Source organism: Halioxenophilus aromaticivorans (assembly GCF_042850945.1).
Lineage (GTDB): Bacteria > Pseudomonadota > Gammaproteobacteria > Pseudomonadales > Cellvibrionaceae > Halioxenophilus > Halioxenophilus aromaticivorans.
On sequence record NZ_AP031496.1, the window covers coordinates 5,529,924 to 5,587,594 of the forward strand.

52 protein-coding genes (2 of these 52 cut by a window edge) are annotated in these 57,671 nt (G+C 53.1%); 21 read left to right on the plus strand and 31 right to left on the minus strand.

The annotated features are described in order from the left end of the window. The 4 genes from ACGHM3_RS23510 to ACGHM3_RS23525 form a co-directional block, all read right to left on the minus strand. Nucleotides 1–680, minus strand: partial view of an FAD-binding domain-containing protein gene (locus ACGHM3_RS23510; protein WP_345424630.1) — the start only. 721 nt of this gene lie to the left of the window's left edge; 680 of the gene's 1,401 nt are visible here — the first part of the coding sequence; its start codon is at nt 678–680; its stop codon lies off the left edge, out of view. Beyond that, the gene (locus ACGHM3_RS23515; RefSeq protein ID WP_345424632.1) at nt 680–1,663 is read right to left on the minus strand and encodes a DUF523 and DUF1722 domain-containing protein; all 984 of its coding nucleotides are present in this window, start codon (nt 1,661–1,663) and stop codon (nt 680–682) included. The genes ACGHM3_RS23510 and ACGHM3_RS23515 overlap by 1 nt, the downstream gene beginning before the upstream one ends. Nucleotides 1,664–1,912: 249 nt before the next feature. Beyond that, nucleotides 1,913–2,296 carry a DUF4156 domain-containing protein gene (locus ACGHM3_RS23520; RefSeq protein ID WP_345424635.1) on the minus strand — a complete coding sequence of 128 codons (384 nt, stop codon included), beginning with the start codon at nt 2,294–2,296 and terminating at the stop codon, nt 1,913–1,915. A gap of 81 nt (nt 2,297–2,377) precedes the next feature. After that, nucleotides 2,378–3,295 carry an alpha/beta hydrolase gene (locus ACGHM3_RS23525; protein WP_345424638.1) on the minus strand — a complete coding sequence of 306 codons (918 nt, stop codon included), beginning with the start codon at nt 3,293–3,295 and terminating at the stop codon, nt 2,378–2,380. A gap of 421 nt (nt 3,296–3,716) precedes the next feature. Between ACGHM3_RS23525 and serA the strand changes: the two genes are divergently transcribed. After that, on the plus strand, nt 3,717–4,946 hold the full coding sequence (gene serA / locus ACGHM3_RS23530; RefSeq protein ID WP_345424640.1) for a phosphoglycerate dehydrogenase: 1,230 nt from the start codon (nt 3,717–3,719) through the stop codon (nt 4,944–4,946). 35 nt (nt 4,947–4,981) lie between these two features. Here the strand turns inward: serA and ACGHM3_RS23535 are convergent, their stop codons facing one another. The 4 genes from ACGHM3_RS23535 to ACGHM3_RS23550 all read right to left on the minus strand — a co-directional run bounded on the left by ACGHM3_RS23535 (nt 4,982) and on the right by ACGHM3_RS23550 (nt 9,941). Next, nucleotides 4,982–6,178, minus strand: coding sequence for a DUF3108 domain-containing protein (locus tag ACGHM3_RS23535; protein ID WP_345424643.1), 1,197 nt, complete (start codon nt 6,176–6,178; stop codon nt 4,982–4,984). 19 nt (nt 6,179–6,197) lie between these two features. Continuing rightward, a complete protein-coding gene (locus tag ACGHM3_RS23540; protein ID WP_345424646.1) occupies nt 6,198–7,145 on the minus strand; it encodes an alpha/beta hydrolase in 948 nt (315 codons plus the stop codon). 267 nt (nt 7,146–7,412) lie between these two features. After that, on the minus strand, nt 7,413–8,759 hold the full coding sequence (locus ACGHM3_RS23545; RefSeq protein ID WP_345424649.1) for a TonB family protein: 1,347 nt from the start codon (nt 8,757–8,759) through the stop codon (nt 7,413–7,415). 222 nt (nt 8,760–8,981) lie between these two features. Then, complete coding sequence (locus ACGHM3_RS23550) at nt 8,982–9,941, minus strand: D-hexose-6-phosphate mutarotase (protein WP_345424652.1); 960 nt, start codon at nt 9,939–9,941, stop codon at nt 8,982–8,984. 230 nt (nt 9,942–10,171) lie between these two features. Here ACGHM3_RS23550 and ACGHM3_RS23555 point away from each other — a divergent pair, with 230 nt between their 5' ends. From ACGHM3_RS23555 to ACGHM3_RS23580, 6 genes are all read left to right on the plus strand, one after another. Next, nucleotides 10,172–11,065: a fructose bisphosphate aldolase gene (locus tag ACGHM3_RS23555; RefSeq protein WP_345424655.1), complete on the plus strand. Its 894-nt coding sequence runs from the start codon at nt 10,172–10,174 to the stop codon at nt 11,063–11,065. Between the two features lie 55 nt (nt 11,066–11,120). After that, a complete protein-coding gene (locus tag ACGHM3_RS23560) occupies nt 11,121–12,239 on the plus strand; it encodes an aspartyl protease family protein (RefSeq protein WP_345424658.1) in 1,119 nt (372 codons plus the stop codon). Nucleotides 12,240–12,671: 432 nt separating this feature from the next. After that, a complete protein-coding gene (locus ACGHM3_RS23565; protein ID WP_345424661.1) occupies nt 12,672–13,748 on the plus strand; it encodes a WYL domain-containing protein in 1,077 nt (358 codons plus the stop codon). Nucleotides 13,749–14,071: 323 nt separating this feature from the next. Next, complete coding sequence (pip, locus tag ACGHM3_RS23570) at nt 14,072–15,043, plus strand: prolyl aminopeptidase (RefSeq protein ID WP_345424664.1); 972 nt, start codon at nt 14,072–14,074, stop codon at nt 15,041–15,043. 168 nt (nt 15,044–15,211) lie between these two features. Then, nucleotides 15,212–15,649: a D-aminoacyl-tRNA deacylase gene (gene dtd / locus ACGHM3_RS23575; protein WP_345424666.1), complete on the plus strand. Its 438-nt coding sequence runs from the start codon at nt 15,212–15,214 to the stop codon at nt 15,647–15,649. 191 nt (nt 15,650–15,840) lie between these two features. Next, a complete protein-coding gene (locus ACGHM3_RS23580; protein WP_345424669.1) occupies nt 15,841–16,962 on the plus strand; it encodes an HD domain-containing phosphohydrolase in 1,122 nt (373 codons plus the stop codon). A gap of 24 nt (nt 16,963–16,986) precedes the next feature. Here the strand turns inward: ACGHM3_RS23580 and tatC are convergent, their stop codons facing one another. The 8 genes from tatC to ubiE form a co-directional block, all read right to left on the minus strand. Then, on the minus strand, nt 16,987–17,766 hold the full coding sequence (gene tatC / locus ACGHM3_RS23585; RefSeq protein ID WP_345424672.1) for a twin-arginine translocase subunit TatC: 780 nt from the start codon (nt 17,764–17,766) through the stop codon (nt 16,987–16,989). Continuing rightward, nucleotides 17,763–18,200: a Sec-independent protein translocase protein TatB gene (gene tatB, locus ACGHM3_RS23590; RefSeq protein ID WP_345424675.1), complete on the minus strand. Its 438-nt coding sequence runs from the start codon at nt 18,198–18,200 to the stop codon at nt 17,763–17,765. Before tatB ends, tatC begins: the two co-directional genes overlap by 4 nt. 17 nt (nt 18,201–18,217) lie before the next feature. Beyond that, nucleotides 18,218–18,463 carry a Sec-independent protein translocase subunit TatA gene (gene tatA / locus ACGHM3_RS23595; RefSeq protein WP_345424678.1) on the minus strand — a complete coding sequence of 82 codons (246 nt, stop codon included), beginning with the start codon at nt 18,461–18,463 and terminating at the stop codon, nt 18,218–18,220. A 46-nt stretch (nt 18,464–18,509) separates the two neighbouring features. Next, the gene (locus ACGHM3_RS23600) at nt 18,510–18,842 is read right to left on the minus strand and encodes a phosphoribosyl-ATP diphosphatase (protein ID WP_345424681.1); all 333 of its coding nucleotides are present in this window, start codon (nt 18,840–18,842) and stop codon (nt 18,510–18,512) included. Nucleotides 18,843–18,845: 3 nt separating this feature from the next. Continuing rightward, nucleotides 18,846–19,235 carry a phosphoribosyl-AMP cyclohydrolase gene (gene hisI / locus ACGHM3_RS23605; protein WP_345424684.1) on the minus strand — a complete coding sequence of 130 codons (390 nt, stop codon included), beginning with the start codon at nt 19,233–19,235 and terminating at the stop codon, nt 18,846–18,848. A gap of 123 nt (nt 19,236–19,358) precedes the next feature. Next, nucleotides 19,359–20,987, minus strand: coding sequence for a ubiquinone biosynthesis regulatory protein kinase UbiB (ubiB, locus tag ACGHM3_RS23610; RefSeq protein WP_345424687.1), 1,629 nt, complete (start codon nt 20,985–20,987; stop codon nt 19,359–19,361). A 9-nt stretch (nt 20,988–20,996) separates the two neighbouring features. Next, nucleotides 20,997–21,617, minus strand: coding sequence for an SCP2 sterol-binding domain-containing protein (locus ACGHM3_RS23615; RefSeq protein ID WP_345424690.1), 621 nt, complete (start codon nt 21,615–21,617; stop codon nt 20,997–20,999). Further along, nucleotides 21,617–22,366, minus strand: coding sequence for a bifunctional demethylmenaquinone methyltransferase/2-methoxy-6-polyprenyl-1,4-benzoquinol methylase UbiE (ubiE, locus tag ACGHM3_RS23620; protein ID WP_345424693.1), 750 nt, complete (start codon nt 22,364–22,366; stop codon nt 21,617–21,619). Before ubiE ends, ACGHM3_RS23615 begins: the two co-directional genes overlap by 1 nt. A gap of 192 nt (nt 22,367–22,558) precedes the next feature. Between ubiE and ACGHM3_RS23625 the strand changes: the two genes are divergently transcribed. Continuing rightward, on the plus strand, nt 22,559–22,906 hold the full coding sequence (locus tag ACGHM3_RS23625) for a rhodanese-like domain-containing protein (RefSeq protein ID WP_345424696.1): 348 nt from the start codon (nt 22,559–22,561) through the stop codon (nt 22,904–22,906). Nucleotides 22,907–22,919: 13 nt separating this feature from the next. Then, a complete protein-coding gene (locus ACGHM3_RS23630; protein WP_345425020.1) occupies nt 22,920–23,384 on the plus strand; it encodes an isoprenylcysteine carboxylmethyltransferase family protein in 465 nt (154 codons plus the stop codon). Between the two features lie 29 nt (nt 23,385–23,413). Here the strand turns inward: ACGHM3_RS23630 and ACGHM3_RS23635 are convergent, their stop codons facing one another. Both ACGHM3_RS23635 and ACGHM3_RS23640 read right to left on the minus strand, forming a co-directional pair. Beyond that, the gene (locus ACGHM3_RS23635) at nt 23,414–24,019 is read right to left on the minus strand and encodes a DUF3365 domain-containing protein (protein WP_345424699.1); all 606 of its coding nucleotides are present in this window, start codon (nt 24,017–24,019) and stop codon (nt 23,414–23,416) included. Nucleotides 24,020–24,063: 44 nt separating this feature from the next. Continuing rightward, complete coding sequence (locus ACGHM3_RS23640; protein WP_345424703.1) at nt 24,064–24,672, minus strand: hypothetical protein; 609 nt, start codon at nt 24,670–24,672, stop codon at nt 24,064–24,066. 446 nt (nt 24,673–25,118) lie between these two features. Between ACGHM3_RS23640 and ACGHM3_RS23645 the strand changes: the two genes are divergently transcribed. Genes ACGHM3_RS23645 through ACGHM3_RS23655 form a run of 3 tightly spaced genes read left to right on the plus strand, consistent with a single transcriptional unit; the run spans nt 25,119 to nt 27,615 of the window. Next, nucleotides 25,119–25,586 (plus strand): hypothetical protein, encoded by a 468-nt coding sequence (locus tag ACGHM3_RS23645; protein WP_345424705.1) that lies wholly within the window; start codon nt 25,119–25,121, stop codon nt 25,584–25,586. Nucleotides 25,587–25,588: 2 nt separating this feature from the next. After that, nucleotides 25,589–26,488 carry a response regulator gene (locus ACGHM3_RS23650; protein WP_345424708.1) on the plus strand — a complete coding sequence of 300 codons (900 nt, stop codon included), beginning with the start codon at nt 25,589–25,591 and terminating at the stop codon, nt 26,486–26,488. Nucleotides 26,489–26,496: 8 nt separating this feature from the next. Further along, entirely contained in the window at nt 26,497–27,615 is a 1,119-nt protein-coding gene (locus tag ACGHM3_RS23655) for a hypothetical protein (RefSeq protein ID WP_345424713.1), read from the plus strand. Here the strand turns inward: ACGHM3_RS23655 and ACGHM3_RS23660 are convergent, their stop codons facing one another. Beyond that, on the minus strand, nt 27,616–28,533 hold the full coding sequence (locus ACGHM3_RS23660) for an AraC family transcriptional regulator (RefSeq protein ID WP_345424717.1): 918 nt from the start codon (nt 28,531–28,533) through the stop codon (nt 27,616–27,618). A gap of 275 nt (nt 28,534–28,808) precedes the next feature. Here ACGHM3_RS23660 and ACGHM3_RS23665 point away from each other — a divergent pair, with 275 nt between their 5' ends. From ACGHM3_RS23665 to ACGHM3_RS23675, 3 genes are read left to right on the plus strand one after another with little or no spacing between them, the layout of a single operon-like run. Continuing rightward, entirely contained in the window at nt 28,809–29,963 is a 1,155-nt protein-coding gene (locus ACGHM3_RS23665; protein ID WP_345424720.1) for a carboxymuconolactone decarboxylase family protein, read from the plus strand. 16 nt (nt 29,964–29,979) lie between these two features. Next, nucleotides 29,980–30,447, plus strand: a complete 468-nt coding sequence (locus tag ACGHM3_RS23670) for a nuclear transport factor 2 family protein (RefSeq protein WP_345424723.1) — start codon at nt 29,980–29,982, stop codon at nt 30,445–30,447. 19 nt (nt 30,448–30,466) lie between these two features. After that, nucleotides 30,467–31,315 (plus strand): aldo/keto reductase, encoded by an 849-nt coding sequence (locus ACGHM3_RS23675; protein WP_345424726.1) that lies wholly within the window; start codon nt 30,467–30,469, stop codon nt 31,313–31,315. A gap of 173 nt (nt 31,316–31,488) precedes the next feature. On the opposite strand, the gene ACGHM3_RS23680 is transcribed toward ACGHM3_RS23675, so the two are convergent. Next, a complete protein-coding gene (locus ACGHM3_RS23680) occupies nt 31,489–32,202 on the minus strand; it encodes a TerC family protein (protein ID WP_345424729.1) in 714 nt (237 codons plus the stop codon). 217 nt (nt 32,203–32,419) lie between these two features. On the opposite strand from ACGHM3_RS23680, the gene ACGHM3_RS23685 reads away from it, so the two are divergent. Then, nucleotides 32,420–34,213: a CSLREA domain-containing protein gene (locus ACGHM3_RS23685; RefSeq protein ID WP_345424732.1), complete on the plus strand. Its 1,794-nt coding sequence runs from the start codon at nt 32,420–32,422 to the stop codon at nt 34,211–34,213. A gap of 327 nt (nt 34,214–34,540) precedes the next feature. Here ACGHM3_RS23685 and ACGHM3_RS23690 read toward each other — a convergent pair whose 3' ends face one another. The 5 genes from ACGHM3_RS23690 to ACGHM3_RS23710 all read right to left on the minus strand — a co-directional run bounded on the left by ACGHM3_RS23690 (nt 34,541) and on the right by ACGHM3_RS23710 (nt 40,448). Next, a complete protein-coding gene (locus ACGHM3_RS23690) occupies nt 34,541–35,035 on the minus strand; it encodes a hypothetical protein (RefSeq protein WP_345424735.1) in 495 nt (164 codons plus the stop codon). 674 nt (nt 35,036–35,709) lie between these two features. Continuing rightward, entirely contained in the window at nt 35,710–35,937 is a 228-nt protein-coding gene (locus ACGHM3_RS23695) for a hypothetical protein (RefSeq protein ID WP_345424740.1), read from the minus strand. Nucleotides 35,938–36,122: 185 nt separating this feature from the next. Then, a complete protein-coding gene (gene typA / locus ACGHM3_RS23700) occupies nt 36,123–37,931 on the minus strand; it encodes a translational GTPase TypA (protein ID WP_345424743.1) in 1,809 nt (602 codons plus the stop codon). Between the two features lie 477 nt (nt 37,932–38,408). Beyond that, on the minus strand, nt 38,409–38,642 hold the full coding sequence (locus tag ACGHM3_RS23705) for a type II toxin-antitoxin system ParD family antitoxin (RefSeq protein ID WP_345424746.1): 234 nt from the start codon (nt 38,640–38,642) through the stop codon (nt 38,409–38,411). A gap of 78 nt (nt 38,643–38,720) precedes the next feature. Next, on the minus strand, nt 38,721–40,448 hold the full coding sequence (locus ACGHM3_RS23710; protein ID WP_345424749.1) for an EAL domain-containing protein: 1,728 nt from the start codon (nt 40,446–40,448) through the stop codon (nt 38,721–38,723). A gap of 338 nt (nt 40,449–40,786) precedes the next feature. Here ACGHM3_RS23710 and rep point away from each other — a divergent pair, with 338 nt between their 5' ends. The 3 genes from rep (at nt 40,787) to ACGHM3_RS23725 (ending at nt 43,898) form a co-directional block, all read left to right on the plus strand. Next, a complete protein-coding gene (rep, locus tag ACGHM3_RS23715; protein WP_345424752.1) occupies nt 40,787–42,805 on the plus strand; it encodes a DNA helicase Rep in 2,019 nt (672 codons plus the stop codon). A gap of 223 nt (nt 42,806–43,028) precedes the next feature. Next, entirely contained in the window at nt 43,029–43,454 is a 426-nt protein-coding gene (locus tag ACGHM3_RS23720; protein WP_345424755.1) for a hypothetical protein, read from the plus strand. A gap of 3 nt (nt 43,455–43,457) precedes the next feature. Then, a complete protein-coding gene (locus ACGHM3_RS23725; RefSeq protein WP_345424758.1) occupies nt 43,458–43,898 on the plus strand; it encodes a hypothetical protein in 441 nt (146 codons plus the stop codon). Between the two features lie 265 nt (nt 43,899–44,163). On the opposite strand, the gene ACGHM3_RS23730 is transcribed toward ACGHM3_RS23725, so the two are convergent. After that, nucleotides 44,164–44,952 carry an FKBP-type peptidyl-prolyl cis-trans isomerase gene (locus ACGHM3_RS23730; protein WP_345424761.1) on the minus strand — a complete coding sequence of 263 codons (789 nt, stop codon included), beginning with the start codon at nt 44,950–44,952 and terminating at the stop codon, nt 44,164–44,166. A 749-nt stretch (nt 44,953–45,701) separates the two neighbouring features. Between ACGHM3_RS23730 and ACGHM3_RS23735 the strand changes: the two genes are divergently transcribed. After that, complete coding sequence (locus tag ACGHM3_RS23735) at nt 45,702–46,979, plus strand: hypothetical protein (RefSeq protein WP_345424764.1); 1,278 nt, start codon at nt 45,702–45,704, stop codon at nt 46,977–46,979. 145 nt (nt 46,980–47,124) lie between these two features. Here ACGHM3_RS23735 and ACGHM3_RS23740 read toward each other — a convergent pair whose 3' ends face one another. After that, entirely contained in the window at nt 47,125–47,649 is a 525-nt protein-coding gene (locus ACGHM3_RS23740) for a TIGR02444 family protein (protein ID WP_345424767.1), read from the minus strand. Between the two features lie 60 nt (nt 47,650–47,709). On the opposite strand from ACGHM3_RS23740, the gene ACGHM3_RS23745 reads away from it, so the two are divergent. Continuing rightward, nucleotides 47,710–49,623, plus strand: a complete 1,914-nt coding sequence (locus ACGHM3_RS23745) for an ATP-binding cassette domain-containing protein (protein ID WP_345424770.1) — start codon at nt 47,710–47,712, stop codon at nt 49,621–49,623. Nucleotides 49,624–49,633: 10 nt separating this feature from the next. Here ACGHM3_RS23745 and ACGHM3_RS23750 read toward each other — a convergent pair whose 3' ends face one another. From ACGHM3_RS23750 to ACGHM3_RS23765, 4 genes are all read right to left on the minus strand, one after another. Then, entirely contained in the window at nt 49,634–50,074 is a 441-nt protein-coding gene (locus ACGHM3_RS23750; protein ID WP_345424773.1) for a cytochrome c5 family protein, read from the minus strand. Nucleotides 50,075–50,352: 278 nt separating this feature from the next. Then, on the minus strand, nt 50,353–52,134 hold the full coding sequence (locus ACGHM3_RS23755) for an EAL domain-containing protein (protein WP_345424776.1): 1,782 nt from the start codon (nt 52,132–52,134) through the stop codon (nt 50,353–50,355). A gap of 30 nt (nt 52,135–52,164) precedes the next feature. Continuing rightward, the gene (locus tag ACGHM3_RS23760; RefSeq protein ID WP_345424779.1) at nt 52,165–54,708 is read right to left on the minus strand and encodes an ATP-binding protein; all 2,544 of its coding nucleotides are present in this window, start codon (nt 54,706–54,708) and stop codon (nt 52,165–52,167) included. Then, nucleotides 54,708–57,671: the 3' portion of an LEPR-XLL domain-containing protein gene (locus ACGHM3_RS23765; RefSeq protein WP_345424782.1), read on the minus strand. Its footprint extends 1,494 nt past the window's final position; only the last 2,964 of its 4,458 coding nucleotides appear in the window; the start codon falls outside the window, past its right edge — the gene reads right to left on this strand; it ends in the stop codon at nt 54,708–54,710. The genes ACGHM3_RS23760 and ACGHM3_RS23765 overlap by 1 nt, the downstream gene beginning before the upstream one ends.

The following is a 57,671-nucleotide window of genomic DNA, read 5'->3' on the forward strand; positions in this document are numbered from 1 at the left end:
TCGGAGTACTCTGCCAATTTTTCGCTGCAAAAGTTGTGGAGATTGCGCTGAATTTTATCGCGCTGGGCGGGCCACAGGTCGGCACGATATTCACCGCCAAAACCGGGAATAGAATCGCCTTTGACCTTCAACGGTGTTTGCTTGCCTGGGCGCGGGCAGGATGATAATTCCGCCTCGGTAACCACCTGGCGCCAGCGTTTGGAAAACGGCGTAAACACTTGATACATATCACCGCTGCCGTTGGTCACAGTCCCCGGCGCCAATACCACATCGCCGTCGTATTCATGCACCGCCAAATCCGCTTGTTCACAGGCCTGGCGCACGGCTTTATCCCGGCGCATTTCATTCAGTGGGTACTCTTTGTTCCACCACACACCTTGCGCACCGATCTCCTGTGCCAAGGCGGTGATGGCTTTAGGTGCGTCACTGAACATTGGCGCGTGCACAATTTTCAGCACAATGCCGAGCTTTTCGGCATCCTCTGCCCAGGCCGTTAATAGCGCCTGGGCAAGGCCGAGCTTGGCCGGGGCATCGCGGTGTTCTTGCCATTGTTTTTCACACACCGCAAAGCACGCCACCACCGGGCCGGCTGTACTGGCGTGGTACAGAGCGGGATTGTCATTTAAGCGCAGGTCGTTGCGCAGCCAAACCAGCTGCGCATTGGAAGGAAGCTTTGCCATTAGATTTGGTTACGCAGGCCTAATTCGAGCGGGTAGGGATCGAGATAAATTTGTGAACGGATATAGTCGTTTCCGTAACGATCGACGTAGTGTTTAATTAGCGTAACCGGCACCGACAAGTGCACCACGCCTTTGCGATATTGATCCACCACATCAATCAGGTCGCGCCGTACTTCGCCTTCCACTGTGCGTTTTAAATAACCAATGATGTGATGCAAGGTATTGCAATGATTTTTACGGGTGGCCGGTTTAGACAGCGTGGCCATAAACAGAGCGATGTAGTCTTCGGCTACATCCGCTATGGCGCGCTTGTCGTGGTTGGCGACAATTTGACCAAGGGCTTTATAGCCTTTTTGCGAATGCGCCATCAGCGTGTATTTGTATCGGCTGTGAAAATCCACCAAAGCACCGGCCGTTAACTGGCTAGCTACGGTGTGTCGCCAGTAATACAAGGCAAACACCCGCAAAATAAAATTCTCCCGCAGCGGAGGATCGTTCAACCGCCCCTCTTCCTCCACCGGCAGTAATGGATTGTGATCCATCACCGCCGCGGCAAACACACCACGGCCCGGTTCCTCCCGGGGATAGCCGTAGCTTTTACTCTCTGGGTCGTCATTGTAAACCTTCATTTTAAATGCGCCACAACTGGGCGAATTTTTAATGAAAATGTAGCCGCAAAGGTCGCCCAGGGTTTGCGCGGTTTTTTCGCTGTAGGCCACCATTTTATCGGTAACATCCAGGCTGGGATCATCGCTGCCCACCACCCGCGGATTTTTAGGGTCACCCACCAAGCGAATGGTTGGCCGTGGCACTCCTAGGCCTATGGCCACTTCTGGGCAGTAGGGCTTAAAGGCAAAAATATCGCTGAGCACATCGGTGCAAAACCGAGAGCGCTTATGGCCGCCGTTGTAGCGCACGGACTCGCCCAGCACGCAGGCGCTGATGCCGACGGGGATACTGTTGGGATGGTTGGTGTAAGGCATAATCGAGTTGGTTTTTTGTCGCTTATAGTTGCGTAACGGATCGGTTACGGATTTATTATTAGTTTAGATTGGTATTTGGGTGGATGGTTAAGATTTTATTACTGCCAGTGCGATTTTGGCGGGGGTAATAGCACAGCAGGTGCGAGCATCCGAAGTCCCAGCGCTTCGCCGGCGCTAACCCAGTAGGACATTGCTAATTGTGCGGCAGGCAACCTGCCGCACAAGCCCAAACCAATCACTAGGCGAAACCTAGGGGCAATCATAGGCCTCAAATTTTTGTTTGCCTTCAATGGGCATACCCAATGGCACCAAAACATTGGCCCCCATCCCGGCAGCATCATTGCGTGCTTGGTTAAGCAGCTCGCTGCCGACTTTTGTATCTTTACGATTGATAAAGCCAACTTTATCGACTCCGGATACCGTAATCACACCGATGCGTTTGCAATTTTCGGTGCCGGAATTTTCTCGTAAGTCGACCTTCTCACCGGCCTCAGTGAGTTTCACAAAGCTGCAGCTGCTGAGCACGGCCACGGCGGTGGTGGCCACAGCGGCAATAATTAGGGCGCGTAGGCCAAGGTTGGCAGCGCTGGCCTTTTTAGGGCCTTTGGGGGTTGGCTGTTGCTGATTTGGCAAAACGGTTCCTCTTTTATCGGACAAATTTTTGAATCAGATTTCGCGCTCTACATATCATTGAGCGAATCGGCTGAGCCCATATCACCCAAACCGAGCAATAAAGGCCTGCACTTCGGCCAGGGCTTGGTTGGCCTCGGGCAGCAGTGGCGCAAAACCCTGAAAAACGTGGGGCATGTCTGGCCATTCGCTGAGCTCCACCGGGCTGCCCTGTTGCTGTGCCGCTTGCACAAAACGCACGCCGTCATCGTAGAGGATTTCGGCATCACCCACTTGCAATAACGTGGGCGGCAAGCCCGATAGATCACCGTGTATGGGAGACACCAATGGGTCTTTGTGGTTCGCCTGCTCTTGCACGTAGTTGGCCACTACGTAGGGCAAAGCAGCGGCAATGAGGATTGGGTCACGCTCGGCGCGCTCGGCCACCACCGACCGCTCGTAATTGAGGTCGGTGGCCGGCGAGAACACCACACAGGCATCAGGCATAACATTGCCTCCCTGTTTTAGTGCCAAGGTTGCTGCCAGTGCCAAGTTGCCGCCGGCGGAGTCGCCTGCGATAAACAACGCATCGGCCTCGCTATCGTCTTCCGGGCCGTGACCTTGGAGCCATTGAAACGCGTGGATGGCGTCTTCCAGTCCGGCTGGGAATGGAAATTCCGGGGCCAAGCGGTAATTAATGGCCAACACGGCGCAGCCGGTGAGCTTGGCGATGCGCGCAACCAGCGGCCGATGGCTAGAGCTGGAGCCCGCCATCCACGAGCCACCATGCAAATACAGCAACCGCCGCTTGGAATTACATTGCTGCGGTATTAGCCATTCCGCCGTCAATTCACCCACCAGCGTGGGCAGAATTTGCGCCTCTATGGTGAGGATCTCCGGCGCCGCTGCAAAATACATATCCAACAGGGCCCGCTTGTGCAGTGCGTGGGCACCACTGGTTGCAGACATAAGGGCGATTCGGCGCATATGAGCGACCACGGTGTTGAGTTGTTCACTGGCCATGAAAAGTCCCTGTGGCTGTTTATGGGTTGCGAATGGGTGGCGAACGACCGCCGCTAATGGTTCACTGACTGATGCTGGGCACATTCGTTCGCCAAGGCCTGCGCCTTAGGCACTGATCAACGCCAGCATCAGCGATTGCTAAGGAAGCTCTTCTTTAGTTAGTAGCCCTTCGATCTAAGGTACCCAAGGCCCAGAACAATCGCAATCTGCAGCCAGGTTTAGCACAAGAAATGTGCTTTTTCCTTGGCCCAACGGCGCTGTGTGCTATGATAGCGCCCCTTTTTTCGGCGGCCCTTGGATTTACCGATCACTGTGTGTTTAACGCCCTGGCAGGCTTTCCGCGTTTAACTCAGCGGCGAGGCCGACATGGGCTGTGGGCCAACCTTTCCATTTTTAGTAGTTACCGAGGTAGTGTGTCAACATGGCTAATACGTCTCTCGACAAAGACAAAATCAAAATTGTACTGCTCGAAGGTGTGCACCAATCTGCGCTCGATACCCTGCAAGCCGCCGGCTATAGCAACATTGAGTACTTAAAAACCTCCCTGCCACAGGATCAGCTAATAGAGACCATCAAGGATGCTCACTTTGTTGGTATTCGCTCACGCACCCAGCTCACCCGCGAGGTATTTGAGGCGGCGGAGAAACTGGTCTCAGTGGGTTGCTTCTGTATCGGCACCAATCAAGTGGACCTGGATGCCGCCCGTGAGCACGGTGTGGCGGTGTTCAACGCGCCCTACTCCAACACCCGTTCGGTGGCCGAGCTGGTAATCGCCGAAGCGATTTTGTTGTTGCGCCGAATCCCCGAGAAAAACGCCTCTTGCCACCGTGGTGGCTGGCTGAAAACCGCTGCGGGCGCCTATGAAGTACGCGGTAAAACCCTGGGCATTATTGGCTACGGCGCCATTGGCACCCAGGTGAGCGTACTGGCCGAAGGCCTGGGCATGAAAGTTCGCTTCTTCGATGTGGTAACCAAATTGCCATTGGGTAATGCGGAGCAAGTGCGCGATTTGAATGATTTGCTGGCACAGTCGGATATCGTCAGTTTGCACGTACCGGAGCTGCCCTCCACCAAAAACATGTTTGGTGAAGCACAAATCGCCACCATGAAGCCCGGCGCCGTTTTGCTCAACGCCTCCCGCGGTAGCGTGGTGGACATAGACGCCCTGGCAGCCGCATTGGAGAGCGGCCACGTGGGCGGCACCGCCATCGATGTCTTCCCGGTGGAGCCACGCTCCAACGACGATGAGTTTGTCACTCCCCTGCGCCAATTCGATAACGCCCTGCTAACGCCGCACATTGGTGGCTCTACCCAGGAAGCCCAGGCCAACATCGGCACTGAAGTGGCAGAAAAACTGGTGAAATACTCCGACAACGGCACCACCATCAGCTCGGTGAATTTCCCCGAGGTGGCCTTGCCATCACACTCCGGCACCCACCGCTTGTTGCACGTGCATCAGAATATCCCAGGGATTTTGTCGGCTATCAACCGCGTGTTCTCGGACAACAACATCAACATCTGCAGCCAGTACTTGCAGACTAACGAGCGCATTGGCTATGTGGTTGTGGATATCAATGCAGAATACAGCGAGATCGCTCTGGACGAGCTGCGCAAAATTGAAGGTACTATCCGCGCCCGCGTGCTGTTTTAAGCACCGAGCGTCCGCCACCGGCGTTGCCGGTGGATCTATTGCTTTAAGATCACCGGCAGCTGAGGTTTAGATTTAATGCTAAGGCTGCTGGCTTCCCCATCATCGTTGTAAACCAACTTAACCACCACGTAGGCCAGCTCTGGCGCCAACCATACCGAGGTGATGCGATCATCGCTCATGCGCTCCAGGCGAATGGCTTCAAATTGGCCGGCATCGGTGTCTACCATTTCTAATCCTTTTTTATGGTAGATGTAATGTTTAGGGCCTTTGCGTTTGGCCACCAGGTAATCAAATCGCTGCTGCTGCGGCTTACAGGCGACATCCATCTGCAACTTAAGTTGATGGTTTAAATCGTCGTAGATCTTACCTTCATAGGGGTAGACCTGGGTTTCACCGCGAGCCAGGGCGCTAAATTCACCACGGCCCGGGGCCACAGTTACGGTTAGGTTGTGGCGGTCTGTCATGCCCTTGCGATGGTGATCGAAACGCTGCAGCTGCCAATCCGGCAAAAGAAACTCACTGGTTTCATCGATGCTCATAAACAGCCATTCGGCGTGGGAGGACAGCTGCCAGTGGTTGTCTGGTTGGCGCTTAAGCGCGCGGGTGGAATCGACGCCGATAGACTTGTAGGTGGCTTGGTAACGCAATTGCACACCATCGAGGGCGGACACATACTGTTGCACACAGGCCTGGTAGGCCGCTTGGCCTGCGCCTTGCTCACTGTCGTTTTGCGCGCCGCTGGCTGGCTGGCTGGCCTCGTCATCGCTACCTGCCGGCTCTCCGGCAGCCTCGTTAGGCACTTGCTGCTGGGTAATGGGGGCTGCGGCCAATGCCGAAACCCCAGGCGCGGCCAAGCTTGTGTCGGACAACGACTCGGGCAGCGGCGTTTGCGCCGCTTGCTGGCTTGCAGCCAGCGACGACCGGGGCGCCATCTCGTCACTGTATAGCGGATCCACAGGCGGATCGGCGTTAACCGTTTTAACGCTACACGCCACAGTCACCAAGCCCAATGCCGCCATCAGGGCACTGGCTACTCGGTGGCCTCTGTGTTGAGCATGGCCTAAGTTAACGCGGCTACCGGAGCTCTTTACGCCCGGTAACCCACCTGACAACTGGTCCTGCCTCACGCTGTATTTCTGACCTCTAACATTTTTATTACCGATTGCCCCAAGGGCGATATCACTGGCTTGGAAAGCGATACTGTAAAAAAGTTGTCCCAGTTTATAAACCATTGCAATGTAATATTCCTCATTACATCGCGTTCAAACGCTGCCGAAGCGCCGTTAGCGCCTGCTGCCGAAAGGACTCAGCTTCGTTGACGAGGTTGTGATAAGCCCCTTCTAGCAGGCTTATCGTAAGCTCTGGCACACGGGCTTGCACCGCAGCCAAGTTAAAACGCCAATCTACCGTACCGTCTTGATCGCCTTGGATATAGAGCATTTTTCCCTTCTTGGGCGAGAAGGCCATAAATTCTCGCACCCACTGACGCATAGCTCCCACCCACAGACTGCTGGCATAGCCATACTGCAGGGAATCTTGCCGCAGAAATTCAGCGTAGGCCGGATCGTGACTGCCGCACACTTTCATGTCTCTGGGAAATTTTTTCAACACCGGAGACAGCACCGTGTGGCCTGCCACCAACCAATACCAGCGACTGGCCCGCACCAGCGGCGCCAACAAAATGGTATCAGCCAAGGGCGGTTCACCGCTGAAAAAATGCCGTAACAACACCGCGCCGCCGGTACTTTGACCGATTCCCACCCAGGGTTGGGGAGCCTCGTTGGCCACTGCCATCACCGCCGTTAGGGCATCGGTATACTGTTCGAAGGAGGCAATTGCTGCCCGTTCGCCGGTACTTAATCCGTGGCCGGGTTCATCGAAGGCCACCACAGTAAAACCGGCGGCCAAGCACTCGGCAATGAGATGATGGTATAAGCCAACATGATCCCAGTAGCCATGCACAATAAACACCGAGCCCTTTACCTTGGCCACGGGCTGCCAGACCTGCACGGCGATATCAAAGCTGCCCGCCTGGGCCTGGCCAAAATGGTAGCTGCGAGCCAGGCTTTGCTGGTCAAACGTTAGCTGGTAGTACTCTAAATACTGCTGATGCAGGGCGGCCAGGACTTGGGGGTGCGAAGCAAAACTGAAGGCAGGCCATGAGTTGGCGAGGCTGGCGAACGACGGCGAAGGAGTCATCTTAGGCTAGAGTTTTAAGCTCGTTGCGGGTGGGCTTGGGCCGGTGAAGGTTTAGTGGCAATACTCCTCATGGAGCATGGCTGTTGTTCAGTCTAACACTGCCAACCTATGAAAAGTAGTTGAGGTTTATTTTCGCCGGCTATCTTTACAGGGCTATGGCATATTTTTTTTGCGGGCTATGGCATCCCTGCCATTTTTGTTTTTAGTGGATTCAATCCGTTGGGCAAACTCAGTGACGTAAATTTAGAGGTGCACCCGACGAACCGTTTAGCTGGCCGGCGTGAGCCGGAAATTAACCTGCATTTTAAACTGGTACAGGCCGTTATCGGTGAGCAGCTCCGGCGGCGGACCAAACGGGCTGGCCGTCTCCACCGCGCGCACAGCGGCCTTGTTAAAGTATTTGTAGCGCGATTTATCACTGACCTCTACGTCCACCAACTCACCGGCTTGATCAATGAGCACATTGAGGGCTACCTGGCTTTCTCGGCCATTGCGCAGGCCGATCTCGGGGTAGCTCACCTGCTGATAGATTTTACGCTTAATGTCATCGTAATAGGTCTTGTTGACCAGCACAGCATCCACGCTAATGGCCTCAGGCTCTTGGCTTGCCGCCGGTAAGCTAGCCAAACGTGCTTCTTCGATAACCTGGGCTTCGCTGGTACCGGATGCCATGGCCAGTTGTGGCAACGGTGTCGTAGCTGCCTCAACTATGGCTTCACTGACCACCTCCGTAGCCTCTTGAACAGCGGGCGTGTCTTGCACCTGAACGGCCGCCACTGCAGGACTGTAGCTGGCGTTATTGTTAGCCGGCTGGGAGGCTGTAGGGTTTACTGAAGAATTTGCTGCGCTGACCGGAGCGGCTGCGGCCGCAAGCGGCACTTCACTCTGCACTCCAGTCACAGCCCCGTTCGTAGTGACTGGATCGGCTTGTGCTGCCAGCGCTAGCCCAGCATCACTGCCGCCTTCTTCACCGGGTGCGGCAAACCACTCTTGCTCAATTTGTTGCCCACGACCCTCTACCGGCGTGGCGCTTCGGTAACGCCCCAACAAGCCAACGAAAATATCACCACCAGACAAAATACCGCTGCGGAAGGTTGAGGAAGGCGGAACACTGCCCACCCAGGTCTGCAGCAAAAGCGATAACAGGTCACTACTGACGATGTTGCCGAGGGCGATATCGTTGAGCGTCACCTCCACCCCATCGCCGACACTGGTTAAACGCAGAGTATCACCCTCCAGTAGAGGGCCCCGGATCAATTCAGTGAGCGCGGCCAGGGCCTCGGAATTGGCCTCAACTTGCTGGCGATCGGCGTTAATGACCACGGATTCAAGCCAGTGACGGGCCAACCTTCGGCTGGAGACATCCTGGGCCACCACAACGTACTCCATGGTGGCCTGGCGGCTTTGCTGCAGCACTTGGTTGGCGTCGGTGGTGAGTACTGGCAGGTGCAATACCGCCAGGAATTGTTCTTTACCGTAATGTTCGTAGATGGCAGCACCGTTGATGTCGGCCTTGCATACGCCAGTCAACACCAGCAGCAGGCCCATAAGCCAACCACCAAGGTGCTTGGGTTGAGTGTGTGGCAGGTTTTGTCTCATTCGATCACTTTTCATTTTACATCGCCCAGAGGTGTATTCATCGATACCAGACGTATCTTATGGGTCATGAAGCTGATCATTAACTGCGCTGCGGGCCTAGTTTGGCAGCTGCACTGCCAATGGTTTGGCCGGTAAAGCTTATTTTTGTGGGAAGTCGACTAGGACGATAGTCGACGGCTGTCTGGACCTCCAATCTTGGCCGGAATGTAAAATAATTTTTGTCGATCCTGTCTCAAATTAATGGATTAGCTGGCGAGAGGATTCGATTTTGAGAGTGTGTACCTGCTTTTCTTTAGGTGCCACGGTGACGGCGTCATCCAACAGGGCGGCGTTTTCCAAACAGAGCATGTTGTTGTGGTCTTCGGTGCCAAACTGACTCAGCCTGCTGCCTTTTTCCTGCCATGGATTCCAAGCCACCAAACTGGGCAGATTTTGACTGGTGAGCACAATACTACGGCCGGCGACAGCATCCTGCAGGGCGATTCGCTTTGGCGCCTGGGTGTAAACGCGGTCGACTTCCTCACCAATCTCGAGCGCATCTTGCTGCTGGCAGGGCTGCCAATCGGTCAAGCAATCCAAATAGGCTTGCCCAGCTAGGCTCGGTACGGTCACCTCACTGATCTGCTCGACCTGAAAATAACTGTGCAAGGCCAGCGCGTAACGCCAGGGCCGATCGCTTAGGTTGGTAACACTCAGCGCCAGGGTCAGTGCCTCGTCCACGCTAACCACCAGCCCCAATCGGCAGGCGTAAGGCCAGTGTTTGGACTGCGGTCGGCAGCTGAGATGCAAGTGGTACACGTCTTTATCGACGACAATATCGTCCAACTGCCAGTCACAATTGCGCACAAATCCATGGGCTGGAGCATCATCGCCGGTAACCTGCTGACGCAGATCGGCAGGGTTGCGGGCGAGATCGGCAAACCATGGCCAGGAAATAGGAATGCCACCGCGCAGGGGTTTGCCCACTTGGTACTGGTTGTGCTCACTCAACCACAGCACCGGCGGCTGCCCCTTAGGCTGAAAGTGGCTTACCTGCGCCCCCTGCAGAAACACACGAGCTTCTGCTTTTGGGGTTTGTACATACACCGCCAGCAGGTTTTGGTGTAGTTCTATGTGCACGCCGGGGAGATTGCCGAAACGCTGGTAAAGTTGTTGCATCTGGGACGCTAAATCGGGTTGCTCGGATTGGTCAGCCATGGCGGGATAAGTCCTTTCTTTCTTGGGTGAGGCGCCGCCGGACTCAGCAACCGACAAAACACGATTAGCAAAGCCCAGCGGCGTACCCCCGCTTGGGGATTTGTGATAGGTTACCGCGCGGGGCTTACACAACAAAAGCTAAAATTTTATAGGCCCGCACTGATACTTTTTTATATTTAACCAACACAGTAGCCGGCCTTGCCGGTATTAGGAATGGGAAGCGTCCAACTATGTCCAGTTTTACTGAACAACTCGCAAAAATTAAGACTGAAAAAGGATTTATAGCCGCGTTAGATCAGAGCGGCGGCAGCACACCAAAGGCCCTGCGCCTGTACGGTGTTAGCGAAGACGCCTACAACGGCGACGAAGAAATGTTCGATATGGTGCACAAAATGCGCACACGCATTGTTACTGCACCAGCGTTTAACGGCCAGCGGGTTTTGGGCGCAATTCTGTTTGAAAACACCCTAGATCGCGACATTCAAGGGGTGCCGTCAGCAACTTACCTGTGGCAAGAACTCAGCGTTGTGCCGTTTTTAAAGGTCGACAAAGGCCTGGCAGCACTTGAGCAAGGCGTGCAACTTATGAAGCCCATTCCGCAACTAGGAGAGCTGCTGGAGAAAGCCAAGCAACAGCCCGTGTTTGGCACCAAGATGCGCTCCTTTATCGCCGAGGCTAACGAGGCTGGCATCGGCGCGGTGGTGGACCAGCAATTTGAAGTGGGCAAGCAAATCATTGCCGCTGGTTTGGTTCCTATCATTGAGCCAGAGGTCGACATCAACAGCCCAACCAAAGCCGAAGCTGAGACCATCCTGAAAGCGAAAATTCTGGAGCACTTGGATCAACTGGGCGACGACGAACTGGTGATGCTGAAGCTGACCCTGCCCGAGGAAGCCTGCTTCTACCAAGATTTAATCAACCATCCCAAAGTGGTTAAAGTGGTGGCGCTGTCCGGTGGCTACTCACGCGACGACGCCAACAGTAAGTGCGCAGCAAACCCAGGCATTATCGCCAGTTTCTCCCGCGCGCTAACCGAAGGTCTATCGGCACAACAAAGCGATGAAGAATTCAACGCAAGCCTGGATACCGCCATCGATTCCATTTACCAAGCCTCGGCAACTTAATAGGCATTAACCCGCCCGGCGGCCAGTGCCGCTGGGCTCCGCTAAGCGTCGAACTATGGCCAATCAGCGCAAGATTACCACCACCCTAGGTGGCTTATTGATACTGTCAGTGATGGGCAATTGCTGGCAGTTTTTCTCCTCTCTTGATAGCCAAGGCAGCACCCTCCCCACCGCCGAGCGCCGAGTCCCCCTGACCACCGAGAGAGCTACCCTGTTACAAAGTGCCATGGTATGGCTGCAGCGCCAGGAATTCACCCGCGCCATTACCGCCATGGAAGACCTGCGCAAAACAGCGCCAGGCCAGGCCGCCGAGTTGCAAATTGCTTGGCTGCAAGAGCTTTACGCCCAGCTCGAGAACGAACAATTCAACTTTGTGCAGTCGGCCCTGGACGCCCTGCTTGGAGCCTACCCCTATAACGAAGATTACCTGCTGCTGCAAGCAGACTTCCTAGAGCGCTCGGACCAAGCCCAATTGGCCAGCAGCGCCTACTACAATCTTGCCGACCAACCCTCGTTAAACGAGGACGCCAACTTAATCGCCAACGCCCGGCACTTAGCCCTGGCTGTGGTGGATGACTACCGCAACAACAGCAATTGGAACGAAGCCCTGGCCTTTTTAGACCAGCTACTGTGGCGCGAACCAGAATACCCCCCCTACGTGCTGGCGTTGATTCAGGTGCATCTCGGCCAAGGCAATTTTGAGCAGGCCCAATTGTACCTAGAACGCATCGCCGATAACGAACAGTACAGCAAGCAGGTTGCGGACCTAAAACAGCAGCTCAAAAACGCCGACCAACCTGCCGCCACCCAGCTCGCGCTGAGCGCCCAGGGTAGCCATTTTCTGGCACCACTGGATGCCCAAAACCAAACTTTGCAATTGATGATCGACACCGGCGCCAGCCTATCGGTGGTGAGCAGCCAACGCCTAGCCAGCCTGAACGAAACCGAGTATCTGCGCAGCGTCAACATGAACACCGCCGGCGGCGCTGTAAACGCCGACGTCTACCGGTTGGCCAGTGTCACCCTCGGCCCCTATGAATTAACCAATGTGGAGTTCGCTGTGTTGCCACTGGACAACCTCAGCGCCGATGGCCTGCTCGGCATGAATATCCTGGAACGGTTCCGCTTTAATATTGATACCGAGGCGAAAACCCTAGGGCTTGAGCTGAAATAGTGCACCTGAAAACTGCCGGCTTAGCGCGGCGCCAAACGGGCCCGAACCCTGTCTGTCAAAGTCCACTTTAAATGGGATTTGCACCAGTCAAAAGCTTGGCGTATGGTGCACCTATGGCGCACAAGTGATCAGAATTTGAGCAAGCATTCGCCACTAGCAACTATAAAATAAAAAAGCGTTGTTAATGCGCAATCGCTCGTCTGTACACATACACCCTTGAATATTGACATCTGCAAATATTAAGACCTTTAAACTACACCCTTAAATAGTCACAACAGTTAAACGTTCACAAGTTTTCGGTGCTGACCAACACGCTCGCTGTTAGGCGTATACCATTGGCCCCTCTGTTTACTTATTGGCACTAGGGTTAATAATTGGCACTAGCTGCGCTATTTCACGGCAACGACGGAACCTCTGGCAAGGAATGACCTAATGAACAAACTACAGCAAATAGAACGCCTGCATCAGTTGTTCACCACCCGCCGACGCCGCTTATCCCTGACAGACCTCGCCACCGATTTGGCCATTGAGCCCGAAGACTGCCAACGGCTGTTGGATCAAATGAAAGAGCAACTGGCCAGCCCCATCGAGTTTTGCAGCGGCAGTCAAACCTATGCCTACCCCGACCAGGCCTGCGGTCGCTATAAATTGCCCAAATGCTGGCTCAACGCCGACGAGTTTTTCCAGGTCATTGCCCTGGGGCAACAGTTGAAGCAGCCGCCGGCCGGCTTATTGCAAGAAGACCTCGCTCCTATGGGAGCCGCGCTGGAAGCCGCACTACGCAAGCGCAAAATAAGCCAGCATCAGTTTAGCCGGCGCATCAAAACCAGTGATTATCAGCCGCAGTATCGTTTTTATGGTGTATTTGGCGATTTGTGCGCCGCCCTACTGGACCGACGCCAACTAACCATTAACTACTGCGATGCAGATCGACAATCCCATACCGACAACATCTGCCCTCAGTTGCTGTTACAACGCAACCACAGCTGGCTACTCACCTACTGGTGCCAACGCGGGCGCCAGCTACGCTGCCTGGATGTAGCACGTCTAGATTCCGTCATTGTGTTGGCCGACCGAGCCCGTGAAATTGCACCCAAAAACGTAGAACACTTCCTAGGCAACCAATTTGGCCACAACCAAAAGCAACCGCTAACCGCACATCTGTGTTTCAGTGACGAAAGTGCCTTCCAAGTGGCCAAGCAAAGTTGGCACCCCGAGCAACAGGGTGAATGGCAGGGCGACCGCTATCACCTGCGCCTGCCCCTCATTGACCAGGACCAGCTGCTGGGCCAGGTGTTGGCTCACCTGCCCAATGTGCAGGTATTACAGCCCGCGCCCTTTGCCCAGCGCGTCACTCATTTACTGCAGCAGGCGCTCAACCTTCACAGCCAGCCCACCGTTACCGATACACCCCGAGCAAACACCCACCACACAGTGCTTGTGGCCAACAAGGCCGATGAGCCGACGCTGCCAGAGCAATCAGAGTTGCCCATGCAAGCGCGCGCCTAACGCCCTTGGGCAAGGGTTATTACGGCAATGGGGTTGCTTTGCATCAATTGTTGCTAATAAAAAAGTCTTATTGCAAAATCCACTGACTATTTCATGGAGGAATGAGACGAAGTCTCCTATAGTCAAATAGATGGCCAATGAAACCAATGAATGGCCAGAGCTTTCGGCTGGGTAGGTCTCCACAAGACTCGCCCCTGGTGTTGCCCTGTTAGCAAGGGGTGAAAAAATACCCTTTTTATTTTGTCCCGGGCACGGCAAGCGTGCCGCTTGGTGACCGAAACAGGCAATACCGCATCATTCCCGCCGCCCCAAAAGGACAATCCATGCTGGTACTCTATCCAGATATTAAACCCTACCGAAGCGACCTTCTGCCGCGCCAAGAACCCCACGAGATATACTTTGAAGAGAGCGGCTCGCCGGACGGCATACCGGTATTGTTTGTGCACGGCGGCCCCGGTGGCGGTTGCTCCACCTCCGATCGCTGCTTCTTTGATCCGGAAAAATACCGCATTATTTTATTCGACCAGCGCGGTACCGGCCGCTCTACTCCCCACGCCGAGTTGATGCACAACAACACCCAGGCACTGATCGAAGACATGGAGGCCCTGCGCGAGCATTTAGGCGTGGAGCAATGGCTTTTGTTTGGCGGCTCTTGGGGTAGCACGCTGAGTTTACTGTACGCCCAAGCCCACCCAGACAAAGTACTGGGGATGATTTTACGCGGCATATTTTTGTGCCGGCAAAAAGATTTGGATTGGCTTTATCAAGGCGGTGCCGCCCATATTTTCCCGGATCACTGGGAAGCGTTTATTAAACCGATTCCGCAGGCCGAACGAGACAATCTGCTCTCCGCCTATTATCAACGCCTAACCAGCGCCAACGAGCTGGCGCAATTGTCCGCCGCCAAAGCCTGGTCACAATGGGAAGCGCAATGCGCCACCCTACGCCCTAATCAAGAGCTGGTGAACAACTTTACCGCGCCCCACCGGGCCATCTCCATGGCTCGTATTGAAACGCATTATTTTATTCACGATGGGTTTATTGACGACAACCAAATCCTCAACAACATGGATAAAATCAGCCATATTCCCAGCATTATCGTACATGGCCGCTACGATATGGTGTGCACCCTGGATAACGCCAAAGCCCTGCACGATGCTTGGCCCGAATCCGAATTAAAAATTATTCGCGACGCCGGCCACTCCAGCCGTGAGCCAGGCACTGTCGATGCTCTGATTCGCGCCACCCAAGAATTTGCCCAACGCATCGAAAAAGATTTTACCGACCCGGCCTAGCAGTGGCCGCTGAGCCGGCAGAGTATCAATCTAGCGGTGGCTTAAATTATATATGCGCCAGGTATTTAGACTTTACCGCCGGTCAATAACGGTACGCTTTTTAGATGCCACTCCATTGGCCTTCCATGAGTAATTCCAAGAGCCTTCCGAGGACAAAAGGAACACAGATTGAAAGCCGTACTACAGCGAGTCAGCCACGCCAGCGTGGTGGTTAAGGGTGATACCATCGGTGCCATCGACCAAGGATTACTGGTCTTTATTGGCGTTGAAGCCGAAGACGATACCCAGGCTGCCGACAAACTCATTAAAAAATTGCTCAATATACGCGTATTCTCAGACGCCGAAGGCAAAATGAATTTAAGCGTCAGCGATATTGCCGGCGGAATATTATTGGTGTCTCAATTTACCCTGGCGGCGGACACACAAAAAGGCAACCGCCCCGGATTTTCGAAGGCCGCCAAACCGGAGCACGCCGAAATGCTCTACGATTACATGGTAGCAAAAACCCGTGAACAGCACGCCCAGGTGGCTACCGGCAGGTTTGCCGCGGATATGAAAATAAGCTTATTAAACGACGGCCCGGTGACGTTTTTACTGAATACCTAACAGTGCTTTCAGTGCGGGCTTGTATTTAGCAATTCGCACCCTTAAATGAGCATCAGCAGGCCCTAGACACTGGCAATAACCGCCCAGCATAGGCTAAGCTTAACTGCATCTATAAAAACAATGAATACGGACTTCTACAAACGGATTTACTGATTTAGCTTTACCGAAAACAAGCGCTACGGATTACAACTATGGAACTCGCAAGTAAAACCACTTTGGCGAGCGACGAGCCGGCTGCTGTAAAGCCTCAAGAGGGTAAAATCCTAATCGTCGACGATAACCCCGTTAACATCGCCATCATCGAAAAAATACTGCGCCAGGGCGGTTATCACAGAATAGATTCAACCATCGACCCAGGCGCAGTACGTGCCCTGTACCGCAATAATCGCTACGATCTTATCGCCTTAGATATCCATATGCCGGTTTGGAATGGCTTTGATGTCATGGAGCAATTGCGGGCGGATAATCCGGAAGATTACATTCCAGTTTTGGTGTTAACCTCAGACAACACCATTGAAACCCACCATCGTTGCTTGGCTTCCGGCGCGAAAGATTTTATTAGCAAACCTTTTAAAAAAGAGGAAGTTTTGCTACGGGTGCGCAACATCCTGGAAGTGCGGTTGCTGCACAATCAATTGCTGCACCAGCGTGATATATTAGAAGAGAAAGTACTGCAACGCACCGAGCAGCTGTACACCACCCAATTAAAACTGATTGATAGCCTGGCAAAAACAGCGGAATATCGAGAGTCGCAAACCGGTTCCCACGTGTCACGCATGAGCCAGTACGTCACCATTGTGGCCCGGGAATTGGGTTTATCGACGGATGAGTGTGAGCTACTGCAACAAGCCAGCCCAATGCACGACCTAGGTAAAATTGCTATTCCGGATACCGTCTTGTTAAAAAACGGCAGTCTGGACGAGCACGAATGGGAAACCATTAAATCCCACGCCGAGGTTGGCGCCCGTATTCTTAGCGGCCACGATTCTAAACTGATGCAGGTTGCTGCCACAATCGCCCGCACCCACCACGAACGCTGGGACGGCGGCGGTTACCCGGCGGGCCTTAAAGGCGAAGAGATTCCACTGTTTAGCCGTATCGTGTCGGTGTGCGATGTTTTCGACGCGCTTACCTCAGAGCGCCCCTATCGCGAGGGCTGGAAAATATCCAAGGCGCTGAATTATTTGCGCGATAATTCCGGCTCACAATTCGACCCGAAAGTCGTTAATGTATTTGAAAAGGTGATCGACCAAATATTGATTTGCCGGCAGGCGGATATCGACAGTGGCGTGCAAAATGCCCTATTGAATTAACCCGCCAAACGGCGGGCGCAGGAATTAGTAACTTGGACTTTCGTGGTCGGCATCGACTTCTGGTTCGGCTGGTTTTTTCACAAACCGGCCAAAGAAAATCCCCACCTCAAATAACACCCACATGGGCAAGGCTAACAGCGACTGGGAAATAATATCCGGCGGCGTTAGCAGCATGCCCAGGATAAAACAACTCACCACAACATAGGGCCGCTTTTTACCGAGCTTGTGCGCATCCGTAGCGCCAGACCAAATCAGCAAGACCGTGGCAATTGGAATTTCAAAGGCGCAACCAAAGGCAAAAAACAGCTTCAGCACAAAATCCAAATAGCTGCCCATATCGGTCATCACCGTGACGCCCTCCGGCGCCACCGACGTAAAAAAGCCAAACACCAGCGGGAACACCACAAAGTAGGCGAACGCCATACCGAAATAAAACAGCAGCACACTGGACACCAATAAAGGCACCAGTAGGCGCTTTTCGTTGCGGTACAACGCCGGTGCCACAAAGCTCCACAACTGATAGAGTAAAAACGGCAGCGCTAACAATACCGAGGTGAACAACGTCATTTTAAACGGCGTTAGGAACGGCGAGGCCACCTGGGTGGCAATCATACTGGTGCCGTCGGGCAGAAATTTTTGCAGCGGTTGCGCAACAAAGGTATAGATATCGTTGGCGAAATAAAACAGGCACAGAAACACCACCAACACGGCCAATATGGCGCGCAGTAAGCGATCTCGTAGTTCAATTAAATGGGCAACCAGCGGCTGCTCAACATCGTCGCTGTGGTTATTGTGTGCGGTCATATTTCGGAATTATCGTCGGCGCTGGTGGCAGCGGCCTGGCTGGCGGGTGCAGCCGGTTGAATGGTTTTTTTATCGTCTTTGCGGGTGTTTTCGCCAGCCTCCGCCACCGGCTCATCGCCAGCGTTTTTGGTGGCACTGCCATCGAAGGAGCTTTTGATGTCGTCGGCGATGGCTTTAGGCGTGTTGAGGGTGTGGTCTATGTCCTGCCGGGTTTGCTCCAGACGGGCCATGATTTCCTCGTTGTGCAATTGGCGCCGAATGTCATCGGCGCCGATCTGCCGTTCCAACTCCTGGCGGGTATTACTCAAGCCACGCTTAACACGGCCAATGGTCAGCAATATGCCTCGGATGGTTTCCGGCAGTCGTTCTGGGCCAATTACCAATAGACCCACCACGGCAATTACCAGCAGTTCAAAAAAACCGATATCGAACACCTACGCGCCCCAACCGATTAAGACTGAGTGGTTTGTTTTTTGTCCGCGCTCGCCGTCTCGGGCTGCTCGGCCTCGGCGTGCTCCACCTTGGCTTGTTCTTGCTTGGCTTTTTCTGGCTCGTCGTCATCCATGGCTTTTTTAAAGCCTTTAATGGCACCGCCAAGGTCACCACCAATGCCTTTTAAGCGCTTGGTTCCGAACAACAACACCACAATGGCCAAAACAATCAACAATTGCCAAATACTAATGCCACCAATACCCATTTTGTTTCTCCTGATCGTGAGCCGCTTATATTAGCGACTGCATTTGCTATTTTTTACGAGAGGCCTTCTCGGCCAAGCCAGACATATCAAAGCGCCTGGCCAATTCGGCCAGCACTTGGTCGGTTTCTACGCCCATATGGGCCAGCATCACTAGGCTGTGAAACCATAGGTCGGCCGTTTCGTAGATTAACTCTTTGTTGTCGCCACTGTGTTCGGCATCCTTGGCCGCCAATAGCGTTTCGGCGCACTCTTCGGACACCTTTTCTAGGATTTTGTTTAACCCTTTGGCGTGCAGGCTGGCGACGTAGGATTCCTCCGCGGCACCGGCTTGCATGCGCGATTGAATAATCTCAGTTAACTGTGCAAGTACGTCGGTCATTACCTATTGCCCATAAATTTGTTTCGGGTCCTTGATGACCGGGTCGGTGGTGACCCACTGATCACCCTCCAAACGCCGATAAAAACAGGATTCTCGGCCAGTGTGGCACGCTATGCCGCCCTTTTGCCGCACACTCAGCACCACCACATCGGCGTCACAATCCAACCGAATGTCTTCCACTAGCTGTTCGTGGCCGGAGCTTTCTCCCTTGTACCACAGCTTTTGCCTGGAGCGCGAGTAGTACACGGCCACCCGTTTTTCAGCGGTCAGGCCCAGGGCCTCTCGGTTCATCCAGGCCATCATTAAAATGCGGCCGCTGTCGGCATCCTGGGCCACGGCGGGCACAAGGCCGTCGCTGGTCCATTTCACTTCATCTAGCCATGCATGGCTCATGGTTGGCGTCTCTTCAACAGGCAAAGGGCGCTAGTGTATGCCAATGGCAGGGCGTTTCAAAGCCGAGCCCTACGGCAAATCAGAAGCGGAAAATCAGCGCCGCTCTAGCGCGGCGTCAAAAATCTAGCCAAACACCAACCAGGCCAGCAACGCGGCCACGCCCAGCACCTGGGTTACCAGGGGCAGCGCCACCAACCAACCAGCCACCCCGGGCAGTGCGGATACCGCCGCGGCCATTGCCAGGGGCAACCAAAGCCTAGGCAATAGTGAACGCTTGCGCGCCTGGCGCGCCTGCACTTCATTGGCGGCGCGCTGCAAACTGGGCGCGGTCTTGGCCAGGGTGATGAGGTTTTCTAGGTTGTTAAACACTAGGTTGGGCACCTCGGGGAATTTTTCCATCCACTCGGGGCCGTAGCGGCGAAATTCTCTGAGCAGCGTTTTGGGGTGGAAGCGGTCACGCAGCCACTTTTCCATATAGGGGTGGGCGGTTTGCCAGAGATCTAAATCTGGATACAACTGCCGGCCCAAACCTTCTATGTTGAGCAGCGTTTTTTGCAACAACACCAACTGCGGTTGCACTTCCATGTTAAACCGACGTGCGGTTTGGAACAGGCTAATCAATACCTGACCAAAGCTTATTTCGGCCAGGGGTTTCTCAAAGATGGGCTCACATACACTGCGTACGGCGGCTTCCAGTTCACCGACTGAGGTATCCGGCGACACCCAGCCACTGAATACGTGCAATTCTGCCACCTGGCGATAATCGCGGCGAAACATTGCCAAAATATTACGCGCCAAATAATACTGATCTTCCCGCGACAATGAACCCACCACGGCCATGTCCACCGCAATGTACTGCGGATTGCGCGGTTGGCTGCGAGAGACAAAAATATTGCCCGGATGCATGTCTGCGTGAAAGAAATTGTGCTCAAAAACCTGAGTAAAGAAGATTTCCACCCCGCGCTCGGCCAGGCGCTTCATATCGGTGTTTTGCGTTTTTAGCTGGCCGATATCGGTGACCGGAATGCCGTAGATACGCTCCATAACGATGACGTTCTTGCGGCAATAGGGCCAGTGGATCTCTGGCACGTAGAGCAGGGACGAGCCATCGAAGTTGCGCCTTAGCTGGCTGGCATTGGCCGCCTCGCGCAGCAAATCCAGCTCGTCCAGCACCGTGGTGCGGTAGTCTTCTACCACCTCGGGCAGGTGCAGACGACGCCCATCTTCGCTCAAGCGCTGCACCACCCCGGCCAAAATACGCAGTAGGGCTATGTCTTTTTCTATAACCGGTGCCAGCCCCGGCCGTACGGCTTTCACCACCACATTTTGGCCGCCGGGTAACACGGCACAATGCACCTGGGCCACCGAGGCCGAAGCCAATGGCTGGCGGTCAAAACTGGCGAATAGATCATCCACCGAGCCGCCCAAGGCGGCTTCGACCTCGGCGACAAAGCGCTCGCTGGGAAAGGGCGCAACGTCGTCCTGCAGTTTATCCAGGTGCCGCACCAAATCTGGCGGTACCAGGTCTGGCCGGGTGGACAGCAACTGGCCAAACTTCACAAACACAGGCCCCATGTGTTCAAAAAATCCACACAAGCGCTCGCCACGGCTGGCTGCGGGGGCCGGCAATAACGCCAACGGCCAAAACAGCCAGCGCACAAACCACGGCAGGCGTTGGGGCCGTATGAACGTGTCCAAACGGAATTTAACGATGGCGAGCAGAATTTGCAGAGAACGAACGAGGGCGAGCACCAGAAATCCTTACTCGGATGTCTCAGAAAGACGGGTTTTTAGACGCTGCACACGGGCCGCTAGGCGATCCGCAGCTAGGCGCAGGGATTGATTACGCTGGCGAAAATCTTCGAACAGGGCGCGATTGGGCAGCAATTGCAGCTCTTCTACACCGAACTCCACTGCCTGCTGAGTAACATTTCGGCCTCTAGCCTGGCCCCAGGCAAACGCCTGCCGAGCGCCGCTGGCAACGCCGTGGCCCACCACATCGCCCAAGTAACGATTGGCCATATCTTCCCAATCGATATCTAATTGGCTGGCCAAGGCCTGCCACTGCTGCAGCAACTGAGTGCTGCCCCGCACCGAAAGATGGTGTTGCGCCAGGCTTTCACCGCTGTTGAGCCAGGCCAGAATATCGGCCAAGCTGCCCGAGACTTCGGCGTCCGCCGCCTCGGCGTGGCCACGCAGTTGCAATTGCCCTTGGGCACAAAACACCGCTACGGTTAGGCTGGGCTGGCTTAGGTGTATGGCCAGGGTTTTACCCTCTAGCTGTTGCAGATGGGCCTGGCTGCCAGGGTCGAACTGCAGCAAGCCATTGGCGGTGCGCTCGGCACTGGCCAACAGTGCGGTGGTGAGGGTTGGGCCCAGCATTAAGGTTTAAGGCCCATGTGCAGCGCCACCACTCCGTTAGTCATATTGTGGTATTGGCAACGCTCAAAGCCTGCGTTTTGCATCATATCTTTGAGGGTTTCTTGATCTGGGTGCATGCGGATACTCTCAGCCAGATACTGGTAGCTTTCGCTGTCGTTGGCGATCACCTTGCCCATTAACGGTAGTACTTTAAAGGAGTAGTGATCGTAGAGTTTTTCCATAATCGGGCTTTTAGGTTTGGAGAATTCCAACACCAGTAGGCGGCCACCGGGTTTAAGCACCCGCTGCATGGAAGCCAGCGCCAGGTCTTTGTCGGTAACATTGCGCAAACCAAAAGCAATAGTGATGCAATCGAAGGTGTTATCCGGGAAGGGCAAATACTGAGCATCGGCTTGGCAGTAGGCAATATTACCGGCCACACCGCGGTCGGTGAGCTTGTCGCGGCCTACTTTGAGCATGGAATCGTTGATGTCAGCCAACACCACGCGGCCTTGGGGGCCAACCAAGCGAGAGAACTGAAAGCTCAAATCACCGGTCCCGCCGGCGATATCCAACACCGCCTGGCCGGTACGCACGGCGGACATTTCAATGGTGTAGCGCTTCCACAATCGGTGCACTCCACCGGACATCAAATCGTTCATGATGTCGTACTTAGCGGCCACGGAGTGGAACACATCCGCCACTCGGCCAGCTTTATCGGCTTTGTTAACCCGCTGGTAGCCAAAATGGGTGGTATTGTCTTCGCTCATGGTTGGTCCTGTTGGTAGGAATTTGAGCCGCTGGCAGGTTAGCAATCACTTGCGCCAGCGTACATTGCCAAGATTGGCCGGCTATTGTACGCCAAGCGCCGCACAGTTTGCAGTGTTGGTGCTTGCGGCCTGCAGATGGGCTTATTTACCATGCCAAGTTGCATCAACGCTCTCACCCACAGGAATAACCGCATGCGAAATTTACACCGAGTTATTGTAGGCCTGTTTTTGTTGCTGGGCTTAACTACCGTTACCGCCGAACCCGAGCCACTGTGGCTGGATGTACGCACGGTCGATGAATACAACGCCGACCACATCGACGGCTCTGTTCTTCTCCCTCACACCAATATCAACCGAGTGAGTGCCATGGCCCTGGGAGAAAAAAACGACCCAATCTATGTGTATTGTCGCTCTGGCCGCCGTTCTGCCATCGCCCTAAAAACCTTAGAGGAACTAGGTTTTACTAACGTCACCGACTTGGGTGCCTACAGCGCGGCGCAACAGCTCTTTTACCAAGAGAACCCGGCGCCTGGGGAATAATTCGTTGCCTAGCGTGCCAACCTTTCTGCAGCACAAAATCCCGCCTCCGGTATTAGGCGTTTTAGTGGCGCTGGGTATGTTGTATTTGGCCAAGGCAGGCGAATCGCTAAATTGGCCCATGGGGGTACGCTGGCTGGGCGCGCTTGGTTTTTTTGTGGTCGGTCTAGCCATTGAGCTAACGGCAATAATCTCTTTTCGAAAAGCCAAAACCACCATCAACCCGCTAACACCCAATGACAGTTCCCAGTTAGTGGCCCACGGCATTTATCGCCTTAGCCGCAATCCCATGTATGTGGGCATGGTTTGCCAGTTGTTGGCAATGAGTTGGTACCTGGCGGCACCGATCACACTTCTGGGTTTACCGGTATTTATCTGGCTGATTAACGAGTGCCAGATCAAACCCGAAGAGGCCGCTCTTAAAGAGCGGTTTGGCGAGCACTTTCACCAGTACCAAGCACGGGTGCGGCGCTGGCTTTAAGGGCCTCACCCGTTGTTGCAGGGGCGAGTCTACTGCAGAGGCGAGTCGGAGGGCAGGCGACGGGGCTTAAACGTTACCCAAAATACTCCTCGGAAATCTCCCGGGGCAAAGCCAAGGGCATTGTCTTCTGGATACAGAGCATCAATTCTTTGGCCTAAGCTTGGGGCAAGGTCACTACCGTGGCAGCTCAAACACATGGGCTGCACGGTGATGGGTTCAACGTAGGCCGCCAGCTCGTAGGGCAGCGACAAGGACACAGGACCCTGGTCGGGGTTAGCCACAAACGACTCCACCACCGGCGCCAACCACGCCGATGGCCTGTTTTGGGGGTTGCGTAGTTTGTGGCTACTGCGGCCAACAGTGACTTCACCGAAGGATAAACCTTTTGCGATGCCAGGTGCCTGCAGCTTGCACACCTGCAAAGCCTGCTCTGGGCCTGCGGCCATGCCGTTTTTTAGCGCGGCTTTTAATTGCTGTTTAAACGGCAGCAGTAAAGCCGCGCCCTGGGTGGCTACCATGGACTTTTGCTCGTCAGTTAGCGTTGTAACGGCTTGCGGCTGCGGAGGTTGCTCTGCACAACCGAGCAAGAGAGGTAACCAGCTCAGTTGCCAATACCTTCGGATAGATAGGGCCATGGGTTCTCCTAAGCCGGCGCGGCATGATGTCTGTAAACGATAAACTAGTGCGATTCTACCGCATCGCCCGGCACGGGCGTCCCAGACCTTGGTTTTAGCAAGCCATAAACATTGACCAAAATCAAAACCAAGCCAATGCACTCTAGCAACCAATTAATTTTGAACCCGTAGCGAAAATGCCACCACATAACATCGGGGGTTTGGAACACAGTAACCCGAATAATGGCGTAACAGGCCAACAGACTGAGGCCAAATATCGCCAGAATGTGCGCGCGCAACACATGCCGATATAAGTATAAAAATGAGCACACCAAAATCACCGATAACACGGCGCTGGATTTAATGAACCCAACTTGGACGATTCGCCTCTGCTCGTACCAGCCCTGGGCATGGGCCAGTGCGCCAGCCTCTTCAATCAGCAACTGGTGCAAATCCAACTGTTTGTTTAGCCCGAGAAATAATAAAGCCAATGCAAACAACAACCATAATATTCGCTGCCGTTTAACCTGGCTGGCAAATAAACCATTGGCACGCCGATTAACGCAATAGGCGCCGTAGGCTGCCACCATATACAAAATAGCTGTAACCCAACCACCTACGGTTGGATCTCCGACTTTAAATGACCAAGCTTCTCGCACGGCGAAAACATGCACGACTGTTACTCCTTTAAACAGTGAGCGCCTACTAACAAATCAACCGGTAACAAACAGCCGACATCGGAACAACCGGGCGGTGCCAATCAAAATGGCACTCTTTAAACCCATTAACATGATCCAAGTCGACCTTAAAAACCCCGTTTAGTTTAGTGTGCATTCACCAACCCAGGCTGAATAGTTCGGCTGACGGAACGCTCCTTCTAACATTCAACAAGCCTTAACCACCGCACATCCGCCAGGTAGCAGGGGCTATTTGCGCGCCGCCTTACTGTGAACTATACATTGGTAATATTCGACACACTGCCACTGTTGTCGGCGCGTGGGAAGTGCTGGTGTGGCGACCGATCGAGTGCCTAAACGCAGCGCGGAATCGAAAGACACTCATAGGTAAGGTATCTATGAGTGAAAACGTTCCTACGATAAAACTATGAGTGAAACCACCATTGAACAAAACATTAACCAGCCAACAGCTCTTTTCCCACGTTCATCGAACCTGGGAATGCTACAGCCAATCGCCCCTTAACCAAGTAGCGGATAACCACTACGAAGCCACCTGGGCGGAAGACTTGGACTGGTTTGCAGCCAAAGCAAAGGCACCGAACGATTGTGCACTGTTGTTTGGCATAGACCCTGTATTGGGCCTTTTGATTAGCGGCGAAATGTTCGACCGGCCAACCACCTTTATAGATCAAGCCGACGTCCACGACGCCCTGGGTGAACTCACCCATATTGTGGCCCGCACCATCACCGCTGACTTGGGCATTAACCACAGCTTGCAAACACCAGTGGCGGTTACCACGCGACAGCGGCAACATTTTTTAAACGCGTTTAACGTTGAATCGGAAATGTTGGCGCAAAGCGATCACCACTACTTTTACTCCGCTCTTGTGAGCAGCAAGGCCGCTAACTGAACATGGAAAAAGCGCGTGTTTTAATCGTCGATGATAGCCGGGCAATCCAGACGATTATTCGTCGTGGTTTGGCCAAGGTCGACAGCGTAGAAATGGAAACCCGCGTCGCCAACGACGGCGTGGAGGCATTTGATATCGCGCGTAGCTGGGCTCCCCAACTCATATTAGCCGACTGGCATATGCCCAATATGAACGGGCTAGAATTACTGCAAGCTATTAACCAAGAGATGCTGGGCATTAAACTGGGCTTTGTTACCAGTGAAACCTGCCAGGCACGCTTGGACGAGGCCCGTGATGCTGGCGCGAAATTTATTGTAAACAAACCGTTTAACATGGAGGAGCTTACCGCTACCTTGTTACCGGTATTGCAACAACAAACAGAAGTGACGGTATACGATGAAGACGGTAACAGCAAGGCTCGCTTAGCTGACATAGAATACCTACAACAAACCGTGGCCAGCAAATGCCCGTTTACCGTGAGCTTGACACAGGCCGAGCCCATATCGGCAGAAAGCATTAAGCCGCCCTTTGCCATGGGCTTTTACCACCAACCGGATCAAAGCAAAATCGCCGCCCTGTGCCTTATGGATATGCAAGCCGCCTGGGTTATCGGTGCTAGCGCTAACAAAACCAGCCCACAAAAGCTGCGTGAACTTTTACAGCACAAAAAACTGCCCACGACCTACATTAATAGTTGTGAGGCAATGGCTAAAACCCTTGGGGCGAGCTTTACCGACTCCGCCAACCACAGCAAACCGTTACAGTTAAACCGGTTTAATTTTATTAACAAGTCCTTTCCAAAATTAAAGTCGCTGCTCAGTACCGCCACATCCGAACGCATGGATGTCAATATTACCGCCCCAGGCTGTGGTAACGGCCGGTTAATTTTAGTGACCTCGTAGGTACGTTTATGTCGCAAGATATCGCCATTGCTATCATTATTAATCTAGGCCTGATACTGATTTTTTCCTGGGCGTTTTTCTGGGTGATGCTGACCATGAAAAACAAGGAAGCTGAAAAAATCAACAAGGCGGTGAAAAAGGCCAGCGACGACGGCGACAAGAAACCCTCAAGCACTGCAAGCAACAAAGAACCGAGCAAAGAGAACAATACTAAATCGCCTCCGGAAGAAGACGAATTTTTGACTAAACTTCGTCAACAAAAGCAGCAGCAATTAAAGCGTGTGAATGACGTCAACTCTCGTCTGCAAAGCCAGAACAGCAGCGATAAAGACATGGTGCAATTGGCGGAGGATATCAGCGAGTTGGAGCTGCAGTTGCACCAAAGCCTGAACGACATCAACCAACAGGCCGCCGAGTTTGGATCCGCCGGTGGCAGCAAAGACCAATTTACGGCAGACGAAGATACCCCAGCCAGCAGGGCTGATTTATTAAAACTGAAGAATAAGCTTAGCAACGCCCGCTCTGAGGCCCACGGTCTAAAAGGCGAGGTAGAGAAACTCAGCAAACAAAATAACCAGCTTCAACGCTACCGCACAGAGCACCAAGAAATGTCCAATAAGGTGGCGGATTACATCGAACAAAACCGTAAAAGCGTTAAAATCATCAGCGCCCTTAAACACAAGCTGGATGCAGCCCAGTTGGCTGCCGATGAGGCACGCGCCGCGTTAGAGGCGGCCAACGGCGATGCCGATGACGATGCCTTGCAGGCGGCCTTACTAAAAGCCGAGCAGGAACGCCAAGCCCTGGAAGATCAATACAACGAGCTTTTAGGTCAACTGGAAGGCGCGGAGAAAATCTCCGAAGAATTGGAGCGCAGCCAAAAAGAATGCGCCCAGTTGGAAGAGGCCTACCTAGCACTGGTGGCCGAGTTAGAACAAGAATCCCAGATAGAGTTTGCCGTAGAGGGCGAAGACGCCGAATTTGGCAACGACGATTTCGGCAAACCCAGCAAAACTAACTCTGCCACCGCCGCCAGCGCGGCAATGAATATCTCCACCGAGGCACTGGATGAAATCGCCGATTACAACGAAAACTGGCTGGCGGATGCGACTAAAAAAGCTGGCTGATCACGCCGAGCGATGCACCAAACTACCTCGAATATTCGAAATATCTTTAGCCGGGGAACAACCGTATAAACGGCTGTACTCACGACTAAACTGAGACGGACTCTCATAGCCAACTTTATAAGAGGCGCTGGCGGCGTCTAAGTCCTCTGATAGCATCAACCTACGAGCCTCTTGCAGACGCAATTGTTTCACATATTGCAATGGGCTCATGGCCGCCATGGTGCGAAAGTGATGGTGATAAGTAGACACACCCATACTGGCGATTTCTGCCAAGTCCTCTACCCGCACCGCTTGGGCAAAATTCATTTTCAACCAGGTTATAGATTTAGCCACCTGGGACGACTGCGTGCCCATGGCCGTAAGTTGACGTAAAAGACTACCCTGCTCCCCCACCAATAATCGATAGAAAATCTCTTTACGGTACAAGGGCGCCAACGCAGGAATGTGTTCTGGCTCATCCAATAAATTCAATAACTTAATAAATGGCTCAATCAACTGGGGCGTAAGCTGCCCGGTGGCCATGCCTCGACCATTACCGTGGCGGCTGGGCGTTGGCAGATGACCGTCGGCGATCAATTGGGTAATTTCTTTTTGATCGAACGTCAGTTTAAGCCCCAAATAGGGTGTGGTTTCACTGACGGCCAAAGCTTGAGCCATTACCGGTAAATGCAGGCCAGAAAAAAGGTAGTTTTCGGTGTCGTAGTAATAGGTTTCTTTACCCAATTGCACCCGCTTAGCGCCCTGGGCGATAAGACACACACTGGGCTCGTAAAACCCTGCCATGGGTGATGACATAGTGCTAATTTTAAATGCGGAAAGCCCCGGAACCTGGGTTTCCACGGCGACCTCTTGGCCCGTCACCGAAGCCACCGAGTTCGCCAAAATGCGCATTAGCTCTGCTTGATCTACCTGCATCATTGGGCTGCCTTAAACGATTATCGTATCAATACTAGTATATCGCCCTCGCTCCCCAGTAAAAATCATCTACGCCGGCATCAAGAGAAATAGGCAATGATACGGCAGAAATTGGCTACTCCTGATTTGCACGCCGCTCGTATGCTTTACACCACTGGAAATTGCTTGGTGAAGCATTGCCATTTTCGTGGCTGGCCGTCCTGGCTAGGAATACAAGCCAGCGGACATATGCCGTAGTATTCACTGAACGCCAATCCAACAACAAACAGGTAAATTTAGTGAGCAGAAATCATAAATCGGCAACACTTAGTGCGATATTGTTATTAATATTATTGCCTGCCTCGCCCTGGCTGCAAGCCAGTTCAGATAAAAACACGCTTAACCCTCGCCAGCAAGCGATTATTCCCATAGCGGCATTTACTGCCACTGGTGATTTGCAACGGTTAGAGCCCGCCTTACACCAAGGCTTGGAGCATGGCTTAACCGTAAATGAGATAAAAGAAATATTTATCCATTCCTACGCCTATGTAGGCTTCCCACGCGCGCTCAACGGCATCAATACTTTTATCAACGTGATGGATGAGCGCCAAAATAATGGATTAAAAGACACCACCGGCAAACAGGCCTCTCCGCTACCCGACAATTACGACGCCATAGAATACGGCCACCAAACTCGGAATGCCTTGGTAGGGCGAGACATTTCCAACCGTACAACCGGCTACGCGCCTTTTGTGCCAACCATTGATAATTTTCTGGTTAGGCATCTGTTCGCCGATATTTTTGTGCGTGATATTTTTAGCCATAAGGATCGTGAGCTGATAACCATTAGCATGCTAGCAGCGATGACCGGCACCGACCCGCAACTGCGCGGCCATTTAGGTATTAGTCTTCGAGTGGGTTTTACAGCCGAGCAACTGGGGGAATTTATCCAAATACTCAACAACCAAGTCAGTTCAGTTAGCGCCCAGCGCGCATTTGCTCTGCTTAAGCAACATAATCCAACGGGCTTAAAGCCCCTTCCCAGTGCGCCATTAACCGTTGCCAAACCGGGGGAAGCGACCATAGCGCCGGCGGATCGTTTCACAGGCACAGCCCGCATCAGCTTCCGATTTTCTTCTCCAGAGGACGGCGACTTCGCCGGCGGCTTGGTGGAGTTTGAAGCGGGCAGCAGAACCGCCTGGCACACCCACCCGAAAGGCCAAACGTTAATTGTTGTTTCTGGTACTGGCTGGGTGCAGTCTGAACATGGCGATATTCAAACCGTCTCCAAGGGCGATGTGGTCACCATTCCCGCCAACACCAAACATTGGCACGGAGCCACGGACAAGACAGCCATGACACACGTTGCAATAGCGACGTCACTGGCGGGGACGCGTGTCACCTGGTTAGAGAAAGTTTCACTTAACCCTACCGATATTAAAAATCCACAATAAAAAATAGGAAAATGTTATGACGTACTCGATCACCCCCAACATTGTATCTGCCACAGTAGCCATGTTGGCCGTGGTATTTTGCACTCAAGTTCTAGCAAGCGAAGAATCGGAGGCTTTAGCAGAATTGTCACAGCAAAAGTGGCAGTGGATGTCGGATAAGAATGTAAAGGAACTGGAGCCGCTTTTTCATAACGACGCTAAATTTGTTCACATGAGTGGCAGTTGGAAAAAACAACGCGAGCTGGACATCATTAAAGAAGGCAGTATCTGGTACAAAAACACCAAAGTGCACGATGTTGATGTAGAACTGATCGGAGACTCCGCGGTGGTATGGAGCAGAATTACCCTAGAAGCCCATGTACGGGGTAACGACGTGTCCAACGAATTCACCACCACAGAAGTTTTCGTCAAAGAAAATGGCCAGTGGCAAATATTGGCCCTCACCTTTAGTAAGGTTCGTGATAGCCACAAGATCGAACATTAAAATCAATTCGAGATCATTAATGAAAACACTGACGTTAAATAACGGCACGTCCATACCAACGCTTGGTTTTGGTGTGTTTCAAATCGACCCTAGCCAATGTGAGAGTGTCGTTATCGACGCCGTGGAAAGCGGTTATCGTCACATTGATACCGCGGCATCCTACGGCAATGAAGCTGCCGTAGGCAATGCCTTGCGCAGTACTGGCATACCGCGTGAAGAAATTTTTTTAACTACCAAACTGTGGTTACAGGGCGCCAGCTACGAAGGTGCCCTTGCCCAATTCCAACGATCGCTCGACCGGCTGCAAACCGATTACGTCGACCTGTATATCATTCATCAGCCCTATGGCGACGTGCACGGTGCATGGCGGGCTATGGAATCCCTACTGAAAGAAGGCAAGGTAAAGGCCATTGGCGTCAGTAACTTTTCTACCGATCGGGTGGCCGATCTTATGGCGTTTAATGAGGTGACTCCTGCGGTTAATCAAATAGAAATCAACCCGTTTAACCAACAATTACAACCCGCACCCTGGTTGCAAGCCAAAGGCATTCAGCCACAAGCCTGGGCACCCTTCGCGGAAGGTAAAAATAATCTCTTCCACCACCCGGCGTTAGCCGCCATCGCCCAAGTACATAGCAAAAGTATTGCTCAAGTAGTACTGCGTTGGCTGGTGCAAAGAGGTGTAGTGGCGCTGGCCAAAACCGTCGACAAACAACGCATGCAAGAGAACCAAAATATTTGGGATTTTGAACTAAGCGCGGCGCAAATGTTAAAAATTACGGCGCTAGACACCGGCACCAGTGCCTTTTTCTCCCACCACGATCCAGCTATGGTGGAATGGCTGTGCAGCTTTGAGCTGGATGTGTAAGTAGGACGTTTTCAAATGAAACGGCAGCTATGCCGTTTCACCACTGAAATAAAAACGTTTGTTTTTATTTTCACCACCTTCCCAATGGCTGATGACATTGAAATTAGTGGCGATTTTATCTGCCACGCCGGCGCCCAACCAAATACGATGTTTTCGGCTGGGCACTGGTTTTTTTAACCCGCAGTACGATTACGTAACCGAATATTAAGCAACTCCACCGCAAACGAAAACGCCATTGCAAAGTAGATATACCCCTTGGGTACGTGCACGTCGCAGCCTTCTGCAATCAGCGTAAAGCCCACCAGGGTTAAAAAAGATAAAGCCAGCATTTTAATGGTGGGGTTATTATCCACAAACTGGCCAATGGACTCGGCGGCAACCAGCATCACCACCACCGAAGCAACGATGGCTATCACCATCACACTTAGGTGATCCACCAAACCCACCGCTGTTATTACCGAATCCAAAGAAAAGACGATGTCCAATACGGCAATTTGCAGCACAACGGCCAGCATGCCCGCCGTCGCTCCAGACGCCGCCCTGTGCTCGGATGGCTCAAAGCTGTTGTGAATTTCATGGACTGATTTGGCCAGCAAAAACAAACCACCACCAATGAGAATGATATCCCGGCCGGAGATCTCTTGGCCGGCGGCACTAAACCACGGCTCAACCAACCCCATCACCCAGGACAAACTGAACAACAATAGCAAACGCGACACCATGGCCAAACCGATACCAATACGCCGGGCTTTGGCTCGGTTTTGTGGCGGTAGGCGGCCCACCAGTATCGAGATAAAGATGATGTTGTCGATGCCTAAGACTATTTCCAACGCCATCAGCGTTGCTAAGGCTACCCAGGCTTCTGGGCTAGTAAACCATTCCAGCATGATCATACCCTTTAGAGAAAGCTGCGGTTGCAGCGCAAGGGATATGGGGATGCTTTGGCCAAAAAACATGGCCAAGCAAAAATTTTAGCCATTGTTGAAAGCTATTCGCTCAGTTGCCCACAGCAGCAAACAGAAACTGAGATAAATGCAGTTATGCATTCACTGAAGAATACAGTGATAAGGAAATATTACACTCTCAGACAGGAAGGTTATTATCATGAATAGATTAGCTGGCCAGTCAATAAGAACGTTGTACATAATGTTAACGACCACGCTACTGTCAGCCTGCACGGTTAACTTAACCGACGAAACCGGCCCCAATTTAGCGGTAAACCCGCCCATCAATTTGCAGACGTTCGAGGCCGACGTTACGCGCAGAGGTGGCGTCACCATCGATGGTGTCACCGTGGCACTGGATGGCGGCGCAACTCAACCACTGACCGGCGTGGCAGTGGACGGCAACGGCGTGGGCACTTGGCGCGCCGATGTGTCTGTGGCCCCCTGCGAAGAGTTGGTGTCCTATCGCTTTAGCGTGGATTACAGTGCGCCTTCAAGTAGAACCAAAGTGTTCCCCGAGGAAGGCTCCTTTGTGCAGCCCATCAGCGGCACTGACCCGCTGTGTGACAATGTTATTTCGGCCTCTAAAACCTTTACCGTGAATAGCTACGAAGACTTACCCGATGGCAACCCAGGTGACGGCTTTTGCAACATAACCAACGCCAGCAACGATGGCACTTGCACCCTGCGGGCGGCGGTAATGGAAGCCAACGCTCGCTCCGGTGTAGACCTAATTAGAGTCCCTACCGGCCGCTATACACTAACGCGAGAGAAAACTGGCTCCGCGGAGGCCGACGATACACCGGAAGACGCCTGGGGAGACCTAGACATCACCGATTCTGTTGCCATTGTCGGCATTGTTGGCGACAGCATCCACATCGGCAGATTTATGCAGACGCAGACCAGTAGCGTTGGACCCGGAGGCTACTTGGTACCTGTCGTCAATTTCATCGACCGCCCGAATTCAAACAATACCTTTGTCAAAATTGATGGCGGTGAAATAGATCGGGTGTTCGATATACACGTCGGTTCGACCGACTCTGGGTTCGCCTTTTTCAATAAGATCGCCGTACTTAATGGCCACATCAACGATCGCCCCGGCGGAGGTATTTTGAATCAAGGAAGACTGCGTTTAAGTCGTGTGGCCGTGTACGATAATCGGCTATCCCAAGGATCTGGCGGAGCAGGCGGGGTATTTTCTCAAAACAAAGGAGCCGGCATAGCAAACCTCGGTGTTCTTGTAGCTGAAGAATTAGCCTTGGTGAATAACCGCATTCTAGGAACCACAGGTTTTGCCGGCGCTCTCTGGGCCAACGCCAACAGTAGCGCTACCATAAACAACAGCTTGTTAGCGTTGAATCAGGCACGCTTTAGTGGCGCAATTTATGTCGATAACGGCGAAGACGGTAGCGCTGCCGGCTCAGTTGCGCTCACTAATACGACGGTGGCTTACAACTCTAACAGCGGCAGTTCTAATAACGCCATTAATAACCACGGAAGCCTGACCTTAAATTTTGTAACGCTGGTGCAAAACAATCGTGGCGGGCTGGCCAGCAACGCTGGCAGCTTAAGCTCAGTAAGTAATAGTTTGCTGGCTAACAACGGCAGCAACCAGGATTGCGATAGCGGCACCGTTAATAGCTCAGGCGGTAATATCATTAAAGATAACGGCTGCACCATTGACGGTGCTCAGCTCAGTCCCGATCTGGTTGATTTTTCCGGTTCCGTTATCGCCGACAGTTTACGGCATCAAGGAGGGTTTACCTATGTTATCCCTATTCGACCGCCCTTTGATCCTAGCTCTTCTATCATCGACCCCACGGACCGTATCAGCGCAGCCATACCCAAGCCTGATTTTGATCAACGCGGCAGCGGTTTCGACCGAGCAATAGATGCCGACGGCAGTGGCGACGCTGAAATGGACCCAGGTGCTTATGAGTATTCACCGCGATGATTCTATGAGCCATTGTTAAATGCCTTCTCAGCTTCTGTTAAAGCAGATACGTCCGCATAACGGTCTCATCCCAGATGGTAGCGCTACTGAATTCATCTACAGTCTTTAAAAATCATGCTTTCTCGCCTTGCAAAAGATAAATCTCAATGGCGACTATTCGTCCACCGCTGGATACGTCATGGCAAAGTAGTGAGTGTTTTAATTTAGGGGCTCCCTATACTCTTTAACAATAGTTGTTAGCATGTCGCGGCCGGGTAGCGCTGTTTTTCGGAGCGAGTGATGGCGTTAAAAAAATCTGTTAAGGTCATCGGTGGTGTAAGATCAAAATTACTTTTTCAAAGCCTCATACTTAGCACAGGCTACCTTTCTTTCTTCAATCAAGCTAGGGTCAGATGCCCCCATGGCGGCAACCGTTGCCGAATTACAGGCTTTTCTAGCTTTAGCGAGGTCTGACTGTTCCGTACCAGCTGATATGCTAGCAATGGTAGGTTTGTAGGTAATCGATGCATTGCAGTACATGTTTTTCGACTTGATGTGCCGCCAATGGTTCTTGGGGTTTTCACTCAGATGCGTGCACAAGTCAGAGAATAAATCCCTGGCTTTTACCGTACACTGCGAATAAGTTTGTATATCCTGGCTGTAGCTACCGCATACGCTATCATCTTTGATTCGCCACATTTGATATTGGAAAGGAATCGTCATTCCTTGATATTCAATTGTCACTGCTTTTATTTCTGTGCCAATAGAGTCTGTTAGCTGCCTATGGACATTACTCTGCACTGTGTTTAAGTATGCGCTAAACAGATAGGTTACTGGGTCCAAAACTCACTCCATAAGTTAGTTGTTGTTAGATGCGATTCACTTTTCGTTAGTAGGATGGTTGATTCGTCTAAATATTCCTGATGTGTGACTTATTAGCTCCTAGAGCATAGCATTTTAATAGTTGGTCAGCATTTGAATCCTAGCTTTAATGGGCCCTTTTCGCACTGGTGACCGCGGAATTCGTTCCATTTTACACTTGACCCTACGTGCGACCGAAGAAAATCATGTCAAAGGTTTAAACTTCTTGTACAGTACATTTAAGTGGATACCCATGGCTTTTGGCAACATCATCGATAAGTGCGCATACTTTGTTAGCAGCTTCTTTGTTGGCGATATAAACGCCAGAAGAGTCTAACCTGGTATTTGTACTGACTTGCGAGCCAAATCCTCAGTGCTGTACGACAAATAATACTCAAGCACTTCAATAGCAAAGCCCAGCGGCGTAGAGTTATTATTGCGCATTGTTATTTAATAATACCCTTTGTTTTTATTCTCTTTTATAAAATCTTAAATTGTCGAATCTATTACAGGCAATTGAATCACTGCATCTTTGAATTCAATTTGAATCGAAGTTAATTTTCCCGCTAGAAAAAACGATAAAGCCAGCGAAGATTGCATGGAGAGCTACTTAAATTAGATCTTCCATGAATTTTTATGATTTTCCCTTTCGTGTATTATGGCTTTATTAGTTTTTCGTAGGGCGGAAAGTTGCTCGTGGTGTGGCGCATGGATGTATACACTTCTTTAAGGTTTTCAGCTGCCTGGTCGTAGGTATGCAAAAGCTCCTGAATTTCTCCTTTATCTCTAACCGTCTCAGACTCAAGAAGACCCTCAAAGTACACAATTTGCTTTTGGACTGACTGAAAGCTGACAAGAATCGTTGACAGGCTTAATTCAACCATTGGTTCGCATCCTCAGTTGAGATTGTGCGTTTGCAGCCTGGGCAGTTCCAACCCGAGTAATTGGATTCCATAATACGTGAAAGCTCAGGATCAACCTGTAGACTGGGTCTAATTTGTGGCGGAAGTTTACGGGCACAAAAAAACGGGCCGCAGCCCGTTTTCTAAGGTGATAGTTAAAAAATTAACTATTTCTTCGCCCGCTTACGCTCGTTTTCGGTCAGCAGCTTTTTGCGCACGCGGATGCTTTCTGGTGTGACTTCTACCAATTCGTCATCTTCGATAAATTCCAGCGCTTGCTCCAAGGTGTGCTTAATGGGCGGCGTTAGCGTTAGGGCTTCGTCGGTACCGGCGGCACGTACGTTGGTTAATTGCTTGGCCTTGGTGGGGTTAACTACCAGGTCGTTGGCGCGGGAGTGAATACCGATGACTTGGCCTTCGTATACATCAATACCGTGGCCCAGGAATAAACGGCCGCGGTCTTGCAAGCTGTAAAGAGCGTAGGCCAGTGTTTTGCCTTTAACCATGCTCACCAACACACCGTTTTGACGGCTGGCCACTTCACCCACCTTAACCGGGCCGTAATGATCAAAAACGCTGGTCATAATACCGGAGCCGGAGGTCAGGGTTAGGAACTGGCCACGGAAGCCAATCAAACCGCGTGACGGAACAACAAACTCTAAGCGTACGCGGCCTTTGCCATCGGGCTCCATGTTGGTCAGCTCGGCTTTACGCAAACCCAGCTCTTCCATTACCGAGCCTTGGTGCTGGTCTTCGATGTCGATTACCACAGCTTCGAACGGCTCTTGGATTTCACCGTCGATTTCACGCTGTACTACTTCCGGGCGGGATACACCCAGCTCGAAGCCTTCACGGCGCATATTTTCAATCAATACCGACAGGTGCAATTCACCACGACCAGAGACGATAAATTTGTCTGGCGTGTCGCCTTGCTTTACTCGCAGAGCCACGTTGTGAATCAGCTCTTGGTCCAGGCGCTCTTTGATATTGCGCGAGGTAACGAACTTGCCCTCTAGGCCGGCAAAGGGTGAGTCGTTAACCATAAAGGTCATGCTCACGGTGGGCTCGTCCACAGACAGCGCCGGCAGCGCTTCAACGTTTTCTGGGTCACACAGGGTGTCGGAGATGCTGAGCTTGTCGATACCAGTAATACACACGATGTCGCCAGCGGTGGCTTGCTCGGTGTCGATGCGCTCCAGGCCAAGGTAGCCTTTAACATTCAGCACTTTACCTTTGCGCTCTTTGCCATCGGCGGATTTCACCACGACCTGCTGGTTGGGTGACAACTTACCGCGAGTAATGCGGCCAATACCGATTACACCCACGTAGCTGTCGTAATCCAGTGCCGATACCTGCATTTGGAAAGGCGCTTCTGGGTCTACGTCTGGGGCGGGTACGCGGTCGACGATCATTTGGTACAGCGGAGTCATGTCGTCGGCCATTTCGCTGGGGTCATTACCGGCGATACCATTAATGGCAGAGGCATAAATAACGGGGAAATCCAATTGCTCGTCGGTGGCGCCAAGGTTGTCGAATAGGTCGAATACTTGGTCTAGAACCCAGTCTGGCCGAGCGCCGGGGCGGTCGATTTTGTTGATAACAACGATGGGCTTTAGGCCACGCTCGAAGGCTTTGGAGGTTACAAAGCGGGTTTGCGGCATGGGGCCATCTTGGGCGTCAACTAATAGCAGAACGGAGTCCACCATGGACAACACACGCTCCACCTCGCCGCCGAAATCGGCGTGCCCGGGAGTATCCACGATGTTGATACGGTAGTCGTTCCAGCTAATGGCGGTGTTTTTCGCCAGGATAGTAATGCCACGCTCCTTTTCCTGGTCGTTGGAGTCCATGATGCGCTCGGCGCCTAGGTCTTTACGATCTAGGGTACCGGATTGGCTTAGGAGTTTATCAACCAAGGTCGTTTTACCATGGTCAACGTGGGCAATAATCGCGATGTTTCTTAACTTCTCAATCACTGGGATGTCTCTGGGCGGGTAAAATAAAGGCGGCGATTATACCCATGTCGTATGACCATACCTAGCGCTTTGGCCGATTATTTGGCTAATTTACGATCAAAAGTGGTAAAGATTTGGGGATTGGAGAAGGTTTGACGACGGCAGGATTCAATCTGGCGCTAATTCGAATTCATAGCCCATGCTTTGGTGCAACACACGAACCACCTTGATACCGTTGTCGACAGGGACGTATATGATTAGGTGCTTATTGCAATGATACCTATGCACAGGGGGCTTAAAATTGCTCATGAAGACGACTGATGTTTGTTTTTAGGCTTGATCATCTGAACGCGTTTTCCAACTCGTCCAAATAGCGATCAACCTGAGCGGCTCCCCAGGTTTTGTAACCTGGGTTTGTTAGTTAGGACGCCAGATGGTGATAAGATCTTCCCAACAGCGCACACTCTTGTATATCTTGCTCACACCGAATCCTTGGTATTACCTTAATCGGGCCTCCTGTTTGATGGCCTCAATATCCAGCTCGCCGTCATCACCGCTAGCAAATCCCTCGTCGATTGAGGCTTGTAGCGCCTTTATCTTATCGGCGCGCCGCTGATCTTTGCGGATAAGATCGCGAATGTAAACGCTATTGTTCGCATACAAAACGCTATCTATCTGAGATTCTACCCAGTCGCGTATAGGGTCGGGCAGAGCAATATTCATTGTTGCCATTGCGAAATGGTACCCATTGTAGAAGTTCGTATTTCGCCCGTGACAGATATGGCAAAGTTTGCCATAAATGGTCAAACATCAACTCAACATCGTCAAGCGGCCCATTTTCTGTTGCAGCAAGCGGGTTCGCAGCTCGGCCAGAGTCAGTGGGGACGAGGTAAAATAGCCCTGCACGCACGTGCAGCCGTAGGACTCTAGCTGGCGCATTTGCTGTAGATTCTCTACCCCCTGGGCAATGGTGGTTTTGCCCATCACACTGCCCACGGCGGCGATGGCCTGAACCGTGCGCGCGGCGGCCGGGCTCTCTTCCGCCTCGCCGATGAGATCGCGGGAAATCACCACCGTTTTCACCAAATCCTGGTTCAGGTCGCCCATGGGTAAAAAGCCCTGTCCGACGTTATCCATGGAGAAGTGCACCGCCAAGGGCTGCAACGCCAAACCCAAGCCCGCCAGGCAGGAAGCGTATTTTAGCCAATCGCTCTGGCACACCTCCAGTTCCAAGCCGGCTAAATTACTGAGGTTGGATTCGTGCACAGCCTGGCGTAGACGATCAACCAATTTCACTTCGCGCAGCATGGGGCCAGTCACGTTAACCGCTAAGCCAATGCGTTGATCCAGCTCCTGGTTGAACTGGGCCCATTGGCCTATGGCTTCTTTAAGCACCCAGTAGCTCAGGGTGGGTAGCAGGCCATTGCTTTCGGCCAATTCAAAAAACGCCGTGGGGCTCAACATACCCCGGGCTGGATGCGACCAGCGCATTAAAGCCTCAACCGCCACAATGCGGCCAGTGGCGAGGTCCACCCTGGGTTGATAGCGCACGCAGATTTCCTCGCGCTTTACGGCACGCAGTATATCCACCTGGGTGAGCTCGTCCCGCTTGGCACTGGCCTGTGTATTGGCTTGGTAAAATACGTAGGTACCGCCGCCACGGGCCTTAGCTTGATACAGCGCATTATCGGCCCGGCGCATCAGTAATTCTGCCTCGTCGCCCACATCCGGGAACACCGCAATGCCCACAGAACAGCCCACCTGCACGCTGCCATTGGACAACACCAGAGGTTTGTTGAGGCTGGCGATGATTTTTGTGGCCAGGGCCGCTAGGCCTTGTTCGGAATCGATGGAATCGGCCAGCACTACGAACTCATCACCGGCCAGACGCGCCAGCGAGTCACTTTCACGTAGGCAGTCGCGCAGCACGTTGGCACAGGCCGCCAGGGTTTCGTCACCGGCGGCGTGGCCGTACTGGTCGTTCACCCGTTTAAAGTGGTCAAGATCTATATATAAGAGGGCAAACCGGGAGTAGTTGCGTTTATGCAAGCTGATGGCGTGCTGTAGCCGGTCGGCAAACAGTTGGCGATTGGCCACGCCACACAGACTGTCGTAGTAAGCCAAGCGCGACAGGCGCTGCTCGTGGCCGTGGCGAATCACAGCGTAGCGCAGGGTGCGGTCTAACTGCTCTTGAGAAACGGTCTCCAGGGCAAAATAATCGTCTGCGCCGGAGCTAATAATATGCTGATCCAGATCGCGCTCTAAGAACTCTGTAAACACCACCACAGGCAGGGCATTGGCTTCATTACCCAACCGGTGCAGTAGCATTTGCGAGTTTTTGTAGTGCCAGTGGTACTGCAGCAGCACCAAATGATAATCGCCGCTGGCCGCCAACTTATCCACCCCGCCCAGGCGCGAACGCCAGTGGCAAACGTACTGCCCCGCATAGCCCAGGGTAGCGTTTATTTTTTCAAACTCGCCTTCATTGGGAGTAACCACCAAAATATGCAATTCTGGCTCGGTAAACGTCGTTTCCATAAGCGGTTGTACCATGAACCCGGATACTCAAACGCCGGATTATTGTTGTTATCTTCATGTCGAACGGCCGCTGCTACCCGGGTGCGGTAATCCGATGTGGAATGCGCCAGAGCCGTAATTTTTGGCCCTGCCGCTTTCGGTTTTCACACTGCACACTTAGAATACTGCTGCTGCAAAGCTAGGCCCTTGGCTGAACGTGCCTAGCTAAAAAAGCGATTGCTACTCGTAGAAACGCTATTGAGTCTCAATTGACTCTAACTATAGACGCTTGCTGGTGATAAATTCACCTTTTTTTGGATATTTGGCGTAATTTTTCGCCTATTAGCGGTAAATTCCTTGTGACAAACCTAAACCCCCGGCAAAAACAAGCCGTTGAGTACGTCGGTGGCCCCTGTTTGGTTTTGGCAGGCGCTGGTAGTGGTAAAACCAGTGTAATTACGCGCAAAATCGCCTATCTCATCGAACAGTGCGATATGCCCGCCCGCCACATCGCCGCCCTCACCTTTACCAACAAAGCCGCCCGGGAAATGAAAGAGCGGGCCTCGGCGCTGGTGAAAGGCGACGCATCTCGCGGCCTAACGGTTTCCACCTTCCACAACCTGGGGCTGAATATTATTCGCCAGGAATACAAAACCCTGGGGTTTAAGCCGGGGTTTTCCATATTTGATGCCGAGGACGCCCGCGGCCTTATCAAAGAGCTGATGCTCAAAGATGGCGACCTGGATAACGACCATCTCAATATGGTGCAGGGAATTATTTCCAACTGGAAGAACGACCAGGTAATGCCCGGACACGCCCTCAGCAAGGCCGAAAGCGAGGGCGAACAGAAGATCGCCCTGGTATACGAACGCTACAACCAAGCCCTGCGCGCCTACAACGCCGTGGATTTTGACGATCTAATTCTGACTCCGGTACAGCTGTTTATCGAACACCCAGAAGTGTTGGAAAAATGGCGTAAAAAAATTCGCTACCTGCTGGTGGACGAATATCAAGATACCAACAACGCACAATATTTATTGGTACGGCAAATTGTTGGCGACCGAGGCGCCCTTACCGTGGTAGGCGACGACGACCAATCGATTTACGCCTGGCGCGGCGCCCGGCCCGAGAACATGAATGAACTCACCGTGGATTACCCCACCCTGCAGGTGATTAAGCTGGAGCAAAATTACCGTTCCACACAGCGTATTTTGAAAGCCGCCAATACCGTGATTGCCAACAACCCCCACACCTTTGATAAAGCCCTGTGGAGCGACAAGGCCATTGGCGACCCCATCCGGGTGATTAAAAATCGTAACGAAGAGGTGGAAGCCGAACGTGTCGCCACCGAAATTATTACCCAGCGTTTGAACCGTCAGGCCCGCTACCAGGATTTTGCCATTCTGTACCGCAGTAACCACCAGGCCCGCTTGATGGAAATGAAACTGCAACACCATCAAATTCCCTACAGTTTGGCCGGTGGCACATCGTTTTTTGCCCGGGCAGAAATTAAAGACGTTATGTCGTATTTAAAATTGGTGGTGAACCCCGACGACGACAACGCCTTTTTGCGCATTATTAACACTCCGCGCAGGCAAATCGGCCCCAGCACATTGGAAGTATTGGGCCGCTATGCCACCGAGCGCGGGGTAAGCTTGTTTTCTGCCTGCCAAGAAATGGGCCTACAAAGCCAGATTTCGGAAGCCGCGTATATTCGGCTAGAGCGCTTCGGCAAATGGATGATGAACCTAAGCCTGATGGCCGAAACCGAAGACGCCATGCGCGGGCTGCGAGAAATGGTATCCGATATCGACTACGAAGGCTGGCTGCATCAAAACGCCAGCTCCGCCAAAGTGGCCGAACGGCGTATGGAAAACGTCAACTACCTACTGGATTCCATCGGCCGCATGCTAAACCCAGACGATCCCAGCCGCGAGCCGCTGTCATTAAAAGATGCCATCACGAAATTAATATTGATGGATTTAATGGAGCGGCAAGAGGAAGAAGACGTGCAAGACCAAGTTCAAATGCTGACCTTGCACGCCTCCAAGGGCCTGGAATTTCCCCACGTGTTTATTCTCGGTGTAGAAGAAGACATCCTGCCCCACCGCAACAGCATTGAAGACGACAACGTTGAAGAAGAACGTCGCCTGGCATACGTAGGCATCACCCGAGCCCAGCGCTCCCTCACCCTAATGCTGGCCGCCAAACGCAAACAATACGGCGAAATTATCGACACCAGCGACAGCCGCTTCTTAGAAGAATTACCGCCGGAAGATGTGGAGTGGGAAGGCTTCGGCACCGCCAGCCCCGAGGCTAACCAAGCCAAAGGCAAGGCTACGTTGGACAGTTTGTTGGGGATGTTTGATGATGATTAAAAAGGCACCTTTGCAGTTTTGTATAGGTTGCCAATGAAATTCGTAGGGCCTTTAAACTGAAAAAGACTTAATACTCCTCTTAAGAACAACATTAACTTCTTATGTAAGCCCGCGAAATCAAACTATTTTTCGTGACCAAGTTATATTTTTATGAGCATCTCTCCAGATTACAATTACGGAGACGCGAATTAGAATAGATATAACTTTTAAGGAAGCTTATTCAATGGACAGATACACAGAGGCGAAGATCACAATTGCCAAGGTGATAGAGCTCGCTTACTCTCAGAACAAAGGATTGACTTACAGCATTATCGCGCAAAAGGGCAATGCAAAGCTTACAATCGATCAAAACGGAAAAGCCATTATCTCAGGCACGGCAGGTGTTGTGGTAATCAGCGAAGGCGTTGACGCCACCAAAATCGGTGCGAAGATCAAGCGCGCAAATATCACGTTTAGCAACGAAGACGGTATGAATATCGGTTATTCTGGCACGATCGATTACGGCGTTGCAAAAGTAAGTGTGATTGGTACATTTAATTTAGAAGCACTCATTACCTCTTGTTCTGGACTGTTATGCAAAGCTGCGCGGGCTCTTAAAGGCAGACATCGTGCTTATGATGAGGAATTGAAAAGAATCATGGTGAATTGAGCAATGAGTAAATTCCTAGTTTTAACATCGGCATTGCTCTTAATTCTCAGTTGTACTTCCGCGCAAACGACGGAACCCCAATTCTACGACCTTTACAAGGAATACAGAACGAAGGCCAATGCCGGAAATCTTGATACATTATTACCCGCCTATTTTACGAAAGCTCTTTTGAGCAAGGGCGACCTAACAGACCAATTTCAAAGAAGCTTTTTCTTGTTTGAAAATTCCCTAGCACAAGAAACGAGCCATTTCGAAGTTGTTAAAAGTGGCGTTGGCTGCCTAACGGTTAACGGCTACGATACAGCCAACCGCCCGGTTGTGTTCAGCCTTGAGTACGTGAGTTCAAACGAAGCATGGCTCATTAACGAAATGCACGTTATTTACAGCGAAGACCAGCCGATGACGAAAGCCATTTGCCCGGACGAATATGGGGCCTTGGACTGACGGCAATGGCCGCGTGCCATTGATAACCTTATTGGCGCGGTGAGCCCAAGTGAGCAATGATGGCGCAGTGCCGATGCTCAAACCAACCTGTTTAAATTTTGTCCACCCCAACTAAGTGGGCGTCTCAGATTACAACCGTAATATCTCAACCCATCCCGCCATGAGATAACCGGTTACACATCAAGACATAGCCAATGAACCTGAGACAAATACACAAAGGCCCCGCTATTGCTAGCGGGGCCTTTTAGTTCAACCAACCAAAATCTTAGTGATCGTGGCCGTCGTCTGCTGGTGCTGCTTCGGCTTCTGCCTCGGCGTCTTCGCCGCCGGCGTTAAGCAACTCAACCTCAAAAATCAGCGTGGAGTTAGGGCCGATTTCCGGTGGCGCACCGCCTGGGCCGTAGGCTAGCTCAGAGGGGATATACAACTCCCACTTGGAACCTTCTGGCATCAGTTGCAGGGCTTCGGTCCAGCCTTTGATCACTTGATTTACACCGAAGGTGGCGGGTTCGCCACGGCCAAAGGAGCTGTCGAACTCGGTGCCGTCAATTAAAGTACCGCGGTAGTGCACGGTAACTCGGTCGGTTTCACCGGGTTTAGGGCCGGTGCCTTCGGTTAACACTTTGTACTGTAAGCCACTGTCGGTGGTAACAACACCGTCTTTAGCGCCGTTTTCGGCCAAGAAGTCCTCGCCCTCTTTGGTGTTGGCGTCGGCTACAAGCTTGTTAGCCTCGGCTTCTTTGGCTTGAATCTCCTGCTGTTTTTCCATTACGTAGGCTTGGAATTCTTGCATAACCGTTTGCATTTCTTCTTGTGAAATGCGCATTTCTTCACCGGCTAGTTGGTCTTCAATGCCGGCGGCGGTGGCTTGCGAATCCATGGCAAACTCAATTCGGCCGTGGTTACGGCTGGCATCGTAGCCCACCAGGTAACTCACTTTCTTTTCCAGAGTATCAAGTTGCAGTGGGGCTTCTTCTTCCACGGCTTTTTCTGCTTTACAGGCAACCAGCAGAGCCGAGCTCAGCAACACGCCGGTTATGGTTTTTAATTTCATTGTTTAATTCCTATAACTTGAACAATTGTAGAGAGTGACCGCGAGCCGGTTGTTGAGTTCATAGCGATGGTACACACGTGACCTGAATCACAGCCAACCGCCTAAACTGGCAAACCGCGTCGAAACATGGGGGTTTATCACCGCTGGTGTCACCAAGCCCTGGTACGCACACAGGCGGCACCATGCCTCACCCAGGCCGCATGTTAGTACATTTAAGTCACACAACACAGCCCAAGCCCTCTAAAAGGTGACGCCAATCCGACTATTGTCGGCAAAAGCGGTATTTCCACGGCCGTCACCGCCTGGGCGGGCTAAAACACAGCACTGGTAAACCCCGCCGCAGGTCGAACTCCAACACGAGTCAAACCCTACCGCTGGCCAAACGAGAGACATGGGACCCATTGACCGATGATGAGTTCAACCCCAACCAGGAGATGGCTAACAACTGTGCTGCTGGCCTACCCCAGCCCATCACCTGCTATATAAGAGCCAATATTTATTGCGGTTAACCCTTTGCTTTAGATTAGTTTTGTAAAGACGATGTATTGGCGTTGCCTATTAAACACAAGCTCGATATTGAATGGGCCAACTAGGTGCTAGACCAATAATTTATACAGCGAAAGAAATTCCCTCTAAAAAGTCTTTTTTAGCCGAAACTCTTTCAAAACATACAACTTTTGCTATAACAGAGTTATCATAAATCTTTACGTCTAGATTTCTTATCACTGATCGTTTAGAAGGACGCTTCCATGGCAGCTCGTAAGAAAACCGTTATTTCTGTTGCGGAACTTGAAAAGCAGATCGCCAAATTAACCGCCGATCTCACCACAGCCCGCGCGAAAAAATTAACCACCTCAGAAAAGGCCGCCGCCAAAGCGAAAACCGCCGCCGCAGCGGCAGCTAAAAAGTTTGCAGCTGCCAAAAGCAAAGCGGCCAGTGCTGGTAAATCCGCCAAAACTGCCGCTCAAGTAGCGCGGGCCGAAAAAGCCAGCCAAGCAGCAGCTACGGCGCAAGACATGGCTGCCGAGGCCAAGGCCATGGCCGCCGAGGCCCGCGCAGCAGTGGCCGATTTAAAAGCGGAATTAAAAGAAATAGCCGCGGTAGAAAAAATGGTGGCCCAGGCCAGCAAAGAAATTGCCGCTAAAACCGAAAAGGTCCCGGCCAAGAAAAAAGCCGGCGCTAAGAAAGCCACAGCAAAAAAAGTTACGGCCAAAAAAGCACCAGGTAAGCGGGGCCGCCCAGCCAAGGTCAAAGTAGCGGCCGAGGCAACCACCACAGAGAAAAAAGCGCCGGCCAAACGTGGCCGCCCAGCCAAAGCAAAAGCCGAGGCCAGCCCGGTAGCAGAAAAAGCGCCGGCTAAAAAACGGGGTCGCCCGCCAAAAGCTAAGATAGCGGTTGAAGCCAGCGCAACCGAAGCCAAAGCGCCGGCCAAAAAACGGGGTCGCCCACCTAAGGCCAAGCCTGAAGCAAGCGCTGAAACCCCGGAGAAAAAGGCACCGGCCAAGCGTGGTCGCCCGGCTAAAGCCAAACCCGAGGCCAGCGCAAGCAGCCCGGCTCCGGCTAAAAAGCGCGGCCGCCCACCTAAGGTAAAAGCCGCTGAGCCCATGCCCGAGCAGGCATCATTACTGGATTCCACACCTGACGCGCCAGCCAGTACCCCCGAAGTAGAAGCTAGCAAACCAGAGGGAGAGACCACTGCACCGGCAGCGACACCTGCCGCTGAAGCTGAAAAGCCCGCGGTAGAAGTGGAAACTCCGGTTGAGGCCACCCCCATTACGGAGCAAGAGCCGAAAGCAGAAGAAGCTGCGCCAACCGAAAAAGACGCTTCTGAGGAGACCCGTACTGAAGAAGCCAGTGCCGAGGAAACCAGCACCGAAGCTGAGGCCGAGGCAACGGAAGACGCAGCCGCTGCAAACGACACCGAAAACTCTTCGTCCGCTGAGGCCGAATCCAAGCCCACCGGCGACGACGAAGAGACCAACGATTCGCCGTCTGTACGCAGTTTATTCGACGGCCCCAAACGCTAAGCACTCATTAAGCGTTGCCGGTTTATAGCCGTTAGAGCCAGGGTTTCTACCCTGGCTTTTTATTTTCTGAGTTAATTACCGCGGTTTTAACTTCCTAGTCTTTAACCTGCTAATTTTTGTTCTGCGGGGTTTTGTTCTTCTAGTTTTAATTGTTTTGAGCTTTGTCCTTCTGAGCCGCCTTCCACGCTTGCCTAAAAATACCCTGCAGGGCCTCGCTCTGTGTCGGGGTTAAGCCGGAAAAGACAACCTCTGCCCCAGCCGCGCCACCTTGCGCCCAGGTTTGCAGATAATCGTAAATCAGCGCTTGTTGCCGTTGCTCTGCGGCCAATTCCAACGCTTTTACCGCGGTGTACAAGCGCGCTCCCATGGCGCCGGAGGCATTGGCTTTAATGGCCCGGCGCTGACTGCGCAGCGAATGTGTGAGCGAGAACCAAGGCGCCAGCAACTGCCCTACTGCCTGCCATTGCTGTGGGCTGATATTACGGCCTTGTTGCTGTAGCCAGCCCTGGGCCAGCAGCACATTGACCTGGGCACCTTGGTTATCTTGTAAATCCAGCAGCGCTTGCTGCAAGGGTGAGTAGCCATACACGGCCAAGGAATAACGCCACAGCGGGTTATCCAGTGCTGGTTTTACCGGGTCGTTGGGGGATTTAGTTAAGCGGTTGCTCATAGCCGAGTTTTAGCAAATTAGCGCTGCGTTTTCCTGGGGCCTACGGGTACAATGCCCGCCATGATTAATCTGAGTAATATTCGTGTCCAACGCGGCACCAAAGTTTTATTGGAAGACGCCAGCCTGCGCATCCACGCCGGCCATAAAGTTGGCGTTATTGGTTCCAATGGTGCCGGCAAGTCTACGCTGTTTCAGCTATTGCTGGGAAATTTAGCCATTGATTCCGGTGATATGCACCTGCCCAACCATTGGCGCATTGCCCATCTGGCCCAGGAGTCCGAGCACAGCAGCCGCAGCGCCCTGGATTTTGTGCTCGATGGCGACCGCCAACTGCGCGAACTGCAAACCAAAATCGCCAACGATGACGGCAGCGATGGCGAACAGCTGAGCCATTGGTACGCGCAGCTCGAGGATATCGACGGGTTCAGCGCCGAATCTCGCGCCGCGCAGCTGCTCACCGGTTTGGGCTTCGCCGATGACGACCATCACAAGCCGGTGCAGGATTTTTCCGGTGGCTGGCGTATTCGGCTTAACCTAGCCCAGGCTCTGATGAGCCCATCAGAACTGCTGCTGTTGGACGAACCCACCAACCACTTGGATTTGGACACCACCCTGTGGCTTGAGCAATGGCTGCAGGCCTACCGTGGCACCTTGCTGATTATTTCCCACGACCGGGACTTCCTAGACAGCGTCATTACCGAAGTGGCCAGCTTTGAACACCAGCAGCTGTTTTTGTATAACGGCAATTACACCAGCTTTGAAAAACAAAAAGCCGAGCGCTTGGCACAGCAACAGCAGGCCTACGAGAAACAACAGCAACGGCGCAGCGAAATTGAAGATTTTGTGCGGCGTTTTCGCGCTAAAGCCACCAAGGCCAAACAGGCCCAAAGCCGGTTAAAAGAACTGGAGCGCATGGCCACCATTGCGCCGGCCCACATTGATTCGCCGTTTAATTTTCGTATTCCCTGTTACGAAAAAGTGTCCGCTCCGCTGCTGAATTTAAGCCAGGCGGACATCGGCTACGACGACAACGCCACCTTAAAAAACGTGAATTTATTGATCAGCGCCGAGCATCGCATTGGCTTGCTGGGCGCCAACGGTACCGGTAAATCCACCCTGATTAAGGCGTTAACCGGCGATTTGCCATTAATTGGTGGCAGCCGTGTGTGCGGCGAGCACCTGCGCATTGGCTATTACCACCAGCATCAAATGGAAGCGCTGGATTTAGACGCCTCCTGCGCGTTGCATTTGCAGCGGCTTTCGCCCACCGCCCGGGAGCAAGACATTCGCAATTTCCTGGGCAGCTTTGGCTTTTTAGGCGAGCGCGCACTGGAGACCATTCGGCATTTCTCCGGCGGTGAAAAAGCCCGTTTGGCCCTGGCCATGATCGCTTGGCAGAAACCCAATTTACTGCTCATGGACGAACCCACCAACCACTTGGATTTGGAGGTGCGCCACGCCCTGACGGTGGCCCTGCAAGAATTCCAGGGTGCGGTGTTGCTGATTTCCCACGACCGACACCTGTTGCGCAACACGGTGGACCAATTTTTGTTGGTGGACGACGGTAAAGTCAGCGTCTTTGATGGCAACCTAGAGGACTACCAACGCTGGTTGAGCAAACGCGATAACCGCTCCGCGGCCAACGGCCAACCCAGCAGCGCGCCACAGGCCGCGGCGGCAGTGGAGAAAAAGGTCGATAAAAAAGAAGCCCGGCAACAGGCGGCGCAGCGGCGGGAGCAATTAAAACCTCTGACCCAGGCGCTTAAAAAACTGGAGCGAGAAATCGACAGCCTCAACGCATCTCTCAGCCAATTAGAGCAACAATTGGCCGACCCGGAGCTGTACACCAGCAGCGCCAAAGCCGAGCAATTACAAGCGCTGTTGAAAGATCAGGGAGAGAAGAAGAGCCGGTTGGCTGAATGCGAGGAACAGTGGTTGGAGACCAGCGAAGCCCTAGAAGGCTTCGCCGATTAACAGCCGGCCGTTATTGGCTGGCGTCTACCATGTGCTGGATGGCGGCTTTGATGTCGTCTTCCGAGCAATCCATACACAGGCCTTTAGCGGGCATGGCGTTTAGGCCGTTCCAGGCATGATCGAACAAAGTGTCCATGCCCTGGGCAATACGCGGTGCCCAGTCGTCGGCGTTACCAAAACGCGGAGCACCAGAAACGCCAATGGCGTGGCAGGTGGTACAAGAGGCGTTGTAGATGTCTTCGCCACTGCGAGGGCCAGCAGGTGCGGCAGCAACCGGGGCGGCGGCGCAGTCGTCGCCGGATTTACAAAGGCTGCCCACCGGAGCAATACGCTCGGCGATGGCGTCAGTCACTTGATCAGCAACTGCGGTGGAGGCGAATAAAGCGGCTAAACACAGCATAGCCGCAGCAGACAGGCCGCTGAGTGTTTTGGTTACCCGATTAGCTAGCATCACGTTTTCCTTCAGGCTCAATTTGGTGTGTTATCAGTGGGGCGGGATTATACCCACAAACCGCCAATGGTTGAAAACTTAACATGCCCCACTTGATATAACGCAGACGGTTTTTACTACTTAGGACCCCGCGCATTAGGTACGGAAGGCCCCGCTAGCTGGATTCGATTGCCCCGCAGGCTATGGCTTAGCGCCCTGATTTAGGGATCGAGGGTCTATCGATCGAAGGTTTGTGGGTCGATGGGGTCATGATGCTAGAGGGGGCTAGTAAACGATCGCTAGCCCATCTGCCGATTACCTTGGGTCATATTGAAGCGCTTGGCAAAGCTGACAAACTCATCGCCCATGCGCGGCTTGGAGAAGTAAAAGCCCTGAATTTTGCGGCAACCGTAATCGCCCAGCAGTTTAAGTTGCTCGGCGTCTTCCACACCTTCGGCCACCACTTGCAGGCCCAAACTGTGGGCCATGCTAATAATGGCCTGCACAATGGCGCTGTCGCTCTCGTCGTTGGCCAAATCGCGGATAAACGAGCGATCTATTTTAAGTTCATCCAGGGGGAAGCGCTTCAAGTAGCTCAATGAGGAATAACCTGTTCCGAAATCATCAATGGAGATCTGAGCCCCCATGGCTTTGATGCGCTTAAGCGTATCTGGCAGGTGGGCGTCCTCACCCACAAGGGTACCTTCGGTCATCTCCACGGTGATTTGTTTGGGGTCTACCTTGGCGCTGTTGCAGGCAAACTGCAGGGAATCCACAAACCGGCTGTCAAAAAACTGCGCCGCAGCCACGTTAATTGCCATGTTCATCTTCGCCATGCCCTGGGCTTCCCAGGCGCGCAGCTGAAAACACGCCGTGGTCACTACCCATTGGCCGATGGGCACAATCAGCCCAGTTTCTTCTGCCAGGGGAATGAAATGCTCCGGGGAAATCAATTCGCCATCGCTGGTGCGCCAGCGAATTAAAGCTTCTGCACCGGTGATGCGCTGCCTGGCGATATCCACCTTGGGTTGATACATCAAAAACAACTCGTGGCGGTCCAACGCCCGGCGCAGTGAAGAATCCATGGACAATTGCCGACGAGCAATCTGGCCCAGGCGCTCAGTGTACAAGCGGCAGGTGTTACCGCCCTCGCCTTTAGCCTCGGCGCTGGCACCGGCGGCGGCGCGGGCTAACTCTTCGGAATCCTGGGCATGGTTGGGGTACACCGCCACCCCCACGCTGGCACTGACATAAAACTCATGACTACCAACGGCACAATTTTGCTCCACCGCCAATTTTATATCGTTGGCCAGCATGCGCAGTACACCCACATCGCTGGTGCCGCGCAGCACGCAACTGAACTCATCACCGCCCGATTTCGCCAGCAATACCCATTCAGCCCCGGTGCTGATGTCCGGTTGCGCCACCACGCCACCCAGTGACTGAGCCAACTGGCGCATTACCTCATTGGCGGCCTCGGCACCTACGCCGTCTTGGATACGTTTTAATTGGTCGATGGATAGGGTAAACAGCACGAACTCTTCCTCGGGCTCTTCTACCAACAGTTGTTTTAGCCGCTCGTGAAAATAGGTGCGGTTGGGCAGGTAGGTAACGCTGTCAAAATACAACAACTGCCGCTCGTACACCTTGGCGGCCAAACAGTTGCGCACTCGCAGCTGCAGTTCGGCGGGGTCCACCGGTTTGGCCAAGAAGTCGGTTGCGCCCAAGTTTAGAGCGCGAATTTTGGTTTCAGAATCCGCCGCCGAGGTCATCACAATAATGGGCAGGGAGCGGTAGCGCGGGTTTTCCCGCACGGCTTCAAGAATCTCAAAGCCGTTGACGTGGGGCATGTTCAAATCCAGCAGCAGTAAGTCCACCGGGTGTTGGCTAAGTACCTGCAGTGCTTTGCGGGAGTCGTTTTCAGCCACAAAGCGGCTGTAGCCTTCGCACTGCAAATGCGCCTCGGTGATATCAGAAATAATCGGCTCATCGTCCACCATTAAAATCAACGACTGCTTGGTGCGTTCCAGCAGCTCGTTGTAGTGCTCCACTTGGCCTGCGGTGTTCCCCTGTTGAGACATAATCTTACTCTGCTTTACGTCCTATTAAGCCTAGCTCGCTTCCTGCGATTGGGCTAAGTCGATTCGCTTATAAATACTTTGAATTTCAGCAATGTGGGTTGCTAAATCGTTGAGGTTGCCACTTTTGGCCGTTTGCTCCAGGGTGGCGGCGGGTTTGGTAAATTCGTTGAAACCAGCGGTACCCCCGGAGCCCTTTAGCCAGTGCGCCAAATCGGCCACTTCTTGCAGGTTTTGGGCATTGGCAGCCTGCTCCAATTCGCCCAGGCGGTCGCCCAGGCGAACCACAAATTTCTTCACAATGGGCAGCAGCGCTGGGTTACTGGCTAGGGTGGAGCGTACCGGGCTAGCCCCACCGATTGCGCTTGGTTCGGCGGTCTGAGGTTCGTCCATCTTAGGTTCCAACGAACGAATAGCCACGGGCTCGGTTTCTGGCACCGGCTGGCTGCTTTTAAACTGGCCAAACTCACCGGGAATATGCTGCGCCATGGCGGTGAATAACCGGTCGATATCGATGGGCTTGGATTGGTAGCTGGTGTAGCCGGCCTCCAATACGCGTTGCTCTATGCCTTTCATGGCGTGGGCGGTGAGGGCAATGACGGGTAGCTGGATGCCTAATTGCCGCATTTTGCCCACGGCGGTGTAGCCATCCATGCGCGGCATTTGCACATCCATCAGGATCATATCCGGTTTGTGTTGGATGCCGGCCAGGGCCTCGATGCCATCCTCGGCTTCAATCACCGTGAGGCCAGCATTGGTGAGCACAACCTTGAGCAGCTCGCGGTTTTCTTCGCCGTCGTCCACCACCAGAACCTTGGCCGGCTCAAAACGCCATTGCCCCTGGCTGTGGTCGAGTTTTACGGTGTCTTTAAGTTGTTGCTCTGGGCTTAGCATTTGGGCGTTAAAGGCATCGATGGGGATCTCCAGCGCAAAGCAGCTGCCCTGGCCTTCTTTACTGGTTACCGTAATGTCGCCTCCGAAAGCCTCGGCAAAGGCCTTACTGATACTCAAGCCCAACCCGGTGCCACCAAAGCGACGAGTGATGGAGCTATCGGCCTGCACAAATGCCGAAAACACATTGGCCAAAGCTTTTTCGCTCATGCCGATACCGGTGTCTTGCACGCGGATGGCCAATTGGCCCTTGGCACCCACCTGCTGCCATTCGGTTACCACCGTAACCTGTCCGGTTTCGGTAAATTTAATGGCATTACCCGCTAGGTTGGTGACAATTTGTCGTAATTTGGCCGGGTCTGAGGTCATGCTGGCGGGCATGTCGGTCAGCGGCTTGTGCACCAGCGCTAAGCCTTTTTGCTCCGCCTTCACTTGCATCACCTGGATCACCTGCGCCACTTCCTGATGGGGAGAGCACTCGGTGGCTTCAATCTCAATTTTGCCCGCTTCAACTTTGGATAAATCCAAAATATCGTTGATTAAATGCAGCAGGTGGGAGCTGGAATTGGCAATAGTGGTGAGGTATTTGGCGGAGTCCGCTGGCAGCCGGCCATCGCCGCGCTCTTGGTAGGAGCGCAGTAGGACATCGGTGAAGCCCATAATGGCGTTCATGGGGGTTCGGATTTCATGGCTCATATTGGCCAAGAAGTCGCTTTTAGCCTGGTTGGCCTCTTCCGCCATTTGTTTGGAGGCCTGTAGCTCCTTTTCTTTTTCTTCCAGCAAGGTGACGTCATCAAAACTGATTAACACCCCACCCACGGCATCGTTGGCGGTAAACACCGGCGAACAGTTACTCTGGAAGCTGTACAACTTGCCATCGGCAAGCCTAAGGCGAATGCGATCCTGTTGGCGGATGCTGCCCTGCTCCAGCGCCAGTTGCCAGGGGCTGTGTTCCGCCGCCAGGGGTTTGTCGAAACCATCCAACCAATTGAATCGATCGGCTTTTTGGCCCAGCAGCTGATCGGGCTTTTCCCCCACCAAATCACTGAAGGCCTGGTTGGCCAATACGATGTTCAACTTGGCATCCAGCACCAACAGGCCCTCCGCCATGGTATCTAGCGCTGAACGCACGCGGTCGGGCACGGCTTGGGAGGGGTCGAGGTCGCGCAGCATGCGCTTCAAGTAAAAACCAAAGAACACGGTACACACCGTGGCCATAAAGCCGATCAGCAGCGTCATGGGATGGCGGTAAAAATCTTGCCAGGTGCTGCCGGGCATGGCCGCCAAGCCGAGTTCCAATTCGCCCCACTGTTGGCCGTTGGCAAACACTGGCACCGCCATTTGCCGGGCGTTTTGCGCACCCACCTGCCAAGCCTCTTGATGCTCGCCAATAGTCACCAACAGGCGGCCGTCGTCCCGGCGTACACCGGCACTGAGGATATCGTCATTGCGATTAACCACCACGCGCAGGGTGGATTCCAAGCGGCGCATATCTTTGTTGGTCAATAACACAGAGGAGTTGGCCGAGGCCGCTTCGGCCACCCCAGCCAAGCCCTGCAAGCGCAGGCGATTTTGGTCTGGCAGCAGAGACAGCATAGCCGCCACGGTGAGCGCGGTGATGACAATGGCCACCAAGCCGCCCGCCAACCGAAAACTGGTAAGAGTGCGTTTACTGAACAACGCCATCAGTGGGATTCCTTATCGTTGGATTCAACACCGGCTTCCTGCTCCGAATCACCCTGGCTGACCATGGATTCTAGCGATTCGTCGTCGCCGTCGCCGGCGGCGCTGGCACTGGACATCAACACCGGTAGGGGATCGATAAATCGCCAGGCCGGGATTGCCGACAGCGCCGTGGACAGCAGCACGCCACTGCGCAGCAACCACACCACGTAACCCACCGAGAAACTGGCGGTGAGCGTGGTGGTGCCGCCGCTCCAGAGCATCTGCTCTTGGCCAGTCATATCCATAAACTGTTGGCGTAGCTGGTCGAAGCTGTCGTTCACCGCCACGTTGGTGACCAGCTCTAGTGGGTCGAGGAATTGGTCTAGGTTGGCCACGGTTTCCGAGGCCAATTCAATGCCGAAGGATTCAGCCAAAAGAGAATCGTTTTTCAGCAGATTAACGCCGCCATCGCCGGCATCGTCATCTGTGTTAGTGCTATCGCCGAAGTTGGTGGCTAAGCCAGATAGGGCACTGTTGGTGAAATCCACGCCCTGAATGGATTCCACCGCGGCAACACTAGCGCTAACATCCATTTTGACGCTGGTGGTTTGTTGGCCATTACCATCGACTTGCTCGGTGGAGGATTCTTCTTCGCCCTCGCCAGAATCGGCTTCTGGCTCGGCCTCTACCACCTGCTCTGGCGCCTTGGTGGCCGGTTCGGGCTCGTTGGCTTCGGCAACGGCCTCGGCTTCTAGCCGCAGCACTTCCACCACAACTTTGTTGCTGCCAACTTGCTCTTGCTGGCCAAAGCCATCCACATAGGTCACCTGGATGCTGATTTCGGCGTCCAGATCGGATTGCAGCAATCGGTAATCTTGCTCGGTGGCACCGGCAATGACTTCGCCATCGCGCAGCCACTGGTATTGAAAACTGCCCAGGCCATCACGATCGGTGACGTTACTGGTATCGGCGGTGAGCGACTCACCCACCAAGTTGTTCCCGCGAATCACCACCGCACCGTCGGCGTTATCGTTGATGTTTTGCACGGCGCTGGTGCCGGCGGCGGATACGGACTCAACGGTGCCAAAGCCATCGGTGTACTGCACCCGCAGTGCAATATTGGAGCCGACATCGTCTTGGCCTAGGCGATAGTTATTGCCAGTGGCGCCTTCTATGGCTTGGCCGTTACGCAGCCACTGGTATTGCAAATCGCCCAGGCCATCGCCGTCGGCCAGGGTGTCGGTGACGGCATTGAGGGTTTGGCCTTCAATCATTTGGCCTGCAATGGCCAGTTCACCCAGCAGTGGGTCGTTGACGTTGGCCACCTCATCGGTGGCAAGGCTTACCACCCGTTCTGCAGTACCATAGCCATCACGATAGGTGATTTGCACGGAAAGACTGGAACCAATATCGTCGGCGGTTAAGGTGTATTGCGTGCCAGTGGCACCGGCGATAGCCACACCATTGCGCAACCATTGCCGATTAAAGTCACCCAGGCCATCGCCATCGGTAATGCCGCTGGTGGAGACCTCAAGGGTTTGATATTCCTGGGCGAGGCCACTAATGATTAGCTGCCCCTGGGGCAAATCATTGGTGTTGATGACCACCGCAGTAGCGTCACTCAATACCGAGCTGGCGTCGATATGGTGGTGATCCAGCTCCACCAATACGCTAAAGCGGCCGCCGATATCGGCTTGGATTAGCTGGTAGGTGGAATTAACGGCACCATCAATAGCAATGTCGTCGCGGAACCATTGGTAGCGAATGGCACTGGGTTCTTCTTCAGTGCCATCTTCATCCAACAGGGTTGCCACGGCGGTAAGCGTTTCATACTCGGCAGCGTTGCCGGCTATGGTGACAGTGGCGGTGCCGTGGCCGATATTATCGGCCACCTGTTCGCTGGCTTGGCTAGTGACGGTCTCTAGGGTGCCGTGGCCATCGGTATAGAGGACTTGGCCTTGCACAACCGCGCCAATATCACTGCTGGTAAGTATATAACCTACCCCCGTGGCGCCATCAATGATCTCGCCATTGCGCAGCCACTGGTAATTAAAGCTGCCCAGGCCGTCGATGTCGGCCAGCTCGGATAAATCCATGGTGAGGGTTTGGCCAGCGATGCTGGAGCCTAAAAGGCCAACCTCGCCCGTGGGAGCATCGTTAACATTGGCCACCCGGTAGAACCCAGAGTTGCTGCTGGTAACGGTTTCATCAGTGCCCTGGCCATCGGTGTAACTCACCCGCACCTGGATAATACTGCCAACATCGTCATCACCTAGGGTATAGGTAATGGCGGTTGCCCCAGCAATGGCTTGGCCATCGCGCAGCCATTGGTATTGGTAATTGCTGCCCGGGCCATCGGCATCGCTCATCCAGCCGAGGAAGGCGCTTATGGTGGCGTCTTCTCTGATTTGGCCAAACACCCAAGGTTGCCCCTGTGGCGCATCGTTGACGTTGTTTATGGGGCCCTTGGCGGAGCTGGTTATTTGCTCCAGCGTGCCGTTGTTATCGGTATAACTGACTCGCACAGATATGGTGCTACCGACGTCATCATCACCCAGCGTGTAGGTCTCTGCTTGCGCACCCGTAATGGCTGTGCCATTGCGCAGCCACTGGTAGTTGAAATCACCCAGGCCATCGCCATCGGCTATGGAACTGGTGATGGCGGTAAGTGTTTTATCTTCCTTGGCCGAACCGGCAATATTCACCGACCCGGTGGGCGCATCGTTGATGTTGGCCACCTCCACCAGCGCGTTTGCCCTAACGGTTTCTGTGGTGCCGTTATCATCGATATAACGGATGACAAAACTCAGTATTGCGCCGACATCATCATCGCCCAGCGTATAACTATCGCTATCAGCACCACTAATAACACTGTTATCACGTAACCATTGATAGGTAACGGTGGACGTGCCTGGGTTGAAGCCGTCATCGTCGGTGAGGCCAGATATGTCGATACTCAGCTGTTCGTTTTCGACCAAATCGCC

Coding starts and splice junctions, on each gene's coding strand:
- ACGHM3_RS23755 (WP_345424776.1), bottom strand. CDS start 52,134: ATGTCTCAACAGGGGAACACCGCAGGCCAAGTGGAGCACTACAACGAG.
- ACGHM3_RS23680 (WP_345424729.1), bottom strand. CDS start 32,202: ATGCTGGAATGGTTTACTAGCCCAGAAGCCTGGGTAGCCTTAGCAACG.
- serA (WP_345424640.1), top strand. CDS start 3,717: ATGGCTAATACGTCTCTCGACAAAGACAAAATCAAAATTGTACTGCTC.
- ACGHM3_RS23615 (WP_345424690.1), bottom strand. CDS start 21,617: ATGCTGGGCCCAACCCTCACCACCGCACTGTTGGCCAGTGCCGAGCGC.
- ACGHM3_RS23725 (WP_345424758.1), top strand. CDS start 43,458: ATGAGTAAATTCCTAGTTTTAACATCGGCATTGCTCTTAATTCTCAGT.
- ACGHM3_RS23555 (WP_345424655.1), top strand. CDS start 10,172: ATGTCCAGTTTTACTGAACAACTCGCAAAAATTAAGACTGAAAAAGGA.
- ACGHM3_RS23535 (WP_345424643.1), bottom strand. CDS start 6,178: ATGGTTTATAAACTGGGACAACTTTTTTACAGTATCGCTTTCCAAGCC.
- ACGHM3_RS23720 (WP_345424755.1), top strand. CDS start 43,029: ATGGACAGATACACAGAGGCGAAGATCACAATTGCCAAGGTGATAGAG.
- ACGHM3_RS23655 (WP_345424713.1), top strand. CDS start 26,497: ATGTCGCAAGATATCGCCATTGCTATCATTATTAATCTAGGCCTGATA.
- ACGHM3_RS23525 (WP_345424638.1), bottom strand. CDS start 3,295: ATGGCCAGTGAACAACTCAACACCGTGGTCGCTCATATGCGCCGAATC.
- ACGHM3_RS23750 (WP_345424773.1), bottom strand. CDS start 50,074: ATGCTAGCTAATCGGGTAACCAAAACACTCAGCGGCCTGTCTGCTGCG.
- ACGHM3_RS23740 (WP_345424767.1), bottom strand. CDS start 47,649: ATGAGCAACCGCTTAACTAAATCCCCCAACGACCCGGTAAAACCAGCA.
- hisI (WP_345424684.1), bottom strand. CDS start 19,235: ATGAGCCATGCATGGCTAGATGAAGTGAAATGGACCAGCGACGGCCTT.
- ACGHM3_RS23545 (WP_345424649.1), bottom strand. CDS start 8,759: ATGAAAAGTGATCGAATGAGACAAAACCTGCCACACACTCAACCCAAG.
- pip (WP_345424664.1), top strand. CDS start 14,072: ATGCTGGTACTCTATCCAGATATTAAACCCTACCGAAGCGACCTTCTG.
- tatC (WP_345424672.1), bottom strand. CDS start 17,766: ATGACCGCACACAATAACCACAGCGACGATGTTGAGCAGCCGCTGGTT.
- ACGHM3_RS23675 (WP_345424726.1), top strand. CDS start 30,467: ATGAAAACACTGACGTTAAATAACGGCACGTCCATACCAACGCTTGGT.
- ACGHM3_RS23710 (WP_345424749.1), bottom strand. CDS start 40,448: ATGGAAACGACGTTTACCGAGCCAGAATTGCATATTTTGGTGGTTACT.
- tatA (WP_345424678.1), bottom strand. CDS start 18,463: ATGGGTATTGGTGGCATTAGTATTTGGCAATTGTTGATTGTTTTGGCC.
- ACGHM3_RS23635 (WP_345424699.1), bottom strand. CDS start 24,019: ATGGCCCTATCTATCCGAAGGTATTGGCAACTGAGCTGGTTACCTCTC.
- ACGHM3_RS23705 (WP_345424746.1), bottom strand. CDS start 38,642: ATGGCAACAATGAATATTGCTCTGCCCGACCCTATACGCGACTGGGTA.
- ACGHM3_RS23735 (WP_345424764.1), top strand. CDS start 45,702: ATGGCAGCTCGTAAGAAAACCGTTATTTCTGTTGCGGAACTTGAAAAG.
- ACGHM3_RS23745 (WP_345424770.1), top strand. CDS start 47,710: ATGATTAATCTGAGTAATATTCGTGTCCAACGCGGCACCAAAGTTTTA.
- ACGHM3_RS23560 (WP_345424658.1), top strand. CDS start 11,121: ATGGCCAATCAGCGCAAGATTACCACCACCCTAGGTGGCTTATTGATA.
- ACGHM3_RS23760 (WP_345424779.1), bottom strand. CDS start 54,708: ATGGCGTTGTTCAGTAAACGCACTCTTACCAGTTTTCGGTTGGCGGGC.
- ACGHM3_RS23670 (WP_345424723.1), top strand. CDS start 29,980: ATGACGTACTCGATCACCCCCAACATTGTATCTGCCACAGTAGCCATG.
- ACGHM3_RS23550 (WP_345424652.1), bottom strand. CDS start 9,941: ATGGCTGACCAATCCGAGCAACCCGATTTAGCGTCCCAGATGCAACAA.
- ACGHM3_RS23515 (WP_345424632.1), bottom strand. CDS start 1,663: ATGCCTTACACCAACCATCCCAACAGTATCCCCGTCGGCATCAGCGCC.
- ACGHM3_RS23540 (WP_345424646.1), bottom strand. CDS start 7,145: ATGACTCCTTCGCCGTCGTTCGCCAGCCTCGCCAACTCATGGCCTGCC.
- ACGHM3_RS23625 (WP_345424696.1), top strand. CDS start 22,559: ATGCGAAATTTACACCGAGTTATTGTAGGCCTGTTTTTGTTGCTGGGC.
- ACGHM3_RS23600 (WP_345424681.1), bottom strand. CDS start 18,842: ATGACCGACGTACTTGCACAGTTAACTGAGATTATTCAATCGCGCATG.
- ACGHM3_RS23685 (WP_345424732.1), top strand. CDS start 32,420: ATGAATAGATTAGCTGGCCAGTCAATAAGAACGTTGTACATAATGTTA.
- ubiE (WP_345424693.1), bottom strand. CDS start 22,366: ATGAGCGAAGACAATACCACCCATTTTGGCTACCAGCGGGTTAACAAA.
- ACGHM3_RS23565 (WP_345424661.1), top strand. CDS start 12,672: ATGAACAAACTACAGCAAATAGAACGCCTGCATCAGTTGTTCACCACC.
- ACGHM3_RS23730 (WP_345424761.1), bottom strand. CDS start 44,952: ATGAAATTAAAAACCATAACCGGCGTGTTGCTGAGCTCGGCTCTGCTG.
- ACGHM3_RS23650 (WP_345424708.1), top strand. CDS start 25,589: ATGGAAAAAGCGCGTGTTTTAATCGTCGATGATAGCCGGGCAATCCAG.
- ACGHM3_RS23695 (WP_345424740.1), bottom strand. CDS start 35,937: ATGGTTGAATTAAGCCTGTCAACGATTCTTGTCAGCTTTCAGTCAGTC.
- ACGHM3_RS23580 (WP_345424669.1), top strand. CDS start 15,841: ATGGAACTCGCAAGTAAAACCACTTTGGCGAGCGACGAGCCGGCTGCT.
- ACGHM3_RS23660 (WP_345424717.1), bottom strand. CDS start 28,533: ATGATGCAGGTAGATCAAGCAGAGCTAATGCGCATTTTGGCGAACTCG.